The following is a 56,833-nucleotide window of genomic DNA, read 5'->3' as shown; positions in this document are numbered from 1 at the left end:
GCGAGTTCCTCCGCTCCGGGTACCTGCCCCTCGGCGTCGGGACGGGCTGGACGAGCGTCGAGTCCGACCTGCAACCCGGTGACAGCGTGGTCAGCGTCAGTGACGGCGTCCTCGACCTGTTCGGCGGCGACCTCGCCTCCCTCGACCGGTGGCAGGCGTTCGTCGACGAACGGGACGACATCGACCGGATCGTCGCGGACGTCACGGCGCTCGCCGAGGCCGGCGACCGCGCGGACGACGTGACGGTCGTCGCGGTGACCTGGGGCGAGCCCCGCCCGGCGTGACGGCCCGGAGCGACCACCTGCGGTGACCACCTGCTCGGGCCGCGGGGTCCCGGCGATCGCGTGCCGTGCCTCCCGGCCCGCGCTGGCGACCCCTAGGATCGTGCCGACGGAGGGGGAGCCATGACGAGTCCGGCCGACTGGGAGACCGAGGGGGCGACCGCACGAACGGCCGTGCCGAGCGACGCGCTGCGGCAGCCGATCGCGGTCCGGGTCGCGACGTGGACCGGGGTGGTCCTGCTCGTCGTCGCGCTCGTCGTGTACGCGCTCGCGGCCCAGGTCACGGCGGGCGCGGACGAGACCGAGGCGCAGGCACTGGCTCGCTTCGTGGTCCTGGTCGTCGTGGCGACCGGCGTCGGTGTGCTCGGCGGGGTCGCGCTGCTGCTCCGCCTCGTCGCCGGGGCGTTCCTCCGACGCTGACGTCTCAGGCGGGCGGCGCTGCGGTCGTCCCGATCACCGCCAGGAGTCGGAGCCGGTCGGCGCTCTCGCTGCCGGGCTCGGCCGTGTAGACGAGCAGGTGCTGCGCCCGGTCGGTGTCCTGCAACACCTGGCACTGCAGGGTGAGCGGCCCGACCTCGGGGTGGACGTAGTGCTTCTCCTCGGCGGGACGGACTCCGACCTCGTGCCGTGCCCACAGCTCGCGGAACTCCTCGCTGCGGGCGAGCAGGTCCTCGGCGAGGACGGCAGCTCGGGACCCGGGGCCGCGCAACGCGAGGACGTGGCGGAGGCCCGACGTGTACATCCGCGAGAGGAACGCGTGCTCCTCCACGGGGTGCAGCGCCCGGGCGGCCGGGTCCGTGAACCAGCGGTACCCGATGCTCCGCGCGTGCCCCGTGCGCACCGACGCGTCGCCGACCAGTGCAGCGGCGAGCGGGGTCTGCCGGAGCGTCTCACCGAGTTCCGTGACGATCTCGGCCGGGGTGTCCACGAGCCGGTCGAGGATCCGCATGATGCCCGGCCCGACGTGGTCGGAGCCGGCGCCCCGCGTCGGCGGCTCGTGTCCGGCGAGGCGGAAGAGGTGGTCGCGTTCGTCGAGCGACAGCCGGAGGCCCTGCGCGATCGACGCCAGCATCTGGTCGGACGGCTGCGGGCCGCGCTCGCGCTCCAGCCGTGCGTAGTAGTCGGCCGACATGTTGCTGAGGAGCGCCGCCTCCTCGCGGCGGAGTCCGGTGGTCCGTCGACGGACACCCCGGGGGAGCCCGACGTCCTCCGGCTGGAGTGCGGCACGGCGGCCGCGGAGGAAGTCCGCCAGTCCGGCTCGGTCGATCATGCGCCGATCCTCTCGCACCGCGCACCTCCCAGCCACGGATCGTCAGGCCGTGGATGCGCGACGGGCACCCGACCAGGCTGGGGCCACCGACCACGGAGGACACACCATGCCACGCACCATCGATCCACCGACCATCCCGGACCTGACCGGGCGCCGAGCCCTCGTCACCGGCGCGAGCGACGGCATCGGCGTCCGGATCGCCGCGCACCTCGCCGCGGCCGGCGCCGAGGTCGTCATGCCGGCCCGGAACGCGGGGAAGGTCGCGGCGGTGCAGGACCGCATCCGGGCCGAGCACCCGGGAGCACAGCTCGAGGCCGAGTCACTCGACCTGTCCTCGCTCGAGTCCGTCACCGCGCTGGGCGAGCGGCTGACGCGGGACGGCCGTCCGATCGACGTCCTCGTGGCGAACGCCGGCGTGATGACCCCGCCCGAACGGCAGACCACGGCCGACGGCTTCGAGCTGCAGTTCGGGACGAACCACCTCGGCCACGTGGCACTCGTCGCGTCGCTGTTGCCCCTGCTGCGCGCCGGCGGTGACCGGGATGCGGGCGGCAACGGCGCGGGCGGCAACGGCGCGGGCGGCCGCGGCGCGGGCGGCCGCGACGTGGGCGCTCGCGTCGTGGTGCAGACGAGCATCGCCGCGCGCCGAGCTCGGATGCTCTGGGACGACCTGCAGTCCGAGCGCTCCTACGACGGGATGCGGGCGTACGGGCAGTCGAAGATCGCACCGGCGCTCTTCGCGGCCGAACTCGGACGTCGGAGCGCGGCCGCGGGGTGGGGGATCACCACGGCCGTCAGCCATCCGGGCGTCGCCCCGACGAGCCTGCTCGCCGCGCGCCCGGAGATGGGGCGGAGCACCGACACCGCATCGGTCCGGCTCATCCGCTGGCTCTCCGCCCGCGGCTGGGTCGTCGGCACACCCGAGACCGCGGCGTACCCGGCCCTCCTCGCCGCGACCGACCCGGCGGCGGCTGGTCGCTTCGCCGCGCCGACCTGGCGACTCGGCGTCGGCGGCCCCGCGGGGTGGGTCGATCCGTGGCCGACGATGTCCGACCGCGACGAGGCGGCACGGGTCTGGGACGAGTCGCTCCGGCTGACCGGGGCGCGGTTCGCCTGAGCGCGGCGCGGCGCGGCGCGGCGCACTGCGGCGCGGCGCGGCGCAGCGCCGGAGCCGTCGCCGGAGCCCGCGCCCGGCTCCGAGTCCGTGTCCGGTTCCGTGTCCACGCCTGGCTCCGCGTCCGCGTCCGTGTCCGGGCGGAGCACCGTTCCCTCGCCGCCTCGTGCACGGGTTCAATGGGCTCCGGAAGGACGACCATGACATGGACGACGACGCGCGAGGCGTTCGAGCACGCCGCGGAGTGGTTCGCGGCCACCACCGCCGCGCTCGACGCCGTGGGACCGGACGCCTGGCACCGGCCGGCGCTCGGCGAGTGGACCCGGAGCGACCTCGTCGGGCACACGGCTCGAGCACTCCTGACCGTCGAGCAGTACCTCGAGGACGGGACGACGACGTCGACCGCCACCACGCTCGACTACTACCGCACGGTCCGGTCGTCACGGGCGGACCCCGCGGCCGTCGCCGAACGGGGGCGGCAGGCGGGACGAGGCCTCGGCGCTGACCGGATCACCGCTGTCCGTGCGATCGTCGAACGGGTCGCCGGTCGCGTCGGCTCCGCTCCGCCCGACGCCCGGGTGGCGACGCCGATGGGGGAGTGGGGGCTCGCCGCGTACCTGCCGACGCGGGTGTTCGAGCTGACCGTGCACACGATCGACCTGCGGGTCGCGGCCGGCCTCGATGCGGACCCACCCGGTGCGGCTGCTCACGAGGCGCTCCGGGTGCTCGGACTGCTCGTCGCCGACGCCGACGCCGACACCGACGCCGACCCCGAGGACGCCACGGCGCTGCTCCGGGCGTTGACCGGCCGTGCGGCACTCCCGGTGGGCTGGTCCGTTCTCTGACCGTCTGCTCTGACCCGTCAGACGCCGGCCACGTCGAGCAGCTCGACCTCGGGCGTCGGGTCCGTCGCCAGCCGGGCGTGCGTCTCGACGTCGAACCGCTCGGACCCGTAGCGCAGCTTCGCCCGCTCGACCCCCTCGGCCCGGAACCCCGCTGTCGTCGCCACCCGGCAGGAGGCGGGGTTGTTCACCCGGTGCCCGAGCTCGAGCCGGAACAGTCCGTCGGCGAAGGCCCGCTCGGCGACGGTGGCGACCGCTCGCGTCGCGAGACCGCGCCCGCGTGCGTCACGAGCGAGCCAGTACGACACCCACGCCGAGTCGTGGCGGCGGTCGACGGCGGTGAGCCCGACGTTGCCCACGGCGGTGCCGTCCAGGACGACCGCCCAGTGTCGTCGTCCGGGCTCGGACGTCAGCGCCGATGTGATGAACCGTCGTGCGGCGGCGGTGTGGGGCAGCGGCTCGAACTGCGTCGCCAGGTCGTCGGAGCCGGCGCGTGCGGCGACCAGGGCGTCCGCGTCCCCGGGGAGCCACGGGCGGAGGACGATCACGGCCGCGCGGCCCGTCCTCCGGAGCGTCGCCCGCGGACGACCACGGCCAGCAGTGCCGCGACGAGCAACGGGACGACGAGCGCGGCGGCCGCCCACGCGATCGCCCGTGCGGCGAGGGCGGTCCGGAAGCCGCCCCGCCCGACGACGTACGAGTAGTCGCCGCTGTGCAGGGCGGGGAAGGCCGGAGCGACGGGCCACGCCAGCGCCTCCGCGAGCACCGCGACCACGACCGCGACGCCGGCGAGCAGCAGCAGCACGAGGGCGGGTGCGTGGTGACGGAGCCGTGCGCGCATGCCCCAACGGTAGCGGGACACGCGCGCACGGCACGAGGAGCGGGACGGTTCAGCGCGGAGCGGCCACGGTGGAGCCACCCGGAGCGAGCGGCACCCGCTGGACCCCGGACCCGACGTGCACGGTCCGCACGAGCCGCCCGGTGCGGTCGTACACCGACACCGTGGTGCGCTGCGCGAACGTCGCCGTCGTCGAGCGCACCGACGTCGTCCCGTTCACGAAGAGGTCCGACGGCGACGCACCGGCCGCGCTGTCGGCACCCGACCCCAGCCCCAGGTGTGACACCACCGGGCGGAGGAGCACCGCGTCGAGGTCGGCCGTCCCGCCGCGGACGGTCGCCGTGATCGTCGTCGTGCCCGCGGGAGCGGTGCGCGCGAGCGTGAGCGGGTGCAGGAACGACGGGGTCGGCGCGGTGCCCTGCGCCCCTGCGCCGCCGTTCGGGGTGGAGCCGAGCGACCGGGTCCGGCCGTCCGCTCCCCGCACGGTCCAGTCCGTGCGGCCCGCCGGACCGGAGGCCTCGGACACCACCGGGTACAGCAGCGTGTCCTGACGCAGCGCCGGGATCGTGATCGTCACGGACGACCCCGCCGGAGCGTGCACGTACGCCGAGCCCGACCAGTTCGCCGAGCCGGTCCACGCGGCGTCGGGCCGCACGACCGCAGCGTCTCCGGTCAGCGCCCCACCCTCGGCCTCGACGGTCGTGATGCCGTCGACGTCGGTCCGGGACGTCGTGGTCTCGGCCGAGGTGCGGACCGCCGGGTGGGCGTCGAGCGCGAGCATCGACAGCGCGGTGTGGATCGACGACTCCGCGCCGCAGCCCCGGTTCACCGTGCCGTCCGCCGCGATCCCGTCGACGCACGCGCCGGTCGTCCGGTCGTACACGGGGACGCCCGCCGGGTTCGCGCCGAAGTACCAGCCCGCGGCGATCGCGGCGAGGCGGTCCTGCCCCGCTCCGCCGACCGCGAGGAACGACTGCACGAGCGAGTCCGCGCCGTACGCGATCTGCGTGCGGTCGAACGGCGTCGGCGTCCACCCGTTGTCGGGGCCGCCCGAGGCGAGCACCTCGGCGGCGAACTGCGCGGTCTCGCGGCGGGCGTCCCGCTGCCAGTCCCCGCGGTGGAGCACGGAACCGGCCGAGGCCAGCGCCGCCGGTGCCATCCCGCCCCAGGCGTTCCAGGTCGACTGCGACGTCGCGGACGGCAGGACGGCCCCGAACGGCCACGTGGTCGTGTCACCGCGCTGCATCGCCGCGATGCCGGTCGTCTCCCGCTCGAGCACGGTCCGTGCCTGCCGGTCGCCGGGCACGGCGCGCACGTAGGCGCTCAGCCCGAGCACGGCCTCCGCGGTGGCGCTCGTCGAGTCGGCGATGAGCCACGACGGCACGCGCGCCCCGTTCACGGTGTCGTAGCGGCCGTACGACGCGAGTGACTGCCGTTCGAGGGCGTCGAGCGACAGGCGCAGACGGCCCTGCAGGAACCGTGCGAAGCCGGGGTCGGCGTGGCGGAACGCCGGGTACGCCTCACCGAGGGCCCAGACGGTGCGGCCGACCCAGAACGAGTCGGCGGAGTCCGACGGGTCCGGGGAGTCCGGCGGTGTCGGGCTGGTGTTGAGGGTGCCGTCGGTCTGCTGCCAGAGGACGACGTTGCCGGCGTCCGGCCCGCTGTCCGTCTGCAGGTAGGTGAGCGAGCGCAGGAGCTCCCGCGCGTGCTCGCGACTCGACGCGGTCCCGTTCTGCTGCCAGTCGCGGACGTAGACGACGGCCGCGCGGCTGATGTCGTCCGCGTCGAACGCCCCCTGACCCCAGTGGCCGGTCGCGGGATCGAGCGTGCCACCGCCGACCCGGCGGTAGGTCCCGTCCGCGTTCCGGTCGGCGTAGACCCAGGGTGCGGTGGCCGTCGGGTCGCTCGTCTGCTGGTACGTGCTGTGCCCGGGGACCTCCGGCAGCGGGACGTCGTCGAGCAGGAAGTCGAGGTGGTCGAGGTTCGTGACCGGCCGGGAGGCACTGCTCGCGCCCGACGTGCCGGCTGCGGTGGTCGACGTGGTCGCCTGGGCCGGGGCGGCGACGAGGGTCGTCGCGGCGGTGGTGGCCGCGACGAGCGCGGCCAGGAGGGTGCGATGCACCATTGCATCTCCTCGTTCTCGGGATGAGTGGGTTCGTCACAGGGGTCGGGCGATCAGCGCCGCACGAGTCGTGCGACGCCGATCTTGGAGTCCGCCATGCCGTAGAAGACGTGGTGGACGCCGTCGATCTCCTCGACGGCGGTGGGGAACACGACGTTCGGCACGATGCCTGAGCGCTCGTCGTCGGTGTCCGCGGTCATGAGGGGCTCGCCCGTCCGGACGAGCACCTCCCACGGACGGTCGGCGTCGAGGAGCATGCCCCCGGCGGCGTAGTTCACCTTCTGCTGCTGTGCGAGCGACCCGACGAGTTCGCCGGTGACGCCGTGGTGCAGGAGCAACCAGCCCTCGGGCACCCGGATCGGCGCCGGGCCGGCCCCGATCTTCAGCTCCTCCCACGGGGCGGCAGGGGCGGCGAGGACCCGGTGCCCGCGCCACTCGGCGAGTGCCCCGACGTCCTCGCGCACCCGGTCGAGCGGCACGAAGGAGATCCAGATCGACGGCCGGGTGTCCTCGACCCAGCCCGGCGCGTGGAGCCCCTCGGACGGCCGGATCTCGGACAGGTCCCAGCCCGGGCGGTGGAGCACCGCCAGGCTCTCGGTCCCGTCCGGCGCCGTGACGGGCTCCGGCAGGAACACGCAGTCCTTGTTGAAGTACATCGCCAGGTCGACGTCGAGCGCGTCGTCGTAGGCGAACCGCACGGGTCCGAGCCGCCGCCACGAGCGGAGGTCGTCCGACACGGCGACCGCGGTGTGCGGCCCGAGCGGCCCGTACGCCACGTAGGTCATCACGTGGAGGCCGAGCGCGGGGACCCAGGTCGTCCGAGGGTCCTCGACGCCGGCGTTCACCGCGCCGACCTCCCACGAGCGCTCGGGCTCGAGCACGACGCCCTGTCGTTCGACGCCGGTCGGGACCCCGTCCTCGACGAGGACCCGGGCGATGCCGATCCGCGAGACGTTGCCGTCGGCCACGAGCCGTGGGAGGAGGTAGAGCTCCCCGTCCGGGCCGCGTCCGCTGCCCGGGTTGAGGACGCCCTCGGCCTCGAGCGGCCCGTCGGCCAGCGGCTCCATGACGAGGCCGACCCGTTCGAGCACGTACGGGAACGCCGCCGCGGGCACGACCCTGGTCATGCCGGCACCTCCTGGTACAGGTACAGCTCGCGACTGCCGCGCGGGGCGTCCCACCCCTGCGCGAAGACCCGTGGACCGTCCGGCGTCGGCCAGCGCAGGAGCCCACCCCACGCGAGCGACCCGCCGGCGTGCACGTCGCGCTGCGTGAAGGGGGCGTCGACCGCGTAGAGCGCCTGCCCGGCTGCGAACGCCCCGTCGTGGTCGGCGAGGAAGAAGTCGAGGACGAGCCGGTCGCCGTCGACCACGGCGCAGGCGACCTCGTGCACGTGCTGCCCGAGGGTGCTGACGTCGAGGTAGTCCTCGTGCGTGAAGGTCCAGTGCAGCATGTCGTCCGAGTGCCCGACGGTGAGCTTCCCGCCGCACCCCTCGGACACGTACATGAGGTACTCGCCGCCGATCCGGACCGCGTTGCCGGCGTCGTCCCGCGGGATCACCGCGCCCTTCGCCCACAGGTGCGAGACCTCGTACGGCACGACGATGCCGGTCTTCTCCCAGTGCACGAGGTCGTCGGAGACCGCCAGGGCGATGTCGCACCCGACGTCGCCCGCGTCCGGGTACGTCTCGCGGAGGTCGCTGCCCCGCGTGTCCCAGATCGCGTTGTAGTAGCACCACCAGCGCCCTTCGGCGCGGTAGAGCTTCGGGTCCTCGACGCCGAGGCCCTCGTTCGACTCCGTCGGCCAGAGGATCGGCGCGCCGTCGTCGACCCAGCCGTCCGCGGTCAGGACCGCGTGCCCGACCCGGGACGACGTCGACTCCTTCACCGGGGACGCCCGGTAGACGAGGTGGAGGGCGTGTCGTGCCTCCAGGCCGGTCGCGGGGTCCACCGCGACCACCGTGCCACGCTCGTCGGGCGCGACCGCGAGGGTGGGGTTGAAGACCGAGGACGCGGTCCAGCCGATGCCCGTCGGGTCGGTCCACCCGGGTGCCGTGAAGGTGAGCGACGGGTCCCGGCGGAACGGGCCGACCATCCACGCGGGTGGGTCGTCGTAGTGTGCCGAGAAGTCGTCGGTCGAGATGCGGTCGGTCAGCGCGTTCGTGTGCTGCAGGGCGCGCTGGTACTCGTCGGCGAGGAGGTCGGTGGTGAGTGCCGGCATCAGCCCTTCACCCCCGATCCGATGTCGGTCGCGATGAACCACCGCTGGAACACGATGAACAGCACGACGACGGGGGCCGCGAGCACGACCGCGCCGGCGAGGATCGCGCCGTACGGGTTCGCGGTCGAGGACGCGACGTTCGAGATGTAGTTCGCCAGGGAGACGGCGAGCGGTTGCATGGAGGCTTCCTTCGTGATGAGGAACGGCCAGAGGAACTCGTTCCACGGCCCGATGAACGTGACCAGCACGACGGTGACGAGCGCCGGTCGGATGAGGGGGAGCGCGACGCTCCAGAGCACACGGAGCTCCCCGGCGCCGTCGATGCGGGCGGCGTCGAAGATCTCCTGCGGCACCTGCAGGAAGTACTGCCGGAAGATCACCACCGCGGCGGAGTTGATCGCGAACGGCAGGATCATGCCGAGGTAGTTGTCGCTCAGGCCGTAGTCGCGGGCGATGAGGACGTACAGCGGGATCATGAGCAGCTGGAACGGCACGACCTGCACGAGCAGGGCGAGCGCGAACGTCGTCCCACGCCCCTTCCACTGGAGCACGGACAGCGCGTACCCGGCGAGGACGCCGAACACGACGGTGCAGAGCACGACCCCGGCGGTGAAGATGCCGGAGTTCACGAGCCCCTGCAGCAGGTCGACCCGGGAGTCGATCTGCGCGTAGTTGTGCAGGTCGATGTTCGCCGGGTTCGGGAACGCCCCGGCGACGGAGGTGTCCGGCTCGCGCTGGAGCGAGCCGATCACCATGTACCAGAACGGGAACAGGAAGAGCAGCGCGCCGGCGAGCAGCACGACGAACCGCAGGGCCGCCTGGCCCCGGCTCAGCTGCTGTCCGTCCAGGCGGCGGGGTCGCCGCCGCCTCGGGGTGTCCTGCCGGGAGGCGCGGCTCGCCGCCGTCAGGTCGGCTGCGGCCCGGGGGGTGGTCGCCTGGGTCATGATTCCCTCCCACCTGCGAACTTGTTCTGCAGGAACGCGATGATCAGGACGCCGATCATCAGGACGATGCCGATGGCCGCCGCGTAGCCGGGGTGGCCCTGCTGGATGCCCTGCTGGTAGATGAGCAGCACGGGGCTGGTGGAGGCGCCGTTCGGGCCGCCGCCGCCGGTGAGCAGGTAGGGCTCGGTGAAGAGGTTCGCGCCCGTCACGGTGCTGAGCAGCAGCACGAGCACCGTCGCGGGCCGGACGCCGGGGACGGTCACCGAGAAGAACTGCCGGATCTTGCCCGCGCCGTCGGTGGACGCCGACTCGTAGAGCTCCTTCGGTACGTTCTGCAGCGCCGCGAGGTACAGCAGGATGTAGAACCCGAGCTGCTTCCACGTCACGAACACCGCGATCATCGGCATCGCGAGGGCCGGGTTGCTGAGCCACGACGGGCTCGGCGCGAGCGGTCCGAGGACGCTGTTCACGACCCCGCCCTGGCTGAACAGGAACAGCCAGACTCCGACGACCGCGACGCTCGCGGTGACGTAGGGCACGTAGTAGCTCACCCGGAAGAACGTCCCCCAGCGCACGGCGCCGTTGAGCGCCGAGGCGAGCACGAGGGCGAGCACGACGGTCAGGGGCACGTTGATGACGAGGAAGACGCCGACGTTCCGGAACGACTGCAGCACCTGCGGGTCCTGGAAGACCTGCACGTAGTTCTGCAGTCCGACCCACGGCCGGTCGACGTTCACGCCGGGGGCGGCGAAGAAGTAGTCCTTGAAGGACATGTACACCGCGAAGCACACCGGGTAGGCGAAGATCGCGATGACGAACACCAGGTAGGGGGCGCTGAACAGCCACCCCAGGGGGTTCTTGCCGAGCAGTCGGACGTGCAGCGGCTTCCGGCCGCCGCCCGTCGGGCTGCCCGGCGTGACCCCGCGCGTCGGTGACGCGGTCTGCGTGGTCAAGCCGGGCCTCCCGTCCTACTGCTGCTGCATCTGCTGGGTGAACTTCGACGCCGCGGCCCCCAGCTGCGAGTCGAGGTCCCCCTGCCCGGAGATGACGGCCTTCGTGTAGAAATCACGGAAGCCCTGGAGCGCGGCGATCGTGTTCGCGCCGGCCGGGTCGTCGACCGTGCGGGCCGCCTGCGAACCGAACTCCTGGTACGACGGGTTGGCCTTGAAGTAGTCGGCGTACGTCGTGGCGAGGTCCTTCCGGATCGGCATCTGGCCGGTCGTCTCGAGGAGCTGCTGGTCCTGGTCCTTGCTCGTGGCGTACTTCAGGAAGTCCCACGCGGTGCCCTGGTTCTTGCAGGACGAGTACATGCCGACGTTCTTGGCGTCCGGGAAGGTCCAGGTCTGGTCGGCCGAGATGCCGTCCTTGGTGGGGACGGGCACGCTGCCCCAGTCGACCTTGCCCTTGTAGGACGCGATCGCCCACGGGCCGACGATCGCCATCGCGGCCTTGCCGGTCGCGAAGGCGTCGCCCTGCAGCTGCTCGGTGCCCGCGTAGCCCTTCTCGTAGACGGTCTTCCAGAACTCGGCGACGTCGCGGCCGGCCTGGGTGTCGAACGTCGCCGTGCCGTCCTTCGTCGCCATGCCCTTGCCACCGGTCGCGGCGGCGTAGAGCGGCAGGTAGTCGAAGTTCGGCTGGAAGAACTCGCTCGTCGGCGTCGGGTAGATCGCGTACGGCGCGGCGCCCGAGGCCTTGATCTTCGCGGCCGCCGCCAGGAAGTCGTCGTAGGTGCTGAGCTTCGGGTCCTCGGTGTCGAGCCCGGCCTTCTCGAAGATCGCCTTGTTGTAGAAGATCATCACGGGGTTCGACTTCCACGGCATCTGGTAGAAGTCGCCGTCGGACGACTTGTACTGGTCGGCCGTGTCGCCGGAGCGGGCCTCGATGTAGGCGTCCGCGCCGCTGAACTTCGACAGGTCGACGAGGCCGCCCTGCTTCTGGAACTGGCCGGTCGCGGCGGGCAGGTTGTTGAACACGAGGCAGGGCGTGGTACCTGCCGTGATCGCCGCGCCGATGACCTCTTCGGTGCTCTTGCCGGCGGGGACCTCCTGGCCCTTCACCTGCTGGTCGGGGTGGTCCTTGTTCCACGAGGCGACGGCGGCCTTGCCCCACTGGACCTCCTGCTCGTTGTTCGAGTACCAGATGGTGATCGGGCCCTTGGCCTTCATCGCGTCGCTGTTCGACGCGGCGCCCCCGCCGGAGCATCCGGTCAGGGCGAGCGCGGTGGCCGCGGCGATCGCGGTCCCGATGGCGAGCATGCGCCGTTGCATGGTGACTCCTTCGTCGGTGGTCGGTGTGCTGTGCTGTGCTGTGCTGTGCTGGACGGGTGGGAGCGCTGGCGCTCCGCTCGGCCGTCCTCGTCTGTCCGGCGTCAGTGCCGGGGTGTCGGCGCGCCCGTCGACCCGCGGACGATGAGCCGCGCGGGGGTGAGGGAGCGGTCGACGGGCTCGTGCCCGTCGACGAGGTCGAGCAGGGTGGACGCGACGACGCGCCCCCACTCGACCGGGTCGTTGTCGAGGGTCGTCAGGGCCGGGTAGACGAACTGCCCGATCTGGGACCCGTCGAGCCCGGTGACCGAGAGGTCGTCCGGGATGCGGAGGCCCGCGCCCTGTGCGACCGCCATGCCCGCGACCGCCATCGGGTCGTTGCCGTACACGATCGCGGTCGGACGGACGCCCGGGTCGAGCGCGAGGAGCGTCCGCGTGGCGTCGGCGCCCTGCTCGGGGGAGAAGTCCGTCGGGACCACCCGCGCCTCGATGCCGAGGGCCGCGGCGACGCGTTCGAACTGCTCGCGTCGGGCACGGCCGTGCAGCATGTCCTCGTTGCCCGCGACGTGCGCGATCCGCTCGTGCCCGAGGCCCGCGAGGTACCGGACGAGGTCGTCGATGCCGTCCTCGTACTCGCGCCGTACGGCCGGCAACGTCGTCGGGACGTCGGGCTCGCCGAGCGTGACGCCGCGGACCCCGAGCTCGGCGAGCAGTGCGATCCGTCGGTCGTGCCGGAGGAGGTCGGTGAGGATGAAGCCGTCCACGCGCCCGTCGGCGGCGAGGGAGCGGTACGAGCGCTCTTCGGCGCCCGCGTCCGGCACGACGCTGAGCACGAGGACCTGCCCGCGGTCGGACAGGACCGTCTCGAGGCCGGCGATGAACGCGGCGAAGAACGGGTCCGTCTCGATGATCCGCGGGTCGCGCTTCACGACGAGGCCGAGGGCGTACGCGCGCCGGCTGGTCAGGCTGCGGGCGGCCGGGTTCGGTCGCCAGCCGATCTCGGCGGCGGCGGCCTGGATCCGTTCCTTGGTGGCCTGGTTGACGCCCGGGCGGTCGTTCAGCGCGAGGGACACGAGGCCCTTGGACACCCCGGCCTGCCGCGCGACGTCGACGATGGTGGGTCGTCGTTCCATCGGGGGCCTCCTCGCCGCGGTGCTGGTCCAGATCGTTTGAACCGGTTTCATTGAACCGGTTTAGGTATACCTGCTCCGCGTTCCGCCCGCAACCCCTGACGTCCGGCTCACGAGATCAGCGACGCGTGAGGATCGCCGTGACGGCCGTGAGGAGTCCGTCAGGGGCGGTGCTCCGACGTGCTGCGCGGGTGCACGGTGATCCGGTGCACTCGCCCACGAAGCCGCTCCTCCCGCACGCCGGACCCCGGGACCGCCACCTCCACGTCTGGGGGCGCGAGATCGTCCACCCCGCCGGCAGGACCCTCTGGAGCTCCCGCACGCTCGTGGTGTTCCCACCGGGCACGAACACCCGAGAGCGGATCCTCCTCCGGGCGCTGCACGCGTGGGGCGTGGCCGGCGCGCTCCCCGCCCTCGGCGTGATGGCGGCCCTGAACGGCTCCGCGCTCGGGGGTACCCTGGCGGCCGCCGCGCTGTACGGCTCCGGGTTCCTCGTCCTGCGGCGCGCGACCCGTCGGACGCGACCCTCGGTGCGCACCCTGACCGTGACCACCTTCCACGGCGGCGGTCGACCCCGCGGGCACGGGGACGCACGCTTGCTCGCCGGGTCGCTCGACGCACTCGTGGTGTACGAACGAGCGGCGCTCGCCGGGACGATCAGCGCGGTGGAGTTCGAGCTCCTCTGGGCGGACGTCTGGAGTTCCCTGCCCGAGACGCCCCGACGGGGTCGCGCATGAACGCCGGGCCGGGGGCGGTCGGCAGCACGCCCGACCCGTCCGACGACGACCCGGTGGTCCTCGGCTACGACTGACGGTCGGGCGCCGCCCGGTGGGGCCCGGTCATGCGCCCGGTCGTACTCGCCGGAACACGCACGCGGAGGTGAACAGTCGTCGACGCCCCCCGAACGGGGCACACATGAGGCACAATGGTCGAGGACGCATCACCGAGTGCAGCACCACAGCACCCCCACAGCACGCACCCTGCACCTCCGCTCGGGCGTCCGACACCGCGTCCTGCGCCCCCGAACCCGACCCCCTCCGAGGAGCTCGACATCTCTGTCTCGACCGCGCGTCCCTGCGCGACCAGCACACCCCTGTCCACCGCTGATCGGACCACCCGGTGAAGCGCCGCAACGTCGTCATCGCGGCTTCCGCTGCCGCCGCGTTGATCATCGGCATCCCCACCGCAGCCACCGCCGCCCCTTGGTGGGGCTGGCACCACCACTGGCGTCCGGCACCCGCGCCGACCGCGTCGCCGACGCCCTCGGACGACCCGACCGCCGACAGCACGCCGACGCCCGACCCCGCCGACGAGGCGCCGTCGGACGACTCGACGGCGACGCCCGACGCCACGCCGACGGGCGCACCGATCCAGGAGTCGACCCCGACCCCGACGACGAGCCCGGCGCCGGCCGAGACGGCTGCCCCAGCCGACGAGCCGACCGAGGCCGCGTCGTCCGCCGCCGACCCGAGCGGTGCCCAGCCGCCGGCCGCCTCCTTCGTCGAGGACTTCGACCTCGCTGCCGGCCTCGGAGCCGTCGCGAGCCGGTACCCGCAGGCCTGGCAGCCGTACCCGGACGGCACGTCGGGCATCTACGCACCGAGCCAGACCGTGACCGTGCACGACGGTGTCCTCGACGCCCGGCTCGGCGGTGCGGGAACCGCCGGCACGTTCGGCACGAAGGCCGGCGCCTACGACCACGTCGGCGGCTCGTTCTCGGTCCGCGCGAAGGCGACGGGCGGCGACGGCAACGGTGCGGCGTTCATGCTGTGGCCGACCTCGAACCGGTGGGCCGACGGCGAGATCGACTTCCCCGAGGGCAACTTCGAGTCGGAGCCGATGGCGTTCCACCACTCGATGACCCCGGGCCAGGAAGCCGAGCGCGTGCAGATCCCCACGGGCGTCTCGTGGCGTGACTGGCACACCTACACGGTCGACTGGGACCCGGGGAAGTCGGTCACCTACAAGGTCGACGGCAAGGTCATCGGGACGGTCACGCACGACGTCCCGACCACGCCGCACCGGTTCATGTTCCAGACCGGCAACTGGGGCGCGAGCGGCAACCTGCTCATCGACTGGGTGTCGACGACCGAGTGACGGCCCAGCCCTGACGGGCTGACGACCTGACACGACGGGAGGCACGGTGTGGCGACGCATCGTGCCTCCCGTTCCGTCGTCCGGGTCGCGCAGCTCGGCGTGCGCGCAGGCAGCGGTGGCCTGCGCGCGGACCACGCGTCAGGCCCCGCTGCTCCACCGGGCTTCGTGCTGCCGCAGCTCCACCACCACCTGGTCGAGGAAGTCGTCGACCTCGTCCTGGTCGTAGCCGTCCCGGAACCGTGTCGGCCGGAACCGCGACATCGTCACGTCCTCCGCGGTCAGCGGTTCGGCCGGTCGGCCGCGCTCGTACGCCGCCAGCGTGGCCCGGACCCGGTCGAGGAAGTCGTCGACCTGCCCCTGGTCGTACCCCTCACGCCACTTCGTCGGTGCGAACCGCTTGGCCGCGACGTCCCCTGCGAGCATCGTTCCCCCTCGATCGTCGATGGCCACACGCTACAGTCCCGCCATGATCGTCTGGGTGAACGGGACGCACGGTGTGGGGAAGACGACGACGAGCCGCCTCGTGCAGGAACGGCTGCCCGGCTCGCACCTGCTCGACGCGGAGAAGGTGGGGGAGACCCTCATGGACGTGTCGCCGTCCCTGCCGTGGACGGGCAACTTCCAGGACTGGGACCCCTGGCGGCCCCTCGTCGTCGAGACCGCGCGCCGGGTGCTCGACTTCGCGGGCGGCACGCTCGTCATGCCGATGACCGTGCTCGTCGAGCCGTACTGGCGCGAGATCAGCGGTGGGCTCGCGGCGTACGGCATCCCGGTGCGTCACTTCGTGCTGCACGCGGACCCCGAGACGCTCCGGCACCGCATCCTGCACGACTCGGTCCTCGGGCCGTCGACCTTCCGGCTCGAGTACGTCGACCGGTACGCGGAGGCGGCGCGGGCCTGGCTGCACGCCGAGGCCGAGGTGGTCGACACCACCGCGATCGGGCCGTCCGAAGCGGCCGACCGCATCGCCGCGGTGGTGCTGGCCGACGCGTCCGCGCGCTGACGCGCCGACCATCGGACGGGAGGCACGGGGCGGACCCGCACCGTGCCTCCCGTCCGGCGGTGGTCGCGACCACGACGCGGCGTGCGCCGCGCGGTGATCGACGCGTCAGGCCGGTGGCCGGTGCGGCGGTGCGGAGCGCACCGCGTGCGTCCGCCACGTGATCTCCGAGACGAACGCGGCGGTGTCCGGTCCGAGCGGATCGTCCGGGGCGTCCTCGACGAGCACGCCGAGCGCGGGTGCGAGCAGGAACGCCGTGGTGGTCTCGGTGCCGAACGTGTCGACGGTGGGCACGGCCACGACGTCGGTCAGCCCGGCGTGTGCCAACGCCGCGGCGTAGTCGAGGACGGCGTCGGCGGCCTCGTCCGTGGTGAGGACGGCGGTGAGTCCGTACACGATGTGCTTCATGGTCCGGGCTGCGGTGGTGGGGTGAGCACGCGCGGGCGAGTGTTCCGGACAGAGGGAGGCGGCGCCCATCCGGAGCCGGTACAGCGGAGCCGACTCGGTCCGGACAGTACGCGCAGTTCACTGCGGACGTTCGGGGAGAGGCCCTACGGTTGCCACAACCGCACACGCGGGAACCCACTGTTCGGCCGAAGGGCTGTTCCTGACGGAAGCAGCCCGCATGGCCACTTCGTCCACCCTGTACCGCCCGACCTCACCGCGACCGGCGGGGGCACGCTCCGGGACCTCCACCTACAAGGACCTCCTGCAGCAGGTGAAGGACGCCGGACTCCTCCGGCGTCGGACCGGCTTCTACTGGACGGTCTTCGCTGTCCTCGTCGCCGTCGGCGCGATCGCGTTCACCGTCACGGCGTTCCTCGGGCACAGCTGGTTCGCGCTCATCCCCGCCGGGGTCCTGGGGGTCGTGTTCACCCAGTTCGCGTTCCTGTCCCACGAGGCAGCGCACCGGCAGATCTTCGCGTCGAACCGGTGGAACGACCACGCCGGACGCTTCGTCGGCGTGTTCCTCGTCGGTATGTCCTACTCGTGGTGGATGAACAAGCACACCCGGCACCACGGCAACCCGAACACCATCGGCAAGGACCCGGACATCGCGCAGGACACGGTGTCGTTCATCGAGGAGGACGCAGCGAAACGCACGGGGATCCTCCGCCTGCTCACGCGGGTGCAGGGCTGGGCGTTCTTCCCGCTCCTCACCATGGAGGGGATCAACCTGCACTGGCTGTCCATCCGGGCCGTCCTCACGGGGGAGCACGTCAAGGGAACCTCCCGCGGGCGGGCCGTCGAGGGTGTCCTGCTGCTCGCGCGCTTCGGGCTGTACTTCTGGGCCGTGTTCGCGTTCCTGCCGATCGGCATCGGTTTCGCGTTCATCGGCGTGCAGGTCGCGGTGTTCGGCGTGATGATGGGCGCCTCGTTCGCGCCGAACCACAAGGGGATGCCGGTCATCGCCGAGAACGCCCGGATCGACTTCTTCTCCCGACAGGTGCGGACCTCCCGGAACATCGTCGGCGGCCGGTGGGTGGACCACCTGCTCGGTGGCCTCAACCACCAGGCGGAGCACCACCTGTTCCCGAGCATGGCGCGACCGAACCTCCGCCGCGCCAAGCCGCTCGTGCAGGCGCACTGCCGCGCGCTCGGCATCCCGTACACCGAGACGACGCTGTTGCGTTCCTACGGGATCGTCGTCGCGTACCTCAACCGGGTCGGGCTCGCGGCGCGAGACCCGTTCGCGTGCCCGATGGTGACGTCGCTGCGGCTGCACTGAGGCGCTGCGGGGCACTGTGGCGGGCGGGGTCGCTGCTCTCGTCGGTGCGCCTGCGCCTCCGCGCGGGTGAGCGTGCCGGTCAGCCCTGGCCCTCGTCGACCAGTCGCCAGCCGTCGGCGGTCCGCGCCCAGCACCAGCTCCACTGCATCGTGCCCGGGTCCGCTCCGGTCATCCAACGCTGGGTGATGACCGACGGCACGCACACCTCGGCTTGGGCGGCCTGCTCGGCGGAGACCGCGTAGGGCTTCCCGACGTCGCGGTAGGCCAGGAGTTCGGACTCCCCGTCGGACCACGCGGTCGGCACCTTCGGGCACCAGTCGGTCGTGCCGCTGGCCTCGAGGAGGTCGAGCAGGGCGCAGTCGTGGGCCTTCGCCGCGCGGAGGTACGCGAGCGTGTCCTCGCGCGGGGTCGCGCTGCGTGGCGGTGCCTCGGCAAGAGCCCGGGCGTGCGCGGCGGCGTCGAGCGCTTCCGAGTGGACGGTGACGACCGTGGCGGTGACGGCGACCGCTGCGACCGTTGCGAGGAGGACCTTCCAGCGTGTGCGCACGCGACGATGCTCCCAGACGCGGGTCGTGCGGCGCTGCCCCCAGAACCGGTCGGGGTCGTCGTGCACCTCGCACCGTGCGAGGTGCACCGATACGGTGCGAGGTTCCACGCACCGTGCGAGGCATTTCGCCTCGCACGGTGTGGGCAACCTCGCACCGAGCGCCGTCGACCCCCGGGCGTGGAGGGGTACCGGCCGAGTAGCTGCCCCGCGTCGCACCGTGCGAGGGCGCTCGACACGGTGCGAGGTCCTCCACATGGTGCGAGGCATTTCGCCTCGCACGATGTGGGGAACCTCGCACCGAGCGACTCGCACCGAGCACCGACGGCCTCGCACCGACCACCGCCGACCCCGAGCGCACACCCCGCCCGCGGCCGCGGCCCAGGGGTCAGCCGGCGGGCGGGACGGCCGTGCTCGCCCGGACCACGAGCCGCGTCGGGACGAGGTCGGCGACGGTCGACGCCGGTTCGGGGTTGCCCTCGATCTGCCCGAGGAGGTTCCGGACCGCTCGTCGGCCGACCTCGTCGAACGACTGGTGCACGGTGGTGAGCGGCGGCCAGAACGAGTCGGCCTCGGGCGAGTCGTCGAAGCCGACGACGCTGAGCGACCCGGGGACGTCCCGGCCGGACTCGTGCGCGGCGCGAAGCACCCCCAGCGCGGTCTGGTCGTTCGCGGCGAACACGGCGGTGATGTCCGGTCTCGCGGCGATCGCGAGCCCGGCCTCGTACCCGTGCGACGTGGTCCAGCCGCCGTGGAACACCGGAGGCACCACCCGCCCCGCACGTTCGAGGGTGTCCTGCCACGCGGCGAGACGGCGTGCGGCGGAGTACGACGACACCGGTCCGGCGACGTGCCAGACGGTGTCGTGCCCGAGGTCGAGGAGGTGCTGCGTCGCCAACCGTGCACCCTCGGCCTGGTCGGTGTCGATCGACGGGTGCTGGGTCGTGCCCGTGGAGTCCACGACGACCATCGGGACGCCGTCCGGCAGCGCCACCTCGGCGGTGTCGATGATGTGCGACTCGATGATGATCACCACGCCGTCGACGGCCTGCTCGTGCAACCGCGAGAACGCCGAGCGGACGCCCTCCTCGGTCCGGGAGGCCATCGGCAGCAGGGTGATCGTGAAGTCCGCGGCCCCGGCGGCGTCGGCGATCGCCTCGAGCGTGCGCATGTTGCCGAACGACGCGAGCGTGAACATGATCACGCCGATCGTGCGGAAGCGTCCCGAGCGGAGCGCGCGGGCGGCGCGGTTCGGCCGGTATCCGAGCTCGTCCATCGCCCGCTGCACGCGGTCGCGGGTGTCCGGGGAGACGTTGTCGAAGCCACGGGCGACGCGCGACACGGTCTGCATCGACACGCCGGCGGCCTCGGCGACCGCGGCCATCGACGGGGCACGGCGCACACCGCTGAGTTCCGTGGTCACGGGGCCTCCCTCGACGCTCGACATCGGATCGTGATCGAGCCCGACTCCGGTGACGGTAGCGCATGTTGACGTTGCCATGCTATCGTCGCGGCGTTCGATGTTGACGTCAACATCGACGCACCCGAACGCAGCACGACAAGGGAGTCACATGACCACGCTCGAAGCGCGTGCGCCAGGAGCAGCAGCCCCGGCCACGCCGCCGCGGCGCCGCACCTCGCAGCGCGGCCGCTGGACCGGCTGGATGTTCGTCGGGCCGTTCGTCGTCGTCCTCGTCGCGATGCTCGTCGTCCCGATCGGGTACGCACTCTGGCTCAGCCTGTTCCGCGACCAACTCATCGGCGGCAACCAGTTCGTCTGGTTCGCCAACTACGTCCAGCTGTTCCAGGACGCCAAGTTCTGGCAGGGCTTCGGCCGCGTCGCGCTCTTCCTCGTCGTGCAGGTGCCGATCATGCTGGTCGTGGCGCTCATCGCCGCGCTGGCCCTCGACTCCGCGCGGCTCTGGGCATCGTCCTTCTTCCGGATCGCGATCTTCCTGCCGTACGCGGTCCCCGGCGTCGTCGCGGCGCTCATCTGGGGATTCATCTACGGCAACCAGTTCGGTCTCACGGGCTCGATCAACTCCGCGCTCGGCATCGACCTGCTCCAGCCGTTCAGCCCCGACTGGGTCCTCGCGTCGATCGGCAACATCGTCACGTGGGAGTTCGTCGGCTACAACATGCTGATCTTCTACGCAGCCCTCCGCGTCGTCCCCACCGAGCTGTACGAGGCCGCCGAGATCGACGGCGCCGGCCCGCTCCGCACGGTCTGGTCGATCAAGATCCCGGCCCTCCGCGGCTCGATCGTCATCGCCACGATCTTCTCGATCATCGGCAGCTTCCAGCTCTTCAACGAGCCGAACCTGCTGAAGACCCTCGCTCCGAACGTCATCGGCAGCGCCTTCACCCCGAACATGTACGCCTACTCGCTGTCCTTCAGCGGCCAGCAGTTCAACTACTCCGCCACCGTCGCGATCGTGATGGGTGTCATCACCGCCGTGATCGCCTACGTCGTCCAGGTGCGCGGGACCCGAGCGGAGAACCGATGAGCGCCGTCGAGACCCACACCCCGGCCGCGACCGTGACCGAGGCGGTGACCACCCGCGGCCGTGCCCGTGCCGCCCGTCCGAACGGCACGAACCGAGCGAACGGACCGAAGGGCCGCGGTCCCCGCGCCCGCAAGTCGCCGCTCCTGCTCGTCGTGATGATCGTCATCACCGTCTACTCGCTACTGCCGCTGTTCTACCTCGTCGTGAACGCGACGAAGTCGCAGGCCGACCTGCTCAGCACCTTCGGTCTCTGGTTCGGCGGCGGGTTCCAGCTGTTCCAGAACATCGGTGAGACGCTGACCTACGACGGCGGCATCTACCTCCGCTGGCTCGCGAACACCTTCCTGTACGTCGTCGTCGGCGCCGGCGGAGCCACCCTGCTCGCGACCATCGCCGGCTACGGCATGGCGAAGTTCCGGTTCCCCGGTCGTCGTGGGGTCTTCGCCGTCGTGCTCGGCGCGATCGCCATCCCCGGCACCGCGCTCGCCGTCCCGACCTTCCTGCTGTTCTCGTCCGTCGGCCTGACGAACACCCCGTGGGCGATCATCCTGCCCTCGCTCATCAGCCCCTTCGGCATGTACCTCATCTGGACGTACGCGATCGACGCGGTCCCGACGGAGGTCATCGAGGCGGCCCGCATGGACGGCGCGGGGGAGTTCCGGATCTTCTTCACGATCGCGCTGCGACTCCTCGCCCCCGGCGTCGTGACGGTCCTGCTCTTCGCGGTCGTCGCGACCTGGAACAACTACTTCCTGCCCCTGATCATGCTGAGCGACCCGAACCTCTACCCGCTCACGGTCGGCCTCAACCAGTGGAGCGCGCAGGCGCAGGGCGTCTCCGCGCACCCGATCTACAACCTCGTCATCACCGGATCGCTCCTCACGATCGTCCCGATCGTCGTCGCGTTCCTCTTCCTCCAGCGCTCCTGGCAGTCCGGCCTCGCGGCCGGGTCCGTCAAGGCGTGATCCGTCGGACGGGAGGGACGGGGCGACCCCGCCACGCGCCTCCCGTCAGCACGACCAGCCGGACGGGAGGGACGGGGCGACCCCGCCCCGCGCCTCCCGACCCGGCACGCAGCAGCACCACCCTCTCCACGAAGAAGTGAAAGGCAATCCCATGCACAAGCGTCTCCGGCGCGGGCTCAGCGCCCTCGCGATCGGCGTCACCGCGGCCATCGCCATGACGGCCTGCGCCTCCGGCGGTTCCGGCTCCGGCGGGTCGTCCGACGACATCACCAAGGCCCTCGAGAAGGGCGGCACGCTCACCTACTGGTCGTGGACCCCGTCGGCCGAGGCCCAGGTCGCCGCGTTCGAGAAGGCCTACCCCAAGGTGAAGGTCAAGCTCGTCAACGCCGGTACCGGCAACGACCAGTACACGAAGCTCCAGAACACGATCAAGGCCGGCTCGGGTGCTCCCGACGTCGCGCAGATCGAGTACTTCGCCCTGCCCCAGTTCGCCCTGAGCGACTCGCTCGTCGACCTCAAGTCGTACGGCTTCGACAAGCTCGCCGACAAGTACGGTGCGGGCACCTGGCAGTCGGTCGACCTCGACGGCAAGGTCTACGGCCTGCCGCAGGACTCCGGCCCCATGGCCATGTTCTACAACGAGAAGACGTTCAAGGAAGCCGGCATCTCCACCCCGCCGAAGACCTGGGACGAGTACGTCGCGGACGCCGAGAAGATCCACGAGTCGAACCCGAACGCCTACATCGCCGCGGACTCGGGCGACGCCGGCTTCACCACCTCGATGATCTGGCAGGCCGGCGGCCGTCCGTTCGAGGTCAAGGGCACCGACGTCACGGTCAACCTGCAGGACTCCGGCACCAAGAAGTGGACCTCGACCTGGAACCAGCTCGTCGAGAAGGGTCTGCTCTCGCAGACTCCCGGCTGGACCGACGACTGGTACAAGCAGCTCGGCAACGGTGAGATCGCCACGATGGTCACCGGTGCCTGGATGCCCGGTGTCCTCGAGTCGAGCGTGAAGGACGGCAGCGGCAACTGGCGCGTCGCCCCGATCCCGACCTACGACGGCTCCTCCGACGTCACCGCGAACAACGGTGGCTCCGCCGAGGTCGTCATGAAGCAGTCGAAGAACCCGGCCCTCGCCGCCGGCTTCCTCAAGTGGCTGAACTCCTCGCAGGACTCGATCGACGTCTTCCTCAAGTCGGGCGGCTTCCCGTCGACCAAGGCCGAGCTGACCTCGTCCTCCTTCACCGCCGAGAAGCCGGAGTACTTCGGCGGAGAGGCGATCAACGAGACCCTGTCGAAGGCGTCGTCGACCGTTGCCGAGGGCTGGCAGTACCTGCCGTTCCAGGTCTACGCGAACAGCGTCTACGCGGACACCGTCGGCCAGGCGTACCAGAACAAGTCCGACCTGAACGCCGGCCTCGAGGCCTGGCAGAAGGCGATCGTGAAGTACGGCAACGAGCAGGGCTTCAAGGTCACCTCGAAGTAGTCCTGTCCCTCCCGTCCTCACCGAACCGGGGCCGCGCGGACACCGTCCGCGCGGCCCCGACCCCTGAAAGGCCCCTCTCATGCGCTTCGCCATCGGCGACACCGACTTCCTGCTCGACGGCGAGCCCCACCGCGTCCTCTCCGGCGCGATCCACTACTTCCGTGTCCACCCCGACCTGTGGCAGGACCGGATCCGCAAGGCCAAGCTCATGGGCCTCAACACCATCGAGACGTACGTCGCCTGGAACGCGCACGCGCCGCAGCCCGGCGTGTTCGACCTCACCGGTGGGCTCGACCTCGGCCGCTTCCTCGACCTCGTCGCCGCCGAGGGCATGCACGCCATCGTCCGCCCCGGCCCGTACATCTGCGCCGAGTGGTCGAACGGCGGGCTGCCGTACTGGCTCTTCGCGGACGGGACCGTCGGGGTCCGGCGGAACGAGCCCGGATTCCTCGCCGCCGTCTCGTCGTACCTGCAGGCGTTGGCGCCGGTGCTGGTCCCGCGGCAGATCGACGACGGCGGGCCGATCGTGCTCGTGCAGGTCGAGAACGAGTACGGCGCCTACGGGTCGGACGCGTCGTACCTCCGGGCGCTGGAACAGATGCACCGCGACATCGGCCTGACGGTCCCGTTCACCAGCGTCGACCAGCCGATGGGCACGATGCTCGAGGACGGCTCGCTGCCGTCGCTCCACAAGACCGGCTCGTTCGGGTCGCGCGCGACCGCACGGTTGGCGCGGCTCCGCCAGGCGCAGCCGACCGGGCCGCTCATGTGCTCCGAGTTCTGGGACGGCTGGTTCGACAGCTGGGGCGAGCACCACCACACGACGCCGGCCGCCGCGTCGGCCTCGGACCTGGAGGACCTGCTCGCCGCCGGGGGCTCCGTCAACATCTACATGTTCCACGGCGGCACGAACTTCGGCTTCACCAACGGGGCGAACGACAAGGGCGTGTACCGGCCGATCGCGACGTCGTACGACTACGACGCCCCGCTCGACGAGGCCGGTCGGCCGACCGAGAAGTTCCACGCGTTCCGTGCGGTGATCGAGCGCTACGCGCCCGTCCCGCCGCTGCCGACGTCGATGCAGCCGGGCGGGTCGGGTCGGCTCGAACCCGTGGCCGGTCCGGGTGTCCGTGCCGGTTCCGCTGTCGGTTCTGGTTCCGCTGTCGGTTCCGGCGGTGTCGGCCTGGAGGCACGGCGCGCGCCCGCCACGGACGTCGCCGTCCGGCTCGACCGCGTCGCACCCCTGGCGACGCTCCTGCCGACCCTCACGTCGTGGACGGCGCACGACGTGCCGCCCACGTTCGACGCACTCGGCGCGGCGTCCGGCTTCGTGCTGCACCGCACCGAGGTCGCCCTGCCCACCGGGGGCGTCCTCACCGTCGGCACCGAGGTCCGTGACCGCGCGATCGTCTCCGTCGACGGGGTCGTCGTCGGGGTCCTCGAGCGCGAGCACCACGACCGCGCGATCGCGCTCCCGCCCGTCACCGGCACGCTGGAGCTCCTCGTCGAGGACCAGGGCCGGGTCGACTACGGTCCGCGCATCGGCGAGCCGAAGGGGCTCATCGGGGACGTCCGCGTCGACGGCGAGCTGCTGTCCCGGTGGACGGCCGCGCCGCTCGCGCTCGACCCGATCGCCCCGGCCGCGCTCTCGGTCCTGGGGGACGCGACTCCCTCCGCCGGCGACGTGCTCGCCGGACCGGTGTTCGCGTCCGGGTCGTTCGAGCTCGCGTCCGTCGACGACCGGTACCTGTGCCTCGACGGCTTCCGGAAGGGGGTTGCCTGGGTGAACGGGTTCTGCCTCGGGCGGTACTGGTCACGAGGTCCCCAGAAGACGCTCGCCGTGCCGGGGCCGGTGCTCCGGGAGGGCCGCAACGACGTCCTGGTGTTCGAGCTCCACGCCGCCGCGTCGCGCACGGTGTGCCTGCTCGCCGAGCCGGACCTCGGCCACACCGAGGGCTGAGCGTCCGGGTAGCCTGGCCGGACCGGTACTTCGTCGGAGGGCGACCTGATGTGGAACGTGGTGCAGGCAGCCGGCCGGATCGTCATGCGGGTGGTGCAGGTGTTCGTCCGCGCGACGGACGGTCCCGGGTCCCACGGCAGTGTCGGCCCCGCCTCGATACCGACCCCGCCGCCCTCGGAGCGTGAGGAGTACCGGCCCTAGCCGGTCACGAGGGGTCCTCGTCGAGGGCGTCGAGCTCGCAGAGCGCACGGCGGGCATCGTCCACGCGCTCGTCCTCCGACCGCGTCCACCACTCCGGACCGCGTTCACCCAGACCGTGCTTCGCGAGCCCGTTGCGGTGCCGGGCCTCGGCCAGGGCAGCCTCGTCGCCGTCGCGCTTCGCCCGCCCGACGGCGTTCCGCCCGCGCCCGAGGTGCGATCGCAGCGCGGCGGCCACGTCGTCGGGGATCGACGGGTCCGCCCGACGCCACCGTCGACCGTCCACGACGAAGAAGTGGTCGTCGGGCTCGGCGGGCATGCTCCCGAGTCTGCACCGTCGGTGGTCACCGGTAGACAGGTGGCGATGAGCGAAGCACGCACGCGTCCGGTGCTCGACGTCCGACGCATCTACGCCGAGGACGCCGCACTCGCGCTGCCCCGCGGGCAGGAGGTACTGGGGCGCTGGCCGGACGCCGAGGTCGTCCCGGTCGCCTCGCACTGGAACATCCCCGAGGTCCACGGCGACGAGCGGAACGTGCAGCGGTGGGTCCGCATCAAGACCGAGGCGCTCGTCCTCGGGGTGAAGAAGTCGCTCCTCACCCGGCCGAACGGGCGCTCCGCGGACTTCATCGCACCGTCCACGGCGAACGGGTGCGCGATGGCGTGCGCGTACTGCTACGTGCCGCGCCGCAAGGGGTACTCGAACCCGGTGACGGTGTTCGCGAACATCGAGCAGATCGCCAAGCACGTCGCCCGGAACATCGCGAAGCAGGGGCCGAAGACCGAGCCGAACCAGTGCGACACGGACTCCTGGGTCTACGACATCGGCGAGAACAGCGACTGCTCGGTCGACGCGATGCTCAGCGACAACGTGCGCGACCTGTGCGACCTGTTCCGGATGAGCCCCACGGCCAAGGCGTCCTTCGCGACGAAGTACGTCAACCGCGACCTGCTCGACTGGGACCCGATGGGCCGCACCCGCATCCGGTTCTCGCTCATGCCGCACGAGACCGCGAAGGTCACCGACATCCGCACGAGCCCGATCGCCGAGCGGATCGCCGCCGTGAACGACTTCGTCGACGCCGGGTACGAGGTGCACCTCAACTTCTCGCCCGTCATCCTCACGCCCACGTGGGAGTCCGACTGGGCCGGACTGCTCGACCAGGTCGACGACGTGCTCTCCGCTGCGGCGAAGGCGCAGCTCGCGGCCGAGGTCATCTTCCTCACGCACAACGAGCAGTTGCACGAGGTCAACCTCGGCTGGCACCCGAGGGCCGAGGACCTGCTCTGGCGTCCCGACCTGCAGGAACAGAAGTTCTCACAGAACGGCGCCGTGAACGTGCGGTACCGGTCGGGGATGAAGGGGCAGCTCGTCGAGCGCTTCCGGGAACTCGTGGCGGAACACCTGCCGAGTTGCCGCATCCGCTACGCGTTCTGACCCCCGCGCGACGCACGTCCGACACAGCGAACGCCCGCGCCGTCGAACGGCGCGGGCGTCAGCGGGACGGACGGATCAGTTGCCCGTCAGCTTGTCCTTGGCCTTCTCGGTCTCGAGACGACCCTCGCCCATGACCTGGTCCTTCTGGCCCTGGTGCTTCAGCTCGTCGTCGTCGGTGTGCTTGCCGACCGCTTCCTCGACCTTGCCGACGAGCTTCTGGGTGACGTCCTTCGCCTTGTCTCCGAGCGACATGGTGTCTTCCTTCCTCCGGGAACCGCCGAGGGTCCCCGGCGCCTGTGCCCTGAACACAACCAGCACGGAACGCGTGACTCGCGGCCGGGCCGCAGGTTCGTGTCCCCCGGTTGGTTCGAACGGGGTACGGATCAGGGGATGAGGCGGTCCGCGCGGTAGCGGTCGAACAGGTCGGCGAACGCACGCTCGGTGCGGCGGAACGCGGTGAACCCGGCCTCCCGGCTCTTGCCCATGTCGGTGACGACCTCCATCGTGCGACCGAGGTCGGCGTCCGTGTGCCACCAGGACGCCAAGCGGGTGATGTCGTGCTCGGTGAGGCCGTACCGCTCGGCGATCCCGGCCCATGCAGACTCGTACCGGGCCATCTGCTCCTCGAGCGGGCGTGCGGTGCCGTCGAAGCCGACCACGCGCGCCGGGTCCACCCCGAGGTGCGCGGCGAGTCGCGGCCACATCCACCGCCAGCGGAAGACGTCGCCGTTCACCACGTTGAAGGCCTCGTCAGCGCCCTCGGGCGAGGTGGCCGCCCACACCATGTGCTCGGCGAGGATGCCGGCATCGGTCATGTCCGTGAGCCCGTTCCACTGCGCCTCGCTGCCCGGGAACACGAAGTCGAGGCCGAGCTCCTTCGCCAGCGTCGCCTGGACGGCGATCGTCAGGCCCATGTTCATGGCGTTGCCGACGGCGTGCCCGATCACCGTGTGCGACCGGTGCACGGACCAGGTGAAGCCCTGGCGCTCGGCCGCTGCGAAGAGCTCGTCCTCCTGCGCGTAGTAGAAGTTCGGGGTGTCGAGCCGGGGCTCCTCCTCGTGGAAGGGCGTGTCCGGCATCTCGCCCGCGGCGTACGCCTCGAACGGGCCGAGGTAGTGCTTCAGTCCGGTGACGAGCGCGACGTGGGCGAGCGGTGCGTGCGAGAGGGCCGCGAGGAGGTCCCGCACCATGCCGCCGTTGACGCGGATGTTCTCGGCCTCGGTGTCCTGCCGCTGCCACGCGGTGAAGAACACGTGCGTCGGCTGCTCGCCCGCCAGCGCGGTGCGCAGGGACTCCGGGTCGCGGAGGTCGGCGGCGACGGTGCGGACGCCGTCGCGGGGGTGCGGCCGCCGGGACAGGGCTGTGACCTCCCAGCCGAGGTCGAGCAGGTGGTCCACCAGTGCGGACCCGGTGATGCCGCTGGCACCCACGACGAGGGCTTCGTGTCGGACGGGCGTCGTGGCGGTCGCGGTCGGTGTGGTGTCGAGAGTCATCCCCGGGTGCAACGCAGGCGGGCGACAGGTGTTCCCTACCGGGGGCGGCGGATCCGGATGGGCCCCTTCGCGGTCGACGGGGCGACGACACTGCCGTGCTGGGTGATCTCGACCTCGCCGCGCGCGACCATGCGCCGCGCTGCCCGGCGAGCGGGCTCCATTAGGTCGCGCCACCCGTCCGGGTCGAGGGCGCGTGCGGCGTCGGACGGGCAGATGCTCGACGACCGGGCACGAGCCGCGAGCAGCTCGTCGATGCGCTGTTCGAGCGCCAGGTCGGTGGCGTCGAGGCCGTGCTTCCGGCAGGCGGCAGAGCAGTACTTCGCGTCCGGGGCAGCGGACGAGGGCATCCGACGACCGCACGAGGCGCAGGTCCGTTCGGCGTGCTCGGCCTCGTTCGCGGCGGCGTCGGCCTCGGTCCTGATCGCGCGTCCCATGGACCCATCCTCTCCCTGGGGCACCAGCGCGCACACAGGACATCCGCACCCGCGCGGGGAGCGCCTGGCACCATCGGAGCGGTGAGCAGCCACGAAGGACCGGACCGCCCCGCCGAACCCGCGTGGGTCGAGCACGCCGTGTGGTGGCACGTCTATCCGCTGGGGTTCGTCGGCGCGGAGGTCCGGCCCGCCACCCCCGTCGCGGACAGGGTCCTCGAGCACCGCCTCGACCGCATCACCCCGTGGCTCGACCACGTCGTGGACCTTGGACTGAACGGGCTGTTGCTCGGACCGGTCTTCGCGAGTTCGACGCACGGCTACGACACGGTCGACCACTTCCGCATCGACCCGCGCCTCGGGGACGTCGACGACCTCGACCGACTCGTCGCAGCGGCGCACGAGCGTGGCGTGCGGGTCCTGCTCGACGGTGTCTTCAACCACGTGGGCCGCGAGCACCCGGCGTTCCGCGCGCTCGAGGAACAGGGGCCGGACGCCCCGAGCGCCGACCTGTTCGCCGTGGACTGGGCGGGGTGGACCCCGGGGCAGCGCGTGCCGGTGGGGGACTTCGAGGGGCACGACATCCTCGTCGCCCTCGACCACGACAGCGCGGCCACGGAGGACCTCGTCGTCGAGGTCATGACGCACTGGCTCGACCGCGGGATCGACGGGTGGCGGCTCGACGCGGCCTACGCGGTGCCGCCGGCCTTCTGGGCCCGGGTCCTGCCGCGGGTGCGCGAGCGGTTCCCGGAGGCCTGGTTCAGCGGCGAGGTGATCCACGGGGACACGGCAGCGATCGTCCGCGCGTCGACGATGGACTCCACCACGCAGTACGAGCTGTGGCAGGGGATCTGGCACGGCATCGCGGACCGGAACCTGTTCGAGCTCGCGCACGCGGTCGAGCGGCACGATGCGCTGCTGGCGACGCAGGCGCCGACCACGTTCGTCGGCAACCACGACGTCACCCGGATCGCGAGTGCCGTGGGGGAGCGGTTCGCCGGGCACGCGGCGGCCGTCCTCTTCACCGTGGCGGGGACGCCGGTCGTGTACGCGGGGGACGAGTACGGCTGGACCGGCGTGAAGGAGGAACGCGAGGGCGGCGACGACGCGGTCCGTCCGACGTTCCCGGACATCCCGCCGGCACCGGTGGAGCTGACCCGCACGTACGAGGCCCTCGTGGCGCTCCGACGCCGGAACCCCTGGTTGCACCGCGCCCACACCGACGTCGTGCACCTGACGAACACCGGGCTCGTGCTGCGGACCGCGACCGCGGACGCGGCCGTGGTGACGACGCTGAACCTCGCGGACGAGCCGGTGGAGCTGCCCGCGGCGGGTGCGACGCACGTCGAGGCGGGCGGCGGCGACCTGCGGGACGGGACCGTGCGCCTCCCGGCCGCTGGGTGGGCCGTCCTGACGGCGTGAGCCGACCCCGAGACTCGGCCCGCACGCAACGAGACTCGGGCTGAGCGACAGTCCTCGCGCACCGAACCGCGAGAAGTGTCGCTCAGCCCGAGTCTCGGGGGAGCGCGAAGAGCGAACCTACTTGCGCGCGGCAGCCGCCCGACGCTTGTTGAACACGTCGAACGCGACGGCGGCGAGCAGCACCAGGCCCTTGATGAGCGACTGGAACTCCGTGCCGACGCCGAGGATCGACATGCCGTTGTTCAGGATGCCGATGATGAGACCACCGACGATGGCGCCCGGCACCGTCCCGATGCCGCCCGTGACGGCTGCGCCACCGATGAACACGGCCGCGATGGCGTCGAGCTCGAAGCCGTTGCCCGCACCGGGCGCCGCGAGGTTGAGCTGGCCGGTGAAGACCACGCCCGCCAGGGCCGCGATCACGCCCATGTTGACGAACAGCAGGAACGTGACGCGCTTCGTCTTGACGCCGGACAGCTGCGCGGCGAGGGCGTTGCCGCCGATCGCGTAGACGTGCCGACCGAACACCGCGCTCCGCATGACGACCGAGTAGATCACCACGAGCGCGCCGAGGACGACGAGCACGATCGGCGTGCCGTTGTAGCTCGCGAGCAGCAGGGCGACGTAGATCACGAGCGCCGCGCCGAACGCCGTCTTCACGATGAACCAGGCGAACGGCTCGCTCTCGAGCTGGTACTTGCGGCGGGTCGCACGGCCCCGGAACGCCGTGATGACCATGATCGCGGCCGCGGCGATGCCGAGGACCATCGTGAGCGGCTCGTAGCCGGTGGTGCCGAACGACGGCAGGAACCCGGAGCCGAGCGACCGGAAGCCGGCCGGGAACGGCGAGATCTGCTGGTTCTGCAGGACGATCTGCGCCGCGCCGCGGAAGGCGAGCATGCCGGCCAGCGTCACGATGAACGCCGGGATCCCGAAGTAGGCGATCCAGAAGCCCTGCCAGGCGCCGACGAGCGCGCCGATCACCAGGCAGAGGACGACTGCGACCGGCCAGGGGAGACCCCACTGGGTGATCATCACACCGGCCATCGCGCCGCTGAACGCGACGACCGACCCGACGGACAGGTCGATGTGGCCGGCGATGATGACCATCACCATGCCGATCGCCAGGATCAGGATGTAGCTGTTCTGGACGATGATGTTCGACACGTTGATCGGTGCCAGGGTGATGCCGCTCGTCGCCACCTGGAAGAAGATCACGATGACGATCAGCGCGATGAACAGGCCGATCTGTCGGAGCTGCCCGGTGAGGTAGCTCGCTGCGGACTTAAGCGCGTTCATTGACAGGGGTCTCCCGTTCCTGGGTCATGTACTGCATGAGGACCTCTGGGGTGGCCTCGGAGCGGGGCACGTCGGCGGTGATCGTGCCCTCGGAGAGTGTGTAGATGCGGTCGCAGATGCCGAGGAGCTCCGGGAGCTCGGAGGAGATCACGATGATCCCCTTGCCCTGGTCCGCCAGGCTGTTGATGAGCGTGTAGATCTCGTACTTCGCACCGACGTCGATGCCCCGGGTCGGCTCGTCGAGGATGAGCACGTCGGGGTCGGCGTACATCCACTTCGACAGGACGACCTTCTGCTGGTTGCCGCCGGAGAGCTTGCCCGTGACGGCGTTCACCGAGGGGGCCTTGATGTTCATGCTCTTCAGGAACTGCGGCGCGACCGTGGTCTCCTGCGAGCTGTTCACGAACCCCCAGTTGGCGAGCTTGCCGAGCGCCGACCCGGAGATGTTCCGCTTGATGTCGTCGATCAGGTTGAGGCCGTAGCGCTTCCGGTCCTCGGTCGCGTACGCGATGCCGTTGTCGATCGCGCGCGTCACCGTGTTCGTCTTGATCGGGACGCCGCGCTTGTACACGGTGCCGCTGATGCCGGTGCCGTACGAGTGCCCGAAGACGCTCATCGCGAGTTCGGTGCGGCCGGCGCCCATGAGTCCCGCGATGCCGACGACCTCGCCGGCCCGGACGGTGAGGTTCGCCTGGTGGATGATCTCGCGGGAGCCGTCGAGCGGGTGGTGGACGGTCCAGTCCTCGATGCGCAGGAGCTCCTCACCGATCTTCGGCTCACGCTCCGGGTAGCGACTCGACAGGTCGCGGCCGACCATGCCGCGGATGATGCGGTCCTCGGAGACGTCGTCGCCGTGCATGTCGAGTGTCTCGATGGTCTTGCCGTCGCGGATGATCGTGACCTTGTCCGCGATCGCCTTGATCTCGTTGAGCTTGTGGCTGATGATGATCGCCGTCATGCCCTCGGCCTGCAGCGACCGGATGAGGTCGAGCAGGTGCGCGGAGTCGTCGTCGTTCAGCGCCGCCGTCGGCTCGTCGAGGATGAGCAGCTTGACGTCCTTCGAGAGCGCCTTCGCGATCTCGACGAGTTGCTGCTTCCCGACGCCGATGTCGACGATCTTCGTGACGGGGTTGTCCTTGAGCCCGACGCGCTGCAGGAGCGACGCCGCCTCGAGGTTGGTCTGGTTCCAGTCGATGAGCCCGCCCTTGACGCGCTCGTTGCCGAGGAAGATGTTCTCGGCGATCGACAGGAACGGGCTGAGGGCGAGCTCCTGGTGGATGATGACCACGCCAGCGGCCTCGGAGTCGTTGATCGAGCCGAACTTCACCGGCTGCCCGTCGAGGAGGATTTCGCCGTCGAAGGAGCCGTGCGGGTAGACCCCCGACAGCACCTTCATCAGGGTCGACTTGCCGGCGCCGTTCTCGCCGCAGATCGCGTGGACCTGACCGCGTTCGACCGCGATCGAGACCCCCTGCAGGGCCTTCACACCGGGGAAGGTCTTGGTGATGTCCCGCATCTCGAGGATGGTGTCCGCCATGTGGACCGCCTTTCCGTCGTGCGCGCGTGCGCGCGCTGGTGGAGACGGACGGGAGGCGCGGTGCGGGCGTGCACCGCGCCTCCCGTCCGTGAGATGGGTCGCGCCTACTTCAGGTCGGCCTCGGTGTAGTAGCCGCTGTCGACGAGGACGGACTTGTAGTTGTCCTTCGTGACCACGGTCGGCTGGAAGAGGTAGGTCGGGACGACCTTCTCCTTGTTGTCGTAGCTCTTGGTGTCGTTCACCTCGGGCGTCTTGCCGGAGAGCAGGTCCTCGGCCATGGTGACCGACTGCTTGGCGAGCTTGCGCGTGTCCTTGTAGATGGTCGAGTACTGCTGACCGGCGATGATCGACTTGACGCTCGCCTGCTCGGCGTCCTGACCGGTCACGACCGGGAGCGGACGGTCCGAGGTGCCGTAGCCGGCGCCCTGCAGGGCCGAGATGATGCCGATCGAGATGCCGTCGTAGGGCGAGAGCACGCCGTCGAGCGTGGTGCCGCCGGAGTACGACTTCGCGATCAGGTTCTGCATGCGGGCCTTGGCGGTCGCCGGGTCCCACTGCTGCGTCGCGGCCTGGGAGAGCTGGTCCTGGCCGGACTGGATCTTCAGCGTGCCGTCCTCGAGGTACGGCTTGAGGGTGTCCATCGCGCCGTTGAAGAAGAACCCGGCGTTGTTGTCGTCGAGCGAGCCGGCGAAGACCTCGATGTTGAACGGGCCCTTCTTGCCGGTCTTCTCGCCCTTGTCGTCGAGGACCCCGAGGCCGGTGAGGAGGCTCGTGGCCTGGTCGACACCGACCTTGTAGTTGTCGAACGACACGTAGTAGTCGACGTTCTTGTTGCCGGTGAGCAGGCGGTCGTACGAGATCACCTTGATGCCTGCCTTGGCGGCGGCGTCGAGCTGGTCGGACAGGGCGCCACCGTCGATCGACGCGATGATCAGGACCTTCGCGCCCTTGGTGATCATGTTGCTGACCTGCTGGGCCTGCTGCTGGACCTTGTTGTCGCCGTACTCGAGGTCGACCTTGTAGCCGGCCTTCTCGAGGTCGCTCTTGACCGCGTCGCCGTCCTTGATCCACCGCTCGGAGACCTTGGTCGGCATCGCGACGCCGACGAGGGCGCCCTTGTTGTCGCCGCTGCCGCCACCGCTGCCGGTGGCGCCACGACCCCCGGCGGAGCACGCGGCCAGGCTGACTGCCAGTCCGACGGCGACGATCCCCGCTGCGATCTTGCGCTTCATCATCGAAGTACCTCTTGTTCCTCTCACGTCGTCCTCGACGCGCTGGGTTCGGGCTGCTGTGCCCCTGGGGTGCTGCTCAAAGTGAGCGCTCACATCATGTGGGTTGTTTCACGGGGTGTCAACTCGTCGTGATCGTTTCGCGACCTTTCCTCGGTGCCCACTTCCGGGGGTACGGTTGCCCACGTGACGACCACGACGGCCCACGAGGGCAAGCGCCGGAAGGCGCCGACCATCTTCGACGTCGCCGAGCGCGCCGGGGTGTCGCACCAGACCGTCTCCCGCGTCATCAACGGCGACCCCACCGTCCGCGAGCAGTTCCGCGACCAGGTCGCCGCCGCCGTCGCCGAGCTCGGGTACCGGCCGCGCGCCGCCGCCCGGGCACTCGCCGGCGGTCGCTCCCGCGCGCTGGGCCTGGTCAGCACGGGCGACGCCCTCTACGGTCCGTCGAGCACCGCGATCGGCTTCGAGCGGGCAGCGCGCGCCGCGGGCTACCACGTCCTGCTGTCGACCCTGCCGGAGGACCCGGTCCCGGCAGACCTGTCCGGAGCCCTCGCGTCCCTGCTCGCCCAGGACGTCGCCGCCGTCGTGCTCGTCGCGGCCGACAACCGGGTGCTCGACGCCCTCGCGTCGCTGACCGTCCCCGTCACGGTGCCGGTCGTGGTCGCGAACGCCGTGCAGCGCGACGCCGCGTACACCGGGGCGGCGCCGAACGTCGCCGCGGTCGCGATCGACCAGGCCGCGGGGGCGATGCTCGCACTCGAGCACCTGTTCGCGAGGGGACACCGCCGCATCGTGCACATCGCCGGGCCGTCGGTGTCGCAGGAGTCCGAGGTCCGCCGCGCCACCTACGAGCGCGCGATGCGGGAGCGCGGACTCGAACCGGTCGTGCTCGAGGGGGACTGGACCCCGGCGAGCGGCTTCGCGGCGGCACGGACGATCGACGTGCACACGGTGGACGCGGTCTTCGCCGGGAACGACCAGATGGCGCTCGGAGTGCTCCACGCCTTCGCCGAGGAGGGGCTCCGCGTCCCGGACGACGTCGCCGTCGTGGGGTTCGACGACATCCCGGAGGCCGCACACTTCACGCCTCCGCTCACCACCGTGCGGCAGGACTTCATGGCGATGGGGGAGCGGGTGCTGGCGTCGGTGAAGGCGCTCGTCGAGGGGCAGTCCCACGACGACGGGCTCATCGCGCCCGCGCTGGTGGTGCGCCGGAGCGCGTAGGGCGCGCGGGTGGGGCTCCCTCGCACGGTGCGAGGGCCTGCGGGGCGCGGCTCGGCGCACGGTGCGAGGTTTCGCTCACCGTGCGAGGTGATCGGCCCCGCACCGTGCGTGGAACCTCGCACCATGTGACTGCCCCTCGCACGGTGCGGGGGCACGTCGGGGACGCGGACCGGCTCAGCGAGCGATCGGCAGCCAGACCCGCATCGGGGCCGCACCCCGGTTCGCCCACGCGTAGTACGGGATCGCGACCGCGGTCACGGGGCGCGCGGCGCCCGCCGCGTCGGCCTGGAGGCCCGGCTCGCCCCCGGCCCCACGGCCTGCGTCGTCGACGCTGGTCGCCTCGTCGGCCCGCTCCGCGCCTCCCGGCCGGGTCCCGTCGATCCTGCGGTACGGCCATGCCGGCTGCTCGTGAGAGGCGGGCGCGTGGCCCGGCACCCGCAGGGCGACGACGCCGTCGAGGAGGTCGTCGCGACGCTCCTCGGTCAGCGGCGCGTCCACGTCGACCGTCAGGTCGTCGACCGTGAAGCCCTCCTGGTCGGCCTGCTCGACCGCGTAGACGAGCGGACCGCGCTCGATCGCGACCTGTCCACGGGCGGCGTCGATGCGGTCGTCGGCGACGAAGCGGTGCGCGGTCGTGTCGAACGCGACCTCCACGGTGTCGCCCGCGGTCCAGTGCCGGTCGACGACGTGCAGGGTGCCGGGCGTCGGGTGCGCGACCCCGTCCGGCGTCGTCACGGCGGTCGTGTCCGACCATGCCGGGATGCGGAGGCCGAGTGCGAGCGGGCCGTCCTCGGTCACGGTGACGACCACGCGGCCGTCGTGCGGGTACCCGGTCTCGATGCGGACCCGCCCGAGGTCGGCTGTCGCGTACTGGTGCACCTGCAGGCCGCCGTCCGCCTGGGTCGCGAGGTAGCCGTCCAGGCTCGCGAAGGTCCGCATGATGTTCGGCGGGCAGCAGGCGCAGTCGAACCAGCCGCGGCGGCCGTGCGCGGGGGAGCGGTTCTCGTCCTGGTGCGCGTGGTCGCGGTGCTGCAGCGGGTTGACGTAGAAGTACTCGGTGCCGGCGAGGCTCACCCCAGCGAGGAAGGCGTTGTACAGGAGGCGCTCGATCGCGTCGGCGTAGACGGGCTTCCCGGTCGCCAGCAGCAGCCGCCACGCCCACTGGACCCCGCCGATGGCGGCGCAGGTCTCGGCGTAGCCGCGGTCGGTGGGGAGCTCGTACGGGTCGCCGAACGCCTCCCAGTCCCACCGGGCGCCGAGACCGCCCGTGATGAACGCCTTCGTCGCCATCATGTCGGCGAACTGGCGCTCGCTCGCGGCGAGGAGCTCGGTGTCGCCGGTCTCGATCGCGACGTCGACGGCGCCGGCGGCGAGGTACACCGCGCGGACGGCGTGACCCTCCACGGTCGTCGCCGCACGTGCGGTGACCCGGTCCGAGAAGTACGTCGGCTCGCCGCCGGCGCGCTCGATGATCCCGTGGCCGCGGGCGTCGACGAACCAGTGCGCGAGGTCGAGGTACGCGCGCGTGCCGGTCTCCCGGTACAGCTCGACGAGACCCATCTCGACGACCGGGTGGCCGTCGATGTCGGCGGTCCTGCCGGGGCCCTCGCCGAAGGTGGCGACGAGGTGGTCGGCGTTCTTCGTCGCGACGTCGAGCAAGCCTGTGTCACCGGTCGCACGGTGCTGGGCGACCGCGGCCTGGTACAGGTGCCCGGCGCAGTACAGCTCGTGGCTCCACTTGAGGTCCGTGTAGCGCTCGCCGTTCCCGCGTACCTGCTGCACGGAGTCGAGGTAGCCGTCGTCCGCCTGGGCCCGGGCGTACAGCGCGGTGACCTCGCGCTGCAGTTCCAGGAGGTCGTCAGCGGGGGCGCGTCCGTACTCCCACGCCACCGCTTCGAGCCACTTCGTCACGTCGGAGTCCATGAAGATCGGTCCGACGGCCTCGCCCTCCTCGTCACCGGCTGCGATGCGGAGGTTGCGGAAGTTCCCGGCCGCCTCGAGCTGGTGGTAGCCGCTCCGGACGGCGTCATGGCCGTTGCGTTCCTGCCGGAGGGCCCAGAACCCGCCGGTGATCCGGGCGGCGCCGGCCGGCAGGGGGCGGTACGCCAGGTGGGCTGCGTCGGTCGGGAGGACCGGGGTCGCGGTCTGCGCACGGCTGTCGGTCGCGAGCGTGGTGGTCATGTCGCCTCCTTGCGAACTGACGGCGCTCCCGTTCAGGAAAGCGCTTATCCGGGAGCAGGCTAGGGCGCGGTGGCGGCGGCCGCAAGGGGTCGGGTCGGCGAGCGCGCTCCTCGGGGGTGGGGTCGGGTGGCGGGGTGGTGCGGTGTGACGGGTCGTGACCGTCCGGCGCGGTGCGGGTGCGGGAGGGGTCACGACTGCCCGCTCGGGTTCGGCGGTCGGTCACGTCGTGTCGTTCTCGGCGTGGTCGAGCGACGGGTCGTGACCGTACGGCGCGGTTCGCGCGGGGTGTCGTGACCGACCGGCAGCGGGCGTGGGCGGGTCGGGCGTGGTCGCGGTTGGCTGCGAAACGTGTCGGGTCGCGAGGCCGGCGTGCGGCATGTCGTGCGACCGCGGCGGACGTGAGCGGCACGTCGTGCGACCAACGGTGTGCGACCCGGCGCTCGGACCGGCTGCCCGGGCCCGGACTCGGACCCAGCGGCCCCGCGTCCCCGGCCCCCGCGACCCCCGGCTCCCGCGCTCCCGGGGCGCGCCGCGTTGCGCGAGTGAGCGCTCACGTGCCAGGATGTGAGCGCTCACGCAAGACGACGACGTCTGGGAGGACGACATGGGTGACGACGCCGCACGGCAGGTCGCGGACGGCCGCACCACCCTCGGGATCGAGCTCGGTTCGACCCGCATCAAGGCCGTCCTCGTCGACGAGGACCTCCGCCCGGTCGCGAGCGGCTCCCACGAGTGGGAGAACGCGTACGTCGACGGTCGCTGGACCTACTCCCTCGACGCCGTCGAGACCGGACTCCGCGCCGCCTACGCCGACCTCGTCGCCGACGTCGAGCGGCAGTACGGCGTCCGCCCGACGAGCTTCCGCGCCGCCGGGGTGTCCGCGATGATGCACGGCTACCTCGCGTTCGACGCGGACGGCGAGTTGCTCGTGCCCTTCCGGACGTGGCGCAACACCTCCACCGGCCCGGCCGCCGAGCGACTCAGCGCAGCCCTCGACTTCAACGTCCCGCTCCGCTGGTCGATCGCACACCTGTACCAGGCGGTCCTCGACGACGAGCCGCACGTGGCCGACCTCGCCGGCATCACGACCCTCGCGGGCCACGTGCACCGCCGACTCACCGGTCGGGACGTCCTCGGGGTCGGCGACGCGAGCGGCCTCTTCCCGATCGACAGCACCCCGACGCCGAGCGCCCCCGGTGAGCCCGGCCGCCGCGACTACGACCAGGCGATGCTCGCGACCGCGCAGGGCCTCGTGGCCCACCGCGTGCCGGACCTCCGCGCCCTCCTGCCCGAGGTCCTCGTCGCCGGCGAGGACGCGGGAGCCCTCACGCCTGAAGGCGCCGCCTGGCTCGACCCGACCGGCACGCTCGTCGCCGGCGTCCCGTTCTGCCCGCCGGAGGGTGACGCGGGCACGGGCATGGTCGCCACGAACGCGGTCGCGCCCCGGACCGGCAACGTCAGCGTCGGCACGAGCATCTTCGCGATGGTCGTCCTCGAGCAGCCGCTGGCCACGCCGCACGAGGAACTCGACGTCGTCACGACCCCCGCCGGTGACGCCGTGGCGATGGTGCACTGCAACAACGGCGCGAGCGAGATCGCCGCCTGGGCGCGGGTGTTCGGCCGGTTCGCCGATGCCACGAGCACCCGGACCGGCGGCACCACCGTCGACGTCGACGACGTGTACGCGGTCCTGCTCGACGAGGCCGCCGCCGCCGACCCGGACGCCGGCGGGCTGCTGTCCTTCAACTACCTCGCCGGAGAGCCGGTCACCCACGTCGAGGACGGCCGACCCCTGCTGCTCCGCACGCCCGGCGCCCGGTTCACCCTGGGCAACCTCGTCCGCTCCGAGGTCCACGGTGCCTTCGCGACCCTCGCGATCGGCATGGACGTGCTGCACGGTGAGCACGTCCGGGTCGACCGGATGACGGCGCACGGTGGGCTCTTCCGCACGCCCGGTACCCCGCAGCGTCTCCTCGCGGCGGCGCTCCGGGTCCCCGTGGCCCTCGAGGAGACCGCGGGCGAGGGCGGGGCGTGGGGCATCGCCGTCCTCGCGGCCTACCTCGAGCACACCGACCAGGCGCTCGAGGACTTCCTCGCCGACACCGTCTTCCGCGGGGACGCCCTCCAGGTCGCCGAGCCGGAGCCGGACGACGTCGCCGGCTTCCAGAGCTACCTCGACCGGTACCGCGCGGCCCTGCCCGTGCAGGACGTGGCGGCATCGGCGACCCGCACCACCGCACCGACCGACCAGGCCGACCCGACCGACCAAGCCGAGCCGCGCCTCCAGGCCGACCCGACCGACGCGGCCGACCCGACCGGTGCGGCCGACCCGACCGGCGCGGCCGACCCGACCGACGCGGCCGACCCGACCGACGCGGCCGACCCGACCGACGCGGCCGACCCGACCGACCCCGCGAACGACGCACGCACCGAGAAGGAGCCGACCGCATGACGGACCAGACCACCGACGAGACGAGGGCCGCCGTCGCGGCGACCCGCGCCCGCGTCGCCGCCCTGCACGGCGAACTCGTCCGCTACGGCCTCGTCATCTGGACCGGCGGCAACGTCTCCGAGCGCGTCCCGGGCACGGACCTCTTCGTGATCAAGCCGAGCGGGGTGTCGAGCGACGAGCTCCGCCCCGAGAACCAGGTGGTCTGCACGCTGGACGGCGTGCCGGCCGACGGCTGGGACAACGCGCACGGCCCGTCCTCCGACACCGCGGCGCACGCCTACGTCTACCGGAACATGCCCGAGGTCGGCGGTGTCGTGCACACCCACTCGACCTACGCGACGGCCTGGGCGGCCCGCGCCGAGGCGATCCCGTGCGTCATCACGGCGATGGCGGACGAGTTCGGCGGGCCGATCCCGGTCGGGCCGTTCGCGATCATCGGCGACGACTCGATCGGCCACGGCATCGTCGAGACGCTGAGCGGTCACCGCTCGCGCGCCGTCCTCATGCAGAACCACGGCGTGTTCACGATCGGGCGCGACGCGAAGGACGCCGTGAAGGCCGCGGTGATGTGCGAGGACGTCGCACGCACCGTGCACATCGCGAAGCAGGGCGGGGAGCTCGTCCCGATCGCCCAGGAGAACATCGATCGACTCTTCGATCGCTACCAGAACGTCTACGGACAGACCCCCGAAGGAGCACTCCAGTGACCCACGACACACCGACGCACGTCGTCGACCCCGCCGAGACACTGGCGGGCTACGAGGTCTGGTTCCTGACGGGGAGCCAGGGGCTGTACGGCGAGGAGACGCTGCGCCAGGTCGAGGAGCAGAGCAAGGCCGTCCACGAGACGCTGGCGCCGCACGTGCCGGTGAAGCTCGTGTGGAAGCCCGTCCTCAAGGACGCCGACGGCATCCGCCGGGCCCTCATCGAGGCCAGCGCCGACGACAAGGTCATCGGCGTCACGACCTGGATGCACACGTTCAGCCCCGCGAAGATGTGGATCGGTGGGCTCCAGGCACTCACGAAGCCGCTGCTGCACCTGCACACCCAGGCGAACGTCGCGCTGCCCTGGGGCGACATCGACTTCGACTTCATGAACCTCAACCAGGCCGCGCACGGCGACCGCGAGTTCGGCTACGCGCTCGCCCGCCTCGGCGTCCGGCACGCCACGGCGGTCGGGCACGTGTCCGACGAGCGGGTCGTCGCTCGCATCCAGAACTGGACCCGTGCCGCGGCGGGCGCCGCGGCCGTGCGGGAGCTCAAGCTCACCCGCTTCGGCGACAACATGCGCTACGTCGCCGTCACCGAGGGCGACAAGACCGAGGCGGAGATCGAGCTCGGCGTGCAGGTGAACACCTGGGCGGTGAACGAGCTGGCAGCGGCGGTGGACGCCGCAGCGGCGGACACAGCGGCGGTCGACGCGCTCGTGGCGACGTACGAGCGCGACTACGACGTGGACCCGTCGCTCCGCAGCGACGGCGGTGACCGCCACGCCGCGCTCCGCGACGGCGCCGCCATCGAACTCGGCCTCCGCGCCCTCCTCGCGCAGAACGGCTCCGCCGCGTTCACCACGAACTTCGAGGACCTCGGGACGCTCAAGCAGCTGCCCGGCCTCGCGGTCCAGCGCCTCATGGCCGACGGGTACGGCTTCGGCGCCGAGGGGGACTGGAAGACCGCCGTCCTCGTCCGCGCGATGAACGTCGCCGGCGCCGGGCTGCCCGGTGGCGCATCGCTGATGGAGGACTACACGTACGACCTCACCCCGGGTGCCGAGAAGATCCTCGGCGCGCACATGCTCGAGGTCTCGCCGACGCTCACCACCACGACGCCGACGCTCGAGATCCACCCGCTCGGGATCGGCGGCAAGGACGACCCGGTGCGCCTGGTCTTCACCGCCGACGCCGGCGAGGCCGTCGTGGTCGCGCTGTCCGACACCCGTGACGGCTTCCGTCTCACCGCGAACGTCGTCGACGTGGTCCCGCCGACGGAGGCGCTGCCCAACTTGCCGGTCGGCCGCGCGGTCTGGGAGCCGCGGCCGTCGTTCCCGGTCGCGGCCGAGGCCTGGCTCACCGCCGGCGCCGCCCACCACACCGTCATGACGACGGCTGTCGGCCTGCAGGTCGTCGAGGACTTCGCGACGATGGTCGGTACCGAGTTCCTCGTCATCGACGAGCACACCACGGCCCGCGGGTTCCGCGACGAGCTGCGCCTGCAGCAGACCTGGCACCGACTCGACCGGGGGTTCTAGGCTCGTGACCGTGACCGCGACGATGCGCACCAACTGGGCAGGGAACGTCACCTACGGGGCGACCGAACTGCTGACGCCGACCTCCGTCGACGAGGTCCAGCGCATCGTCGCGGCGACGCCGCGCCTGACGGCGCTCGGCTCGAAGCACTCCTTCAACCGGATCGCCGACACCGACGGGGCGCAGCTGACGCTCGCCGGGCTGCCGCCCGTGCTCGACGTCGACACCGACCGACGGGTGGTCCGGGTCGCGGCCGGCATGACGCACGCACAGGTCGCGGCCGGCCTGGAGGCCCGTGGCTGGGCACTCGCGAACCTCGCGTCCCTGCCGCACATCTCCACGGCCGGGGCGGTCGCCACCGGTACGCACGGCTCCGGCGTCCGCAACCCGTCGCTCGCGCAGGCCGTGGTCGGCCTCGAGGTCGTCCGGGCGTCCGGGGACACGGCGCGGGTCGACGCCTCGACGCCGGACGGCGCCCTCGACGCACACCGCGTGGCACTCGGCGCGCTCGGCATCGTGACCACGGTGGAGCTCGCGATCGAGCCGTCGTTCGAGGTCGCCACCACGGTCCACCTCGACCTGCCGTGGGACGCCGTGCTCGGGCACTTCGACGCGGTGGTGTCGGACGCGTACTCGGTGTCGCTCTTCACGTCGTTCGACGACCGAGGAGCCCGGCAGGTGTGGGTCAAGCACCGCACGGACGAGCCCGCGCCGCAGGTCGACCTCGTCGCGCTCGGCGCCCGGCCGGCCGACGGCCCCGTGCACCCGGGCGAGAACGACACCGCGGGCGTCACCGAGCAGGGCGGGGTCCCCGGGCCCTGGTCCGAGCGGCTGCCGCACTTCCGATCGTCGTTCACTCCCTCCACCGGTGCCGAGATCCAGGCCGAGTACGTGATCCCCGCGTCGCACGCGATCGCCGCGCTCGAGGCCCTGCGTCCCCTCGCATCCGTGTTCGCGCCCCTGCTCATCGCGGCCGAGGTCCGGACGGTCGCCGCCGACTCCGCCTGGCTCGCCCCGTCGTCCGAGCGGCAGTCGGTCGGCATCCACTTCACCTTCCGCCGCGAACCCGAGGCGGTCGAGGCGGCGGTGCACCGCATCGAGGAGACCCTGGCCCCCTTCGACCCGCGGCCGCACTGGGGCAAGGTGTCGGTGGCGACCGCCGAGCGACTGCACGAGGCGTACCCCCGCCTCGGCGACTTCGCGGCGCTCGCTCGTGACCTCGACCCGACCGGGCGCTTCCGGAACGCCTTCCTCGCGCGCATCCTGAGCTGAGGGCTCCGGCTCCCAGCGGCGGGTCGGCCCCGGTGTCGGGAGCGGGTTCGCGGGGCGGGGCGGCGGACGGAGTCGGGCGCTCACAGGGGTCTCGCACGGGTTCAGCGGCCGGCACACCGGGGCGATGCTGAGTGCTCACATGTGGGATCACAAAGGTTGGGTCATGGCGAACCTCAACCGCATCCTCGGGATGGCCTCGAAGGTCATCGACAAGCAGCTCCAGAAGCGCGGGCAGTCCGGGGCTGCCAGCGGCGGCTCGTCCGCGGGCGGGACCGACTGGCGCGACGTCGTCCGGACCGCGGCGGACAAGCTCACCGGGGACGACCGCACCCGGCAGGGTCAGCAGCCCCCTGCGCGGCAGACCCACCCGCAGCACGACCCGGGCCGGCCGGACGGCGGGTCTCCGGCGCAGCGCGGCCCGGTCGACGCCGACCGGGTGGCCATCGCGAAGTACGACTACCTGCTGCGCACAGCCCCGCCCGAGCGCCTCGAGCAGGTCCACCACGACGCGTTCGCCCGGCTCACCCCGGCGCAGCGTCAGGAGGTCCGCAACCGGCTGAACTCCGAGCTCCCGCCGAACGAGCACCTGCGTGACGACTCCGCGGCCGGGCTGGCGCGTGCGGCCACCCGTGGCGAGGTCGCTCGGCCCGGACTCCTCCGACGGGTCCTCGGCGGTCGCGGCGGGGCGTTCGCCGGCGGTGCCGCGGTCGGCGCCGGGGCGATGGCGATCGGCGGGCTCGGGGTCGCCGTCGCGGGTGCGGCGGTCATGAGTGCCGCGGCCGGGCCGGTGTTGGCGGAGGCCGTCGGCTCCGGGGTGGACTTCGAGGGGATCGCCGCGGGGTTCGGTGACCTCGGGCTGGCCGAGGGTGCCGAGGGGCTCGTGGGCGAGGGGGAGCAGCTGCTCGGCGGCTTCGGGGAGCAGGCCGCGGGGCTGGGCGAGCAGGCGAGCGGGCTGGGGGAGCAGGCGAGCGGGCTGGGGGAGCAGGTGTCCGGGCTCGGCGAGCAGGCGTCGAACCTGGGCGGCGACTTCCTCGGGGGGTTGTTCGACCGCTGACCGGCGAGCCGAGACCCGGCGCCGCTCTCCGCGCCGCGCTGCGCACCAGCAAGGGATCCGGATCGATGTGCGCGCATCGGGAATGCCCGGGCGTAGCACGACGATTGGACCGTTACGTCGTGCGACGTCCGCCGCGCGACGAGATTGGGCCGGGCGTGCCCCGCGGTGCCAGGATGGACGCCGCCGGTGCCCCGGGCGCCGTCCGCGACACGTCTGCCCCCGCAGTCGTCCGCCATCCCACACCCCACGAGGAGCACCACCGTCATGAGACGCCCCACGCGCCTGATCACCACCGCGGCGGTCGCCGTCGCAGCAGCACTCGCGCTCAGCGCGTGCTCGGGCGGCGGTTCGTCGGACGACGCCAGCGGCACCTCCAAGGGCGGCACGCTCAACATCCTGACGACGTCGACCGCGGTCCACCTCGACCCGGCGACGAGCCAGAACCTCAACATCACCACGCTCGGCCTCGTCCTCCGCCGACTGACCGCATGGGACGTCGAGCCCGGCAAGGTCGCGAAGGTCGTCCCGGACCTCGCCACGAACACCGGCGACTCGAGCGACGGCGGCAAGACGTGGACGTACCACCTCAAGGACGGGCTGAAGTTCCAGGACGGCACCCCGATCACCACGAAGGACATCAAGTGGGGGATCGAGCGCTCGTTCGCGCCGACGCTCACCGGTGGCCTGAGCTACCACAAGTCGCTCCTGGTCGGCGGCGACTCGTACAAGGGTCCGTTCGACGGCAAGACGCTCGACAGCATCGAGACGCCGGACGACAAGACCATCGTCTTCAAGCTCAACGCGGCCTACGGCGACTGGCCGTGGCTCGTGTCGATGCCCGCGTTCGCCCCGGTGCCGGACGGCAAGGGCACGAACACGGGCGAGTACGACGCGAAGCCCGTCGCGAGCGGCCCGTACCAGGTGCAGTCGAACACCCAGGGCTCGCAGATCACGCTCGTCCGCAACAAGTACTGGAGCGCGAAGACCGACTCGGTCCGCACCGCCGGCCCGTCGAAGGTCGTCTTCAAGGAGAGCCAGGACCCGTCGACCGTCACGCAGACCCTCATCGCCGACAACGGTGACGCGAAGGACTCCTTCGGCGCCACCTACCTCGGCGCGGCGGAACTGAACCAGGTGCGCTCGAACCCGTCGGCGCAGGACCGTCTCGCGACGTCGAAGGCCGGCCCGATCCAGTACATGGCGATCAACACCCAGAAGGGCAAGCTCGCCGACAAGCAGGTCCGCCAGGCCCTGCAGTACGCCGTCGACAAGAAGTCGTACCGGATCGCGGCGGGCGGTGCCCTCGCCGGCACCTACGCCTCGACGCTCATCACGCCCGGCATCGAGGGCCGAAAGGACTACGACCTCTACAAGACGTCCGCCTCGGGCGACGTCGACAAGGCGAAGTCGATGCTCGAGGCCGCCGGAGCGGAGGACCTCAAGCTGACCCTCCTCACCCAGAACGACTCGTCGTCGCTCGCCGAGTCCCAGGCCCTGCAGGCCGGGCTGAAGCGTGCCGGGATCACGGTCACCCTGAAGCCCGAGGACTCCGACTCGTTCTACACCGACGCCACCAACGGCAACGACTACGACCTGGTGCTGTTCAGCTGGCAGCCGGACTTCCCGAGCGCGAACGCGAACATCCAGCCGCTCTACGACTCCTCGCAGATCGGTGGCGGCGGCTACAACGTGTCGCACTACAAGAACGCGGAGGTCGACTCGCTCATCGAGCAGGCCACCGGGACGATCAACCGGTCCGACGCCGAGAAGCTCTGGGCCCAGGCCGACGAGAAGATCATGGAGGACGCGCCCGTCGTCCCCCTGATCTACGCGAAGCAGTCCTTCCTGGCCGGCTCGAACGTCGAGAACTTCCGCATCGCGGACTTCCCGGCGTACCCGAACTACCTCAAGGTCTCGCTCAAGCAGTGACCGAACCGCTGCTCGAGGTCGAGGGGCTCCACGTCGCGTTCGGCGACGCGGAGCCCGTCGTCCGTGACGTCTCGTTCTCGCTGACGCCCGGCCGGGTGCTCGCCCTCGTGGGGGAGTCCGGGTCGGGCAAGTCGGTGTCGGCCATGAGCCTGCTCGGCCTGCTCCCTCCCGAGGCCCGCGTCTCCGGGAGTGCCCGCTTCCGCGGCGAGCAACTGATCGGTGCGGACGCCGAGCGGCTCCGTGCGGTCCGCGGCGCCGGCATCGGCGTGGTGTTCCAGGAGCCGATGAACTCCTTCACGCCCGTCCTGACGATCGGCACCCAGATCGCCGAGGCGGTGCGGGCGCACCCCGCCGGTCTCGACCGCGCCGGCGTCTCGGCACGCATCGACGACCTGCTGCGGTCCGCGGGCCTGCGCGACCCGGAGCGGATCCGGAAGGCCTACCCGCACGAGCTCTCCGGCGGTCAGCTGCAGCGCGCCATGATCGCGATGTCGCTGGCGGGCGACCCGGTGGCGCTCATCGCGGACGAACCCACCACGGCGCTCGACGTCACCGTGCAGGCCGGCATCCTCGACCTGCTCCGGACGCTCGGCCGCGAGCGGTCCCTCGCCGTCCTGCTCATCACGCACGACATGGGCGTGGTCGCGGACGTCGCGGACGAGGTCCTCGTCATGCGCCGCGGGGACCCGGTCGAACGCGGGAGCGTCGCCGACGTCTTCGCGCACCCGCAGGCGGACTACACGCGTGAGCTCCTCGCCGCGGTTCCCGCCCTGGAGGCCCGCCCCGCGTCCGCCACGCCGGCTGCGGACCCCGAGACTCGGCCTGGACGACAGGACGCGGCCCCCGGGACCCGAGCCGTGTCGTCAGACGCGAGTCTCAGGCCGGCGGAAGCGAGTCTCGCCGAGACGAGTCGCGCCTCCCGTCCGCTGGTCGCGCAGCTGCGCGACGTCGCCGTGCGCTACGCGCGACGCGGCGACCCGACGGTCGCCGGCATCGACCTCGAACTGCACGCCGGCAGCACCCTCGGCCTCGTCGGGGAGTCCGGCTCCGGCAAGTCGACCATCGGTCGCGCCCTGGCCGGCCTCGTCCCGGTGGTCGCGGGCAGCGTCGAGGTGGACGGCAGCGACCTCCGGACCGCCCGGGGGAGGCGCCTGCGGGAGCTCCGGAGCCGCGTCGGCATCGTCTTCCAGGACCCGGCGTCCTCGCTCAACCCGAGGCAGACCATCGGGTGGAGCATCGCGGAGCCGCTCCTCGTGCACGACCCGCGGTCCGCCGAGGACCGACGCGCACGTGTCGAGGAACTCCTCCGCGCCGTGCAGCTCGACCCGTCGTGGGCCGGTCGCTTCCCGCACCAGCTGTCCGGCGGTCAGCGGCAGCGCGTCGCGGTCGCCCGGGCGCTCGCGCTGCGCCCCGCGGTCCTGATCGCCGACGAACCGACGAGCGCGCTCGACGTGACGGTGCAGGCGGCCGTGCTCGAGCTGCTCGCCACGCTGCAGGACGAGTTCGGGTTCGGGATGCTGCTCGTCAGCCACGACCTCGCCGTCGTCCGCCAGCTCGCCGACGAGGTCGTCGTGCTCAACGACGGCCGCATCGTCGAGCGCGGCCGCACCGAGGCCGTGCTCGACGACCCGCAGCAGGACTACACGCGCATGCTCCTCGCGGCCGCGCCCGTCGCCGACCCCGTGCGACAGGCCGAACGGCGCGAGGCGTGGCGTGCGTGGGAAGGGGTGGCCTCGTGACCGCCAACGTCGTCGACCGTCCCGTCGCGGCGGCTGCCGGTCGGACCACCGGGTTCCGTGCCGTCGTCCGCCGCGTCCGGGAGGACCGCTGGGCCGTCGCCGCCGCCGTCGTCATCGCCGTGTTCGTGGTGGTCGCGATCGCGGCGCCGCTCATCGCGTCCGTCAGCGGACAGGACCCGTACAAGTACCACATCGACGCGCTCAACGACTTCGGAGCGCCCCGCGGTGCCCTCGGCGGCGTGAGCGGGACGCACTGGTTCGGCGTCGAACCGCTCACCGGCCGCGACCTCTTCGCGATCGTGACCTACGGCGCGCGGACCTCGCTCGGCATCGGGCTCGCCGCGACCGCACTGTCGATCGTCATCGGCGTGCTCGTCGGCGTGACCACCGGGTTCTTCGGCGGCTGGTACGACCGTGTGCTGTCCCGGATCGTCGACGTCATCTTCGGGTTCCCGTCGCTCGTGTTCATGATCGCCCTGACCGCGATCGTGCCGACGTCGTTCCCGAAGCCGGTTCTCGTCGTCCTCGTCATCGGGTTCTTCGGTTGGCCGAGCGTCGCGCGGGTCGTCCGCGGCCAGACGCTCTCGCTGGTGACCCGGAACTACGTCGTGGCCTCCACGGCCATGGGTGCCGGACGGTGGCACGTCATCCGGACGCAGCTGCTGCCGAACCTCGCCGCGACGATCACCGTCTACGCGACGATCTCGATCCCCTCGATGATCGGCGCCGAGGCCGCGCTCTCCTTCCTCGCCGTCGGCGTCACGCCGCCGACGCCGTCGTGGGGTCGCAGCATCGGCGACGCGGTCGGGTGGGTGCAGACCGACCCGATGTACCTCGTCTTCCCCGGCGCCGCGCTGTTCCTCATCACCCTCGCGTTCAACGTGCTCGGCGATGCGCTCCGCGACGCCCTCGACCCCCGTGGAGGTGCCCGGTGACCACCCTGCGCTTCATCGCGATCCGTGTCCTCGGCGCCGTCGTCGTGCTGCTCGTCGTCGCGGCGATCACCTACGCCCTGTTCGTGCTCCTGCCGACGAACCCCGCGCGGGCGATCTGCGACAAGCCCTGCACGCCGGACCGCCTCCGCGAGGTGCAGGCGTTCCTCGGCACCGACAAGCCCTGGTTCGCGCAGTTCGGCGCGTACCTCGCGGGCATCTTCACCGGCCGGACGTTCGGCAGCGGCGCCTCGGTGATCCACTGCGCCGCCCCGTGCTTCGGCTACTCGTTCCAGCTGCACGACAGTGTCACGAACCTCATCGTGTCGCGCCTGCCCGTCACGGCGTCGATCGCCGTCGGTGCCGCCCTGCTGTGGCTGGTCGCCGGAGTCGTCGGCGGCACGGTCTCGGCCCTCCGTCGCGGCACGTTCGTGGACCGCGCGGTCATGACCGTGGCCGTCGCCGGCGTCTCCTCGCCGTCGTACCTCGTCGGCCTGCTGGCGATCCTGCTGTTCGGCTTCGTGCTGGGGATCCTGCCGACGAGCGGCTACGTGGCGTTCACCGACGACCCGGTCGGCTGGTTCACGCACCTGATCCTGCCGTGGTGCGTCCTCGCGTTCATCAGCGCGGCGATCTACGCCCGGCTCACGCGGGGCGAGATGCTCGAGTCGATGTCGCAGGACTTCGTCCGGACCGCCCGCGCGAAGGGGCTGCGCGAACGCCAGGTCGTGGTGCGGCACGGGCTCCGCACGGCGATCCTGCCCGTTGTGACGCTGTTCGGGCTCGACCTCGGGTCGCTCCTCGGCGGCGCGGTCATCACCGAGAAGGTGTTCTCGATGCAGGGCCTCGGTGCGCTGCTCATCGACGCGGTGCACACGCTCGACCTGCAGGTGGTCGTCGGCTTCACGCTGTTCTCGGCGCTGCTCATCGTCGTCGCGAACGTGATCGTCGACGTCGTGTACGCGTTCGTGGACCCGCGGGTGCGGCGCCGGGCGTAGGGCGCTCAGCGCCCCGCTGGTGCGGTGCCGGGCGCTCAGCGCCCCGCTGGTGCGGTGCCGGGCGCTCAGCGCCCCGTGTCCTCCCCGGTCCTGAGCAGCATCGGCACGACCAGGCCGAGCGCGAGCCCGAGCAGGGCCACCGCCCCCGCGACCGCCAGCCAGACGCCACCGACCGGCCCGGCGTCGCCGAACAGGGCGACCACGACGAACGCGACCGCCTGCACGGCGACCTGCACGGCGACGAACCGGATCGCTGCGGGCAGCAGGGCCCGGAGCTGCACCCGGGCGGTGCGCGGCGTCCACGCCCAGAGCAGGCTCGTCGCGAGGACGAGGTGCGTCGCCAGGACGAGCACGGCGACGTCGGCCCCGTCGAGCCCGGCGATCGCGAGCTGCACGACCAACAGGGCGGCGAACGGCCCGCGGGGCAGGACCGCGGCGGCCACGGCCAGGAGGACCGCGACGACGAGCCAGCCGCTCGCCCCGACGACCACGACCGATCCGAGGATCCCCGCGACCAGGCCGAGCGCACCGATCGTCCACGCCGGGACCGCGCGGCCGATCGCGGGCGCGCCCGTCCGCTCGGCTCGGGAACGCAAGCTCACCCGGCCCGCCGCGGACGGCTGAGGAGCCGGAGCTGCACGGCCGGGGAGCTGCCGTCGTCGCGCTGCCAGCTGATGCGCTCGACACCGGTGGCGGTCATCTCGGCGAGCCGGTCCTCGCGTTCGAGTGCGAGCAACCGGAACGCGAGGCGCTCGTGTCTGCTGGCCCGGCGCAGGTCCGGGGTCGGGAGCACGTCCACCGCGACGACCCGGTGCCCGGTGGCCGCCCAGGTCGTCGCCATCGTCGCCGGCTGGTCGTCGAGGAACGTGGACAGGACGACCACGAGCGATGCGGCCGGCACGAGCGGCATCCGCGTGGGGCCGTCTGCGTCGCCGGTGGGCGTCACCGTGGCGATCGTCGACCGGAGCCGTTCGAGGTGCCGCGTTCCGCCGCCCGGCTCGACCGATCGCGCGGCACCGCCCAGGGCCCGGAAGCCGACCCGGTCCCCGGCTCCGACGTACGCGGTCGCCAGGGAGAGGGCGGCCTCGCGGGCGAGGTCGAGCGAGGTCGTCTCGTGCGCTCCGTGCCGGGCACCGCTCCACCGGGTGACGTCTGGGCCGAGGTCGTCACGTCCGTCGACGACGAGCACCACCAGTGCGTCCGCGGTGGCGAAAGTGCGCCGGACGTAGAGGTCCCCGGGGCGTTCGGCTCGTCGTGCGGTGCGTCGCCAGTCGATCCTGCGGAGTCGGTCCCCGGGGGTGAAGGCGGCGACGTCCCGGAACTCGCCGCCGTCACCGGGACGAGCGGAGTCGTGCGCGCCGGAGATGCCGGTCACCCGGTGCGGCATCGGCAGGTGCTGCACCGGCAGGTGTGGTGGCGGGACCACCGCCGACGCCACCGGGCCGGCAGCCGGGGCGCTGAGCGCAGTGCCCCCCGGACCGAGGAGTGAGACGTGCGTGCGGAGGATCTCCTGCGGGCCGGAGTGGGTCACCGGTACGGTGCCGGAGAGCCGCGCGGCCGTCCGCGCGTCCACCACGACGACGTGGCGTCGGTCGCCCGCGACCCGGAACTCGACGGCGACCGCCTCGGCGGGGTCCGTCGCCGTGACCTCGGTCCGGTACCTGACCCCGCGGCCCGAGTCGGACGGTGCGAGCTCGGTCGTCGTCCGCACGGGCGCTCCGCCGCCGATCCCCAGCCCGGAACGGCGGCCACGTGCGCCGAAGCCGGCCGTCACGAGGGCGGGGAGCGCGACGACCGCGAGCTCCGGCCGCCCCGCGACGAGGCCGAGGCCGGCGAGGAACACCCCCGCGGCGAGCCCGAACACGAGGGCGGGGTTGCGGACCCAGACCGGCGCGGTGTCGGAGCCGGCCCCGGGCCGGGCGTGAGATGTGTCGGGGACGCTCACCGCGCCTCCAGGCCGGGAACGCCGGGAACGCCGGGAAGCCCGCGACCGGCGGACGCGGGCGACCTTCCGCGACCGCCGCCCGCGCCCGACGCACCCGGACCGCCGCCTGCGGGCGACCCACCGCGACCGCCGCCCGCGCCCACCACCGGCGGTCCCGCCACCTGCGCCACGATGCCCCGCACGATCTGCGCAGGGTCCACCCCGTTCGCCCACGCCTGCGGCGTCAACGAGACCCGGTGCGCGAGCACCGCCACCGCCGCGGTCTTGACGTCCTCCGGCGTGACGAAGTCGCGTCCGTCCATCACCGCCCGCGCCCGACCGACGAGCATGAGCGCCTGCGCGCCGCGCGGCGACGCGCCGACCTGGACGTCGCGGTGCGCCCGTGTCGCGCTCGCGAGGTCGACGCAGTACAGCGCGATGTCCTCGTCGACGTGCACGCCCTCGACGCTCGCCTGCATCCGCAGCAGGTCGGAGCCGTCGATGACCGCCGGGACCTCGGCGACCTCGTGCCGCCGGCCGACGCGGTTGAGGAGCACGCGCTGCTCGCTTTCGCGCGACGGGTACCCGACCGACAGGCGGACCATGAAGCGGTCGAGCTGGGCTTCCGGGAGCGCGTACGTGCCCTCGTACTCGATCGGGTTGGAGGTCGCGACGACGTGGAACGGGCGGGGGAGCGGGAAGCCCTCGCCCTCGACGGTGACCTGCCCCTCCGCCATCGCATCGAGCAGCGCCGACTGCGTCTTCGGGGACGTGCGGTTGATCTCGTCGGCGAGGAACATCCCGGTGAAGACGGGGCCCGGTCGGAAGACGAACTCGGCGGTGGCCGGCGCGTAGACGAACGAGCCGGTGATGTCGGCGGGGAGCAGGTCGGGGGTGCACTGGAGTCGCCGGAAGTCGAGGCCGCAGGCGGCGGCGAGGCTCCGGGCCGCGAGGGTCTTGCCGAGCCCGGGGACGTCCTCGAACAGGACGTGGCCCCCGGCGAGGATGCTCGCGAAGGCCAGGGCGAGCGGCTCCCGCATCCCGACGACGACGGCGCCGACGGTGTCGAGGACCTCCTGCGCCCGGGCGGCGACGTCGGTGACGGTCAGCGGGGGCAGGGCCTCGGGTGGTGTCGCAGTCACGGCTGCCTCTCGGTCGCGGTCGGGTCGGTGGGACGGCTGCTGGTCCGGACGCTCGAGTCGTCGCCGGTCTCGGCCGCGGCGAGTCCGGGGGTCCGGACGCTCGAGTCGTCGCCGGTCTCGGCCGCGGGGCGTCCGGGGGTCCGGACGCTCGAGTCGTCGCCGGTCTCGGCCGCGGCGCGTCCGGGGGTCCGGCTGTCCGTGTCGCCGAGTGCTTCGACTGCCCCGAGGACGTTCGCGAACGTCGCGAGGTCGAGCTCGGGCCCCCGTTCACGCAGCAGGACCGTGACGACCGCGGCCGGCATGAGCGCTTCGGCCGCGTCCCGGTCGTGCGGGTCGTCGAGGTCGAGACGGTGCAGCGTCCGGAGTCGGTGCCGGGCGACCGCGCGGGCGCGGGCCAGCGCCCGCTCCGGCACACCGCCGCGCGACCGCAGCGCCCACGCGGTCTCGGACAGCTCCCGTCGGGCGCCGGGTGCGGACCGGACGGGAAGCACGGGCCAGATCGCGGGGACACCGTCACTGATCGCGGTCCAGGTCAGGCCGACGGCGGCGACGACGCCGCCCACGGCGAGGGACTGCACGACGCCGACCCCGAAGAACCACACGACGGCCGCCGCGACCGCGGCGGACACGACCACGCCGACGGTGGCGCGGGGGTTCACGGCCGACCCGTCGGGACGGCGGCCCACTGCCGCTGCAGCGTCCGGAGCGCGGCACGCACCGCGTCGACGTCGGCGGCGGTGGCGGGGACGCCACCGAACCGCACCGCGAGGTAGCACCGGCGCAGGGTGCCGAGGGCGGTCTCGTCGACGTCGAGCTGCCGGAGGATGCGCGTGGTGAACTCCGTCGGGGTCTCCGCCGGCCCCCGACGGAAGCCGGCGTCGTCCGCGGACTCCTGCAGTCCGAGCCACGCCGCGGTGACGGCGTCCGAGGGGTCGCGGGGTTCGGCGAGCACCGCGAGCGCGCGATCGATCCCGCGCCGGATCCGCTGCAGTCCGACCGCGGTGGAGGGCTCGGACAGCACGTCCGCTGCGAGCGTGCCGACGTCGATCGGTCCGAGGCGGTCGCGGCGGTTCCGGTTCCGGAGGAAGTGGAGCACCACGAGGACCGCGGCGACGAGGACGACCAGCGCCAGGACGGGGAGGAGCCACGTGACGTCGACGTGCTGCGTTGCCTGTGCGCCGAACCGTTGCGGCTCGTCGGTGGCGGGCACCGACGCGGGCGGCTGCTCCGGGGCCACGGTGGCCACGCCGACGGCGGGGGACCACCGGGCACCCGTCAGGACCGGTCGCGCGCCGAGGCCCGCAGCGACGACGACGAGGGTGCTGAGGACGAAGGTGACGACCGGGACGACCGGGATGCCGCGGCGAGGCGGTCCGTCGTCGTTGGCCATGGCGTCACGCTACCCCGCGGCGAGCCCGCGCCACAGGGGTGCCGTCGCTGCCGGTACGATCGAGGCTGATCGGGGGAGTGCCGTGGGACTGGGAGTGGACGAACAGGACGGGTCGGCCGGACCTGCCGGGTCGCGGGTGCGGCGCCGGGTGCGGCGTTCCGTCGCCATCGGGCTCGTGGTCGCGGTGTGGGTCGGCGGCGTGGTCGTGGCCGGTGCAGCCGCCGGGTCGCCCGCCAGCGCGACCGGGACCTCGAGCGGCACGGTCGCTGCGTCGTCAGTCCGCGCTGCCGGTACCGCGGGCGCCACGGTCGCTGCGTCGTCGGCCCGCGCTGCCGCGACCGCCGGCACGTCCACCGCCCCGAGGCTCGCGGTCACCAAGGTCACCGCGCACAGCACCGTGACCTCGACCCGCACTCGGGTCACCACAGCGCTCACGGTGAAGAACACGTCCTCCGTGCGGAAGCCGGCACTCGACGCCTGGCTGTACCTCGCCGCCGGCTCCGGGAAGTACACGCTCGGTCGCGTCGCGGTGCGTTCGCTCGCGCCCGGGGCCAGCACGACGGTCCGGTCGACGCGCACGGCGCCCTCCCGCGCCCCTGCCGGGAAGTACTCCGTGCTCGCCTGCACCGGTGCGTACACCGCGACCGGGTGCCGCTCGTCGATCGCGACCGTCCCGACCGCCCGCGCTCCCCGGGCCCGTCCCGAGACCGGGCTGATGCTCGACGTCGCGCGCGCCTACTACCCGGTGCCGCTCCTCGAGCAGTACGTGGACCTCCTCGCGGACCACGGCGGGCGGTTCCTCCACCTGCACCTCACCGACGACCAGAACGTCGGCGTCGAGAGCGACGTGCTCGGTCAGACGCTCGCGGACGCCGACCTCCACGACGGCGTCTGGACGAGCCGGGTGACCGGACGCCCGTTCCTCAGCGTCGCCCAGGCGCGGACCGTCGCCGACCACGCGAACCAGCGCGGCATCGCGATCGTGCCGGAGGTCGACACCCCCGGCCACATGGCCGCCGCGTTCGCCCTGCTCGAGGCGCGGCACGGTGCGCAGTGGGTCGATCGGATCCGTGCGGGCGAGAGCGAACTCGACACCACCGCGCCGGCCGCCGCAGCGCTGGCCGCGAGCCTGTACGCGGAGGTCGAGCAGACCTTCCCGTCGAGCACGGCCGTGCACATCGGCGGCGACGAGTGGGGTGGGGACGTCAGCGCGAACGGCCGTGTCGCGTGGATGAACGCCGTGGCGGCGGACCTGGGCGACCGCGAGGTCTGGGCGTGGAACGACGGCATCGACCGCGCCGCGATCGCGCGCCTCGACCCGCGCATCCGCGTCACCTACTGGAGCTTCGACGGCGACACCGAGGACCCCGCCGAACGCCGGGAACGCCGACAGCGCCGCGCGAAGGCGAGCGACCTGTACGCCGCGGGCTCCGACCTCCTCAACTACGACTCGTACTACCTCTACGAAGTGCCGACCGACCTCGACGAGGCCGACAGTGCCTACACGGTGGCCGACCTCCGCGCGAACTGGTCGCTGCGGTCCTGGGACGGCGACTCCGGTGCGCGCCTCGCCGGGCCGATGTCGGGTGCCGCCGTGGCGGTATGGGGCGAGGACCTGGCGGCTCCACCGTCCGGAGCCCTGCTGCGGTGGACTGCGCCGCACGTCATCGCGATGATCGAGACCGCGAACAGGTAGCCCAGCGGGCCGCGGGCCGCGGGCCGCGTCCCGCGTTCCGTGTCGACCGTCGGCTCAGCGGAGCCGCACCCGTCGGCTCAACGGAGCCGCACCCGTCGGCTCAGCGGAGCCGTGCCCGGAGCAGGAGGGAGTCGCCGTGCACGGGGTCGTGCTCGCGTTCGCCGGTGTCGACGAACCCCAGCTTGCCGAGCACGGTGAGCGACGCAGTGTTCCACTCACGCACCGTCGCGACCAGGTGTTCGTGGCCGACCTCCGCGGCCCGGGCGACGACCGCTCGGGCGGCCTCG

At 72.2% G+C, this 56,833-nt stretch carries 52 protein-coding genes and 2 pseudogenes (2 of these 54 running past the window's edge); 25 read left to right on the top strand and 29 right to left on the bottom strand.

What is annotated here, in order from left to right:
* Positions 1 to 284, top strand: the 3' end of a protein-coding gene (locus tag IEY20_RS04505; protein WP_175328103.1) for a PP2C family protein-serine/threonine phosphatase. It extends 1,027 nt beyond the left edge of the window; the window shows 284 of its 1,311 coding nt (coding positions 1,028-1,311); its start codon lies off the left edge, out of view; its stop codon occupies positions 282 to 284.
* Positions 285 to 404: 120 nt separating this feature from the next.
* Entirely contained in the window at positions 405 to 701 is a 297-nt protein-coding gene (locus tag IEY20_RS04500; RefSeq protein ID WP_175328104.1) for a hypothetical protein, read from the top strand.
* Between the two features lie 4 nt (positions 702 to 705).
* Here the strand turns inward: IEY20_RS04500 and IEY20_RS04495 are convergent, their stop codons facing one another.
* Complete coding sequence (locus IEY20_RS04495; RefSeq protein WP_175328105.1) at positions 706 to 1,551, bottom strand: helix-turn-helix transcriptional regulator; 846 nt, start codon at positions 1,549 to 1,551, stop codon at positions 706 to 708.
* 106 nt (positions 1,552 to 1,657) lie between these two features.
* On the opposite strand from IEY20_RS04495, the gene IEY20_RS04490 reads away from it, so the two are divergent.
* Positions 1,658 to 2,668: an SDR family NAD(P)-dependent oxidoreductase gene (locus tag IEY20_RS04490; RefSeq protein ID WP_175328106.1), complete on the top strand. Its 1,011-nt coding sequence runs from the start codon at positions 1,658 to 1,660 to the stop codon at positions 2,666 to 2,668.
* Positions 2,669 to 2,865: 197 nt separating this feature from the next.
* Positions 2,866 to 3,510, top strand: a complete 645-nt coding sequence (locus IEY20_RS04485; RefSeq protein ID WP_175328107.1) for a maleylpyruvate isomerase family mycothiol-dependent enzyme — start codon at positions 2,866 to 2,868, stop codon at positions 3,508 to 3,510.
* A gap of 17 nt (positions 3,511 to 3,527) precedes the next feature.
* On the opposite strand, the gene IEY20_RS04480 is transcribed toward IEY20_RS04485, so the two are convergent.
* The 9 genes from IEY20_RS04480 to IEY20_RS04440 form a co-directional block, all read right to left on the bottom strand.
* Positions 3,528 to 4,055, bottom strand: a complete 528-nt coding sequence (locus IEY20_RS04480) for a GNAT family N-acetyltransferase (protein WP_022902514.1) — start codon at positions 4,053 to 4,055, stop codon at positions 3,528 to 3,530.
* Positions 4,052 to 4,348, bottom strand: a complete 297-nt coding sequence (locus tag IEY20_RS04475; RefSeq protein WP_022902513.1) for a hypothetical protein — start codon at positions 4,346 to 4,348, stop codon at positions 4,052 to 4,054. The genes IEY20_RS04480 and IEY20_RS04475 overlap by 4 nt, the downstream gene beginning before the upstream one ends.
* 49 nt (positions 4,349 to 4,397) lie before the next feature.
* A complete protein-coding gene (locus tag IEY20_RS04470) occupies positions 4,398 to 6,470 on the bottom strand; it encodes a hypothetical protein (RefSeq protein ID WP_175328108.1) in 2,073 nt (690 codons plus the stop codon).
* A gap of 50 nt (positions 6,471 to 6,520) precedes the next feature.
* Positions 6,521 to 7,594 carry a glycoside hydrolase family 130 protein gene (locus IEY20_RS04465; protein WP_175328109.1) on the bottom strand — a complete coding sequence of 358 codons (1,074 nt, stop codon included), beginning with the start codon at positions 7,592 to 7,594 and terminating at the stop codon, positions 6,521 to 6,523.
* Positions 7,591 to 8,688 (bottom strand): glycoside hydrolase family protein, encoded by a 1,098-nt coding sequence (locus tag IEY20_RS04460; protein WP_175328110.1) that lies wholly within the window; start codon positions 8,686 to 8,688, stop codon positions 7,591 to 7,593. The genes IEY20_RS04465 and IEY20_RS04460 overlap by 4 nt, the downstream gene beginning before the upstream one ends.
* A complete protein-coding gene (locus tag IEY20_RS04455; protein ID WP_175328111.1) occupies positions 8,688 to 9,632 on the bottom strand; it encodes a carbohydrate ABC transporter permease in 945 nt (314 codons plus the stop codon). The genes IEY20_RS04460 and IEY20_RS04455 overlap by 1 nt, the downstream gene beginning before the upstream one ends.
* Entirely contained in the window at positions 9,629 to 10,585 is a 957-nt protein-coding gene (locus IEY20_RS04450; protein ID WP_022902465.1) for a carbohydrate ABC transporter permease, read from the bottom strand. Before IEY20_RS04450 ends, IEY20_RS04455 begins: the two co-directional genes overlap by 4 nt.
* Before the next feature lie 15 nt (positions 10,586 to 10,600).
* Positions 10,601 to 11,899 carry an ABC transporter substrate-binding protein gene (locus IEY20_RS04445; protein ID WP_175328112.1) on the bottom strand — a complete coding sequence of 433 codons (1,299 nt, stop codon included), beginning with the start codon at positions 11,897 to 11,899 and terminating at the stop codon, positions 10,601 to 10,603.
* Positions 11,900 to 12,000: 101 nt separating this feature from the next.
* Entirely contained in the window at positions 12,001 to 13,029 is a 1,029-nt protein-coding gene (locus IEY20_RS04440) for a LacI family DNA-binding transcriptional regulator (RefSeq protein ID WP_175328113.1), read from the bottom strand.
* Between the two features lie 203 nt (positions 13,030 to 13,232).
* Here IEY20_RS04440 and IEY20_RS04435 point away from each other — a divergent pair, with 203 nt between their 5' ends.
* Both IEY20_RS04435 and IEY20_RS04430 read left to right on the top strand, forming a co-directional pair.
* Complete coding sequence (locus IEY20_RS04435) at positions 13,233 to 13,763, top strand: DUF6611 family protein (RefSeq protein WP_148286045.1); 531 nt, start codon at positions 13,233 to 13,235, stop codon at positions 13,761 to 13,763.
* 382 nt (positions 13,764 to 14,145) lie between these two features.
* Positions 14,146 to 15,123 carry a glycoside hydrolase family 16 protein gene (locus IEY20_RS04430; RefSeq protein WP_022902469.1) on the top strand — a complete coding sequence of 326 codons (978 nt, stop codon included), beginning with the start codon at positions 14,146 to 14,148 and terminating at the stop codon, positions 15,121 to 15,123.
* A gap of 168 nt (positions 15,124 to 15,291) precedes the next feature.
* On the opposite strand, the pseudogene IEY20_RS17460 reads toward IEY20_RS04430, so the two are convergent.
* Both IEY20_RS17460 and IEY20_RS17455 read right to left on the bottom strand, forming a co-directional pair.
* Positions 15,292 to 15,405, bottom strand: a pseudogene (locus IEY20_RS17460) (DivIVA domain-containing protein); the annotation flags it as partial.
* A gap of 45 nt (positions 15,406 to 15,450) precedes the next feature.
* Positions 15,451 to 15,546: pseudogene (locus IEY20_RS17455) on the bottom strand (DivIVA domain-containing protein); the annotation flags it as partial.
* 43 nt (positions 15,547 to 15,589) lie between these two features.
* Here IEY20_RS17455 and IEY20_RS04420 point away from each other — a divergent pair.
* Positions 15,590 to 16,126 (top strand): P-loop nucleotide/nucleoside kinase family protein, encoded by a 537-nt coding sequence (locus IEY20_RS04420; RefSeq protein WP_175328114.1) that lies wholly within the window; start codon positions 15,590 to 15,592, stop codon positions 16,124 to 16,126.
* A 105-nt stretch (positions 16,127 to 16,231) separates the two neighbouring features.
* Here IEY20_RS04420 and IEY20_RS04415 read toward each other — a convergent pair whose 3' ends face one another.
* A complete protein-coding gene (locus IEY20_RS04415) occupies positions 16,232 to 16,531 on the bottom strand; it encodes a hypothetical protein (protein ID WP_022903556.1) in 300 nt (99 codons plus the stop codon).
* Positions 16,532 to 16,748: 217 nt separating this feature from the next.
* Here IEY20_RS04415 and IEY20_RS04410 point away from each other — a divergent pair, with 217 nt between their 5' ends.
* Positions 16,749 to 17,852: a fatty acid desaturase family protein gene (locus IEY20_RS04410; protein ID WP_022903557.1), complete on the top strand. Its 1,104-nt coding sequence runs from the start codon at positions 16,749 to 16,751 to the stop codon at positions 17,850 to 17,852.
* Between the two features lie 79 nt (positions 17,853 to 17,931).
* Here IEY20_RS04410 and IEY20_RS04405 read toward each other — a convergent pair whose 3' ends face one another.
* Positions 17,932 to 18,399 carry a hypothetical protein gene (locus tag IEY20_RS04405; protein WP_175328115.1) on the bottom strand — a complete coding sequence of 156 codons (468 nt, stop codon included), beginning with the start codon at positions 18,397 to 18,399 and terminating at the stop codon, positions 17,932 to 17,934.
* A gap of 385 nt (positions 18,400 to 18,784) precedes the next feature.
* On the bottom strand, positions 18,785 to 19,780 hold the full coding sequence (locus IEY20_RS04400) for a LacI family DNA-binding transcriptional regulator (protein ID WP_175328190.1): 996 nt from the start codon (positions 19,778 to 19,780) through the stop codon (positions 18,785 to 18,787).
* Positions 19,781 to 19,967: 187 nt separating this feature from the next.
* Here IEY20_RS04400 and IEY20_RS04395 point away from each other — a divergent pair, with 187 nt between their 5' ends.
* From IEY20_RS04395 to IEY20_RS04380, 4 genes are all read left to right on the top strand, one after another.
* Positions 19,968 to 20,903, top strand: coding sequence for a carbohydrate ABC transporter permease (locus IEY20_RS04395; protein WP_022903560.1), 936 nt, complete (start codon positions 19,968 to 19,970; stop codon positions 20,901 to 20,903).
* Positions 20,900 to 21,868 (top strand): carbohydrate ABC transporter permease, encoded by a 969-nt coding sequence (locus IEY20_RS04390; protein WP_175328116.1) that lies wholly within the window; start codon positions 20,900 to 20,902, stop codon positions 21,866 to 21,868. The genes IEY20_RS04395 and IEY20_RS04390 overlap by 4 nt, the downstream gene beginning before the upstream one ends.
* Before the next feature lie 151 nt (positions 21,869 to 22,019).
* Entirely contained in the window at positions 22,020 to 23,357 is a 1,338-nt protein-coding gene (locus IEY20_RS04385) for an ABC transporter substrate-binding protein (protein ID WP_022903562.1), read from the top strand.
* A 79-nt stretch (positions 23,358 to 23,436) separates the two neighbouring features.
* Positions 23,437 to 25,317, top strand: a complete 1,881-nt coding sequence (locus tag IEY20_RS04380) for a glycoside hydrolase family 35 protein (protein ID WP_175328117.1) — start codon at positions 23,437 to 23,439, stop codon at positions 25,315 to 25,317.
* A gap of 205 nt (positions 25,318 to 25,522) precedes the next feature.
* On the opposite strand, the gene IEY20_RS04375 is transcribed toward IEY20_RS04380, so the two are convergent.
* Positions 25,523 to 25,834 (bottom strand): biopolymer transporter Tol, encoded by a 312-nt coding sequence (locus tag IEY20_RS04375; protein ID WP_175328118.1) that lies wholly within the window; start codon positions 25,832 to 25,834, stop codon positions 25,523 to 25,525.
* 45 nt (positions 25,835 to 25,879) lie between these two features.
* Here IEY20_RS04375 and IEY20_RS04370 point away from each other — a divergent pair, with 45 nt between their 5' ends.
* A complete protein-coding gene (locus IEY20_RS04370; protein ID WP_175328119.1) occupies positions 25,880 to 26,953 on the top strand; it encodes a spore photoproduct lyase family protein in 1,074 nt (357 codons plus the stop codon).
* A 75-nt stretch (positions 26,954 to 27,028) separates the two neighbouring features.
* Here the strand turns inward: IEY20_RS04370 and IEY20_RS04365 are convergent, their stop codons facing one another.
* From IEY20_RS04365 to IEY20_RS04355, 3 genes are all read right to left on the bottom strand, one after another.
* Entirely contained in the window at positions 27,029 to 27,205 is a 177-nt protein-coding gene (locus IEY20_RS04365) for a CsbD family protein (protein WP_022903567.1), read from the bottom strand.
* Positions 27,206 to 27,336: 131 nt separating this feature from the next.
* Positions 27,337 to 28,446: an SDR family oxidoreductase gene (locus IEY20_RS04360; protein WP_022903568.1), complete on the bottom strand. Its 1,110-nt coding sequence runs from the start codon at positions 28,444 to 28,446 to the stop codon at positions 27,337 to 27,339.
* Positions 28,447 to 28,481: 35 nt separating this feature from the next.
* The gene (locus IEY20_RS04355; RefSeq protein WP_175328120.1) at positions 28,482 to 28,880 is read right to left on the bottom strand and encodes a DUF3253 domain-containing protein; all 399 of its coding nucleotides are present in this window, start codon (positions 28,878 to 28,880) and stop codon (positions 28,482 to 28,484) included.
* An 81-nt stretch (positions 28,881 to 28,961) separates the two neighbouring features.
* Here IEY20_RS04355 and IEY20_RS04350 point away from each other — a divergent pair, with 81 nt between their 5' ends.
* A complete protein-coding gene (locus IEY20_RS04350; protein ID WP_175328121.1) occupies positions 28,962 to 30,299 on the top strand; it encodes an alpha-amylase family glycosyl hydrolase in 1,338 nt (445 codons plus the stop codon).
* A gap of 117 nt (positions 30,300 to 30,416) precedes the next feature.
* Here IEY20_RS04350 and mmsB read toward each other — a convergent pair whose 3' ends face one another.
* The 3 genes from mmsB to chvE all read right to left on the bottom strand — a co-directional run bounded on the left by mmsB (position 30,417) and on the right by chvE (position 34,370).
* Positions 30,417 to 31,598, bottom strand: a complete 1,182-nt coding sequence (mmsB, locus tag IEY20_RS04345; RefSeq protein ID WP_022903571.1) for a multiple monosaccharide ABC transporter permease — start codon at positions 31,596 to 31,598, stop codon at positions 30,417 to 30,419.
* A complete protein-coding gene (mmsA, locus tag IEY20_RS04340; RefSeq protein ID WP_175328122.1) occupies positions 31,585 to 33,135 on the bottom strand; it encodes a multiple monosaccharide ABC transporter ATP-binding protein in 1,551 nt (516 codons plus the stop codon). Before mmsA ends, mmsB begins: the two co-directional genes overlap by 14 nt.
* 104 nt (positions 33,136 to 33,239) lie before the next feature.
* Positions 33,240 to 34,370, bottom strand: coding sequence for a multiple monosaccharide ABC transporter substrate-binding protein (chvE, locus tag IEY20_RS04335; RefSeq protein ID WP_175328123.1), 1,131 nt, complete (start codon positions 34,368 to 34,370; stop codon positions 33,240 to 33,242).
* A 180-nt stretch (positions 34,371 to 34,550) separates the two neighbouring features.
* Between chvE and IEY20_RS04330 the strand changes: the two genes are divergently transcribed.
* The gene (locus tag IEY20_RS04330; RefSeq protein ID WP_175328124.1) at positions 34,551 to 35,591 is read left to right on the top strand and encodes a LacI family DNA-binding transcriptional regulator; all 1,041 of its coding nucleotides are present in this window, start codon (positions 34,551 to 34,553) and stop codon (positions 35,589 to 35,591) included.
* A 174-nt stretch (positions 35,592 to 35,765) separates the two neighbouring features.
* Here IEY20_RS04330 and IEY20_RS04325 read toward each other — a convergent pair whose 3' ends face one another.
* The gene (locus IEY20_RS04325) at positions 35,766 to 37,772 is read right to left on the bottom strand and encodes a glycoside hydrolase family 127 protein (RefSeq protein WP_188888930.1); all 2,007 of its coding nucleotides are present in this window, start codon (positions 37,770 to 37,772) and stop codon (positions 35,766 to 35,768) included.
* A gap of 604 nt (positions 37,773 to 38,376) precedes the next feature.
* On the opposite strand from IEY20_RS04325, the gene IEY20_RS04320 reads away from it, so the two are divergent.
* From IEY20_RS04320 to IEY20_RS04280, 9 genes are all read left to right on the top strand, one after another.
* Complete coding sequence (locus IEY20_RS04320; RefSeq protein WP_175328126.1) at positions 38,377 to 40,224, top strand: xylulokinase; 1,848 nt, start codon at positions 38,377 to 38,379, stop codon at positions 40,222 to 40,224.
* Positions 40,221 to 40,931 (top strand): L-ribulose-5-phosphate 4-epimerase, encoded by a 711-nt coding sequence (locus IEY20_RS04315; RefSeq protein ID WP_175328127.1) that lies wholly within the window; start codon positions 40,221 to 40,223, stop codon positions 40,929 to 40,931. The genes IEY20_RS04320 and IEY20_RS04315 overlap by 4 nt, the downstream gene beginning before the upstream one ends.
* Entirely contained in the window at positions 40,928 to 42,472 is a 1,545-nt protein-coding gene (gene araA, locus IEY20_RS04310; RefSeq protein ID WP_022903581.1) for an L-arabinose isomerase, read from the top strand. Before IEY20_RS04315 ends, araA begins: the two co-directional genes overlap by 4 nt.
* Before the next feature lie 10 nt (positions 42,473 to 42,482).
* Positions 42,483 to 43,742 (top strand): D-arabinono-1,4-lactone oxidase, encoded by a 1,260-nt coding sequence (locus IEY20_RS04305; protein ID WP_229727865.1) that lies wholly within the window; start codon positions 42,483 to 42,485, stop codon positions 43,740 to 43,742.
* Positions 43,743 to 43,905: 163 nt separating this feature from the next.
* The gene (locus IEY20_RS04300) at positions 43,906 to 44,796 is read left to right on the top strand and encodes a cation-transporting ATPase (RefSeq protein ID WP_175328128.1); all 891 of its coding nucleotides are present in this window, start codon (positions 43,906 to 43,908) and stop codon (positions 44,794 to 44,796) included.
* A 264-nt stretch (positions 44,797 to 45,060) separates the two neighbouring features.
* The gene (locus IEY20_RS04295) at positions 45,061 to 46,725 is read left to right on the top strand and encodes an ABC transporter substrate-binding protein (RefSeq protein WP_175328129.1); all 1,665 of its coding nucleotides are present in this window, start codon (positions 45,061 to 45,063) and stop codon (positions 46,723 to 46,725) included.
* Positions 46,722 to 48,464, top strand: a complete 1,743-nt coding sequence (locus tag IEY20_RS04290; protein WP_175328130.1) for a dipeptide ABC transporter ATP-binding protein — start codon at positions 46,722 to 46,724, stop codon at positions 48,462 to 48,464. Before IEY20_RS04295 ends, IEY20_RS04290 begins: the two co-directional genes overlap by 4 nt.
* Positions 48,461 to 49,399: an ABC transporter permease gene (locus IEY20_RS04285; RefSeq protein WP_175328131.1), complete on the top strand. Its 939-nt coding sequence runs from the start codon at positions 48,461 to 48,463 to the stop codon at positions 49,397 to 49,399. Before IEY20_RS04290 ends, IEY20_RS04285 begins: the two co-directional genes overlap by 4 nt.
* Positions 49,396 to 50,394, top strand: a complete 999-nt coding sequence (locus IEY20_RS04280; protein ID WP_175328132.1) for an ABC transporter permease — start codon at positions 49,396 to 49,398, stop codon at positions 50,392 to 50,394. Before IEY20_RS04285 ends, IEY20_RS04280 begins: the two co-directional genes overlap by 4 nt.
* Positions 50,395 to 50,459: 65 nt before the next feature.
* On the opposite strand, the gene IEY20_RS04275 is transcribed toward IEY20_RS04280, so the two are convergent.
* The 5 genes from IEY20_RS04275 to IEY20_RS04255 are packed head-to-tail and all read right to left on the bottom strand — an operon-like array spanning position 50,460 to position 54,850.
* On the bottom strand, positions 50,460 to 50,996 hold the full coding sequence (locus IEY20_RS04275; protein ID WP_175328133.1) for a hypothetical protein: 537 nt from the start codon (positions 50,994 to 50,996) through the stop codon (positions 50,460 to 50,462).
* Entirely contained in the window at positions 50,993 to 52,339 is a 1,347-nt protein-coding gene (locus tag IEY20_RS04270; protein ID WP_175328134.1) for a DUF58 domain-containing protein, read from the bottom strand. The genes IEY20_RS04275 and IEY20_RS04270 overlap by 4 nt, the downstream gene beginning before the upstream one ends.
* Entirely contained in the window at positions 52,336 to 53,460 is a 1,125-nt protein-coding gene (locus IEY20_RS04265; protein WP_229727863.1) for an AAA family ATPase, read from the bottom strand. Before IEY20_RS04265 ends, IEY20_RS04270 begins: the two co-directional genes overlap by 4 nt.
* Complete coding sequence (locus IEY20_RS04260; RefSeq protein ID WP_175328135.1) at positions 53,457 to 54,119, bottom strand: hypothetical protein; 663 nt, start codon at positions 54,117 to 54,119, stop codon at positions 53,457 to 53,459. The genes IEY20_RS04265 and IEY20_RS04260 overlap by 4 nt, the downstream gene beginning before the upstream one ends.
* Entirely contained in the window at positions 54,116 to 54,850 is a 735-nt protein-coding gene (locus tag IEY20_RS04255; protein ID WP_188888928.1) for a DUF4129 domain-containing protein, read from the bottom strand. Before IEY20_RS04255 ends, IEY20_RS04260 begins: the two co-directional genes overlap by 4 nt.
* Positions 54,851 to 54,932: 82 nt before the next feature.
* Here IEY20_RS04255 and IEY20_RS04250 point away from each other — a divergent pair, with 82 nt between their 5' ends.
* Entirely contained in the window at positions 54,933 to 56,546 is a 1,614-nt protein-coding gene (locus IEY20_RS04250; protein ID WP_175328136.1) for a family 20 glycosylhydrolase, read from the top strand.
* A gap of 100 nt (positions 56,547 to 56,646) precedes the next feature.
* Here IEY20_RS04250 and IEY20_RS04245 read toward each other — a convergent pair whose 3' ends face one another.
* Positions 56,647 to 56,833: the final stretch of a GNAT family N-acetyltransferase gene (locus IEY20_RS04245; protein ID WP_175328137.1), read on the bottom strand. Its footprint extends 356 nt past the window's final position; only the last 187 of its 543 coding nucleotides appear in the window; the start codon falls outside the window, past its right edge — the gene reads right to left on this strand; its stop codon occupies positions 56,647 to 56,649.

Origin of the sequence: Curtobacterium luteum (assembly GCF_014646995.1) — a bacterium.
Taxonomy (GTDB): domain Bacteria; phylum Actinomycetota; class Actinomycetes; order Actinomycetales; family Microbacteriaceae; genus Curtobacterium; species Curtobacterium luteum.
The sequence above is the reverse complement of the archived record's forward strand: the minus strand, read 5'-3'. Positions and strand labels throughout refer to the sequence as shown.

Coding starts and splice junctions, on each gene's coding strand:
- IEY20_RS04500 (WP_175328104.1), top strand. CDS start 405: ATGACGAGTCCGGCCGACTGGGAGACCGAGGGGGCGACCGCACGAACG.
- IEY20_RS04495 (WP_175328105.1), bottom strand. CDS start 1,551: ATGATCGACCGAGCCGGACTGGCGGACTTCCTCCGCGGCCGCCGTGCC.
- IEY20_RS04490 (WP_175328106.1), top strand. CDS start 1,658: ATGCCACGCACCATCGATCCACCGACCATCCCGGACCTGACCGGGCGC.
- IEY20_RS04485 (WP_175328107.1), top strand. CDS start 2,866: ATGACATGGACGACGACGCGCGAGGCGTTCGAGCACGCCGCGGAGTGG.
- IEY20_RS04475 (WP_022902513.1), bottom strand. CDS start 4,348: ATGCGCGCACGGCTCCGTCACCACGCACCCGCCCTCGTGCTGCTGCTG.
- IEY20_RS04470 (WP_175328108.1), bottom strand. CDS start 6,470: ATGGTGCATCGCACCCTCCTGGCCGCGCTCGTCGCGGCCACCACCGCC.
- IEY20_RS04465 (WP_175328109.1), bottom strand. CDS start 7,594: ATGACCAGGGTCGTGCCCGCGGCGGCGTTCCCGTACGTGCTCGAACGG.
- IEY20_RS04460 (WP_175328110.1), bottom strand. CDS start 8,688: ATGCCGGCACTCACCACCGACCTCCTCGCCGACGAGTACCAGCGCGCC.
- IEY20_RS04455 (WP_175328111.1), bottom strand. CDS start 9,632: ATGACCCAGGCGACCACCCCCCGGGCCGCAGCCGACCTGACGGCGGCG.
- IEY20_RS04445 (WP_175328112.1), bottom strand. CDS start 11,899: ATGCAACGGCGCATGCTCGCCATCGGGACCGCGATCGCCGCGGCCACC.
- IEY20_RS04440 (WP_175328113.1), bottom strand. CDS start 13,029: ATGGAACGACGACCCACCATCGTCGACGTCGCGCGGCAGGCCGGGGTG.
- IEY20_RS04420 (WP_175328114.1), top strand. CDS start 15,590: ATGATCGTCTGGGTGAACGGGACGCACGGTGTGGGGAAGACGACGACG.
- IEY20_RS04415 (WP_022903556.1), bottom strand. CDS start 16,531: ATGAAGCACATCGTGTACGGACTCACCGCCGTCCTCACCACGGACGAG.
- IEY20_RS04410 (WP_022903557.1), top strand. CDS start 16,749: ATGGCCACTTCGTCCACCCTGTACCGCCCGACCTCACCGCGACCGGCG.
- IEY20_RS04400 (WP_175328190.1), bottom strand. CDS start 19,780: ATGGCCGCGGTCGCCGAGGCCGCCGGCGTGTCGATGCAGACCGTGTCG.
- IEY20_RS04395 (WP_022903560.1), top strand. CDS start 19,968: ATGACCACGCTCGAAGCGCGTGCGCCAGGAGCAGCAGCCCCGGCCACG.
- IEY20_RS04390 (WP_175328116.1), top strand. CDS start 20,900: ATGAGCGCCGTCGAGACCCACACCCCGGCCGCGACCGTGACCGAGGCG.
- IEY20_RS04385 (WP_022903562.1), top strand. CDS start 22,020: ATGCACAAGCGTCTCCGGCGCGGGCTCAGCGCCCTCGCGATCGGCGTC.
- IEY20_RS04380 (WP_175328117.1), top strand. CDS start 23,437: ATGCGCTTCGCCATCGGCGACACCGACTTCCTGCTCGACGGCGAGCCC.
- IEY20_RS04375 (WP_175328118.1), bottom strand. CDS start 25,834: ATGCCCGCCGAGCCCGACGACCACTTCTTCGTCGTGGACGGTCGACGG.
- IEY20_RS04370 (WP_175328119.1), top strand. CDS start 25,880: ATGAGCGAAGCACGCACGCGTCCGGTGCTCGACGTCCGACGCATCTAC.
- IEY20_RS04365 (WP_022903567.1), bottom strand. CDS start 27,205: ATGTCGCTCGGAGACAAGGCGAAGGACGTCACCCAGAAGCTCGTCGGC.
- IEY20_RS04360 (WP_022903568.1), bottom strand. CDS start 28,446: ATGACTCTCGACACCACACCGACCGCGACCGCCACGACGCCCGTCCGA.
- IEY20_RS04355 (WP_175328120.1), bottom strand. CDS start 28,880: ATGGGACGCGCGATCAGGACCGAGGCCGACGCCGCCGCGAACGAGGCC.
- mmsB (WP_022903571.1), bottom strand. CDS start 31,598: ATGAACGCGCTTAAGTCCGCAGCGAGCTACCTCACCGGGCAGCTCCGA.
- mmsA (WP_175328122.1), bottom strand. CDS start 33,135: ATGGCGGACACCATCCTCGAGATGCGGGACATCACCAAGACCTTCCCC.
- chvE (WP_175328123.1), bottom strand. CDS start 34,370: ATGATGAAGCGCAAGATCGCAGCGGGGATCGTCGCCGTCGGACTGGCA.
- IEY20_RS04325 (WP_188888930.1), bottom strand. CDS start 37,772: ATGACCACCACGCTCGCGACCGACAGCCGTGCGCAGACCGCGACCCCG.
- IEY20_RS04320 (WP_175328126.1), top strand. CDS start 38,377: ATGGGTGACGACGCCGCACGGCAGGTCGCGGACGGCCGCACCACCCTC.
- IEY20_RS04315 (WP_175328127.1), top strand. CDS start 40,221: ATGACGGACCAGACCACCGACGAGACGAGGGCCGCCGTCGCGGCGACC.
- IEY20_RS04300 (WP_175328128.1), top strand. CDS start 43,906: ATGGCGAACCTCAACCGCATCCTCGGGATGGCCTCGAAGGTCATCGAC.
- IEY20_RS04295 (WP_175328129.1), top strand. CDS start 45,061: ATGAGACGCCCCACGCGCCTGATCACCACCGCGGCGGTCGCCGTCGCA.
- IEY20_RS04255 (WP_188888928.1), bottom strand. CDS start 54,850: ATGGCCAACGACGACGGACCGCCTCGCCGCGGCATCCCGGTCGTCCCG.